Genomic DNA, 54,777 nt, shown 5'->3' on the forward strand with positions numbered 1-54,777 from the left:
GAGGAGCTGATCTCGGCGGCCGAGGGGCATGGCCCGGTGAATGCCCTGGATACGGCGCTGCGCAAGGATCTGGGCAAATACCAGTCGGTCATCGAGGACCTGAAGCTGATCGACTACAAGGTGCGTGTCTTCCAGGGCGGCACCGATGCGGTGACCCGGGTGCTCATCGAATTCCAGGACGCCGGCGGCGACCGCTGGGCCACGGTCGGCGTCTCCGACAACATCATCGACGCCTCGTTCCAGGCGCTGGTGGATTCGATGACCTACAAGCTGCTCAAGGCCGGCGCGGAGGTGTGAAGAGTGAGTGCCGACCTGGAAGTCGACACTCCCTCGTTCAGCGCCGGATCGCCTCGGCGTTGATATCGATGCGCACCACGTCACCGATCAGCGGTATGAAGGCCTTCATGCCGAAATCCGAGCGCCGGATGGTCGTGGTTGCCGTGAAGCCGGCGACCACGCGGTTGTTGCGCAACGGATCTGGCGCGATGCGATTGAAGGTGGTTCGCAGCGTCACTGGCTTGGAGATCCCGAGCAGCGTCAGCTCTCCGCTGAGATCGGCGCTGCGCGGGCCTCGGCGCTTCACCTTCGTGGTCCGGAAGGTGAGTGTCTGATGACGAGCGATGTCGAAGAACTCGCTCGACCTCAGATCTTCGTCGCGTGAAGGTATTCCGGTATCGACGCTCGAGGCTTCGATCGTCGCCTCGACCAGGCTCTGCTCGGGATGCGCCTCATCGAGCGTGAGCACGCCCTTCAACTGGCGGAAACTGCCCGTGACGGTGGAATAGCCGAGATGGTCGATATGGAAGACCGTCTGGGTATGGTCGGGATCGAGATCGTAGAGATCGCCTGCCGAGGCGGCAGAGGAGAGCCCGGCGCTGCAAAGCAGCACCGCGACAGTCACCTGGAAAGACCGCTTCATTGTCTCGCTCATGCCCCCGGCTTGGAAAAACGCGAGGCATGAACACTTGAGGGGGCGGTCCTATTCGATCGCGCCCCCGCTAGAGCAAAGTGCGATTTCTCCGAAACCCACTTTGCTCTCTAATTCCTTGTTTTGACACGTTTTCTTAATCGAAAAGTCTATCAACTTTTCTGGAAAACGCTCAAGGCGGCGTCAGAGCGTCTCTGGAGCGACGTTCATCGCCATTTCTGCTCGAGAAATCTTCTCGATCGCGGCCGTGATCATCGGCACGACCTCTTCGGGCGTGTTGGCCACCAGCACGTCGACGGCGGTCTCGGGCCGGATGAAGCCTTCCTCGCGCATGTGGTCGAGAATGTCGAGGAACCGCGTCCAGAAGCCGTCGATATTGACCAGCACGATCGGCTTCTTGTGCTGGCCGAGCTGGGCCCAGGTGAGCTGCTCGACCAGTTCCTCCAGGGTGCCGACGCCGCCGGGAAGAGCGACGAAGGCGTCGGCCCGCTCGAACATCAGGCGCTTGCGCTCATGCATGTCCTTGGTGACGATGAGTTCCTCGACCTCGGTGAGCATGCGCTCGCGCCGCTGCAGGAAGGTGGGAATGATGCCGGTGACCTGGCCGCCATTCTCGATGACGGCACGAGCGACCGTGCCCATCAAGCCGACATTGCCGCCGCCATAGACGAGGCGGATGCCGCCGGCCGCCATGTCCCGGCCGAGGCGCTCGGCGCCGGCGACATATTCGGGACGGGTGCCATTGCTGGAGCCGCAATAGACGCAAATCGAACGAAGCTTTGTCATGCCCCCGGTTTCGCACTGCGGCAGGGGCGGGGTCAAGTTGCTTTGCCGTGCGTGCCCGCGATGGTACTCAGAGGCGGCTTCGAAGACATGCCCATCTGAAGCAAACTTGGCGAAGCAGGGGGGCAAGGCCCTGGAATCGATCGGACGAGATCCTTGTCGTCTCGGGCGTCACAGGGCCGGCGGAGATCGGGCCGATGTTAAAAAGCAAGGCTTGTCCGGATCGTGGTGAACAGAAGGTCTTGCCAGCGAGGCTCATCGTCAGGTCAGGATCAGGCAGGCCGCCGAGGCGTTGCGCACGATGAGAATGCGCATGGCCTTGGATTTGACGTGCGTTCGCGCCTCCGTTTGGCCGGCTTGCAATGGTAGGGTCGCATAAAGGATGACAAGGCAAAGAGCAGATACGAACAGCGCCGCTCGTTTTATGAAGCCTTCCATCTCTGCCTGGTTCGATGAAGAATATCGTGCATTCTTGGTTTTCATCACAATTCTGCGGCAATGGCGCTGCAGTCCGGTGAGACCGGTGCCTGGCGGAGGTGATACGGTTGCAGGTGAAGTAAACCGGCGCGATACTTTGTTTGTCCGACATCTTGGCGGCGCGGCCTTTCGTCTTGCGGGCAGAGCCGGTAAGTAGAATTAGATGGAACGATGCGCGTTCTTGCATCGGGAGTAGAAGATGGCTGTAGGCTGGAAGAGTCTGGCTGGAATAGTGGGTGCTGCGAGCGTTGTCAGCGTCGGTACGCTATACAGCGTGCTGGTGCGCGAGCCTGCCCGGTCGCCGTCGCCAACGGGCGGCGACAGCAAGCCGGCGGTCACCACCAATCCTCCTGCCGACACGGCACAAAAACCGGCACCGACCGGCGATCAGGCGGCCGACAAGCCGGGATCGAGCGCTTCGCAGGCTTCCAAGACGGCCGGGGGCAATCCCGGGGCGGCCAAGACCGAACCGGCGAAGAGTGCGGAGGCCGGAGCCCAGATGGCCAAGCCCGATCCAGGGAAGCCTGATTCCGGCAAGGCCAATGTGGCCCAATCCGAGGTAGCCAAGACCGAAGCCGCCAAACCCCAGCCGCCCAAGCCCGAGGCGCCGGCGCCGGATGCGGCCAAGGGCCAGATTGCTCCGACCTTCGACATTGCCCGCATCGAACCGGCCGGCGGTGCGGTGATTGCCGGGCGGGCCGCCTCCGGCGCCACGGTGGAATTGCTGCGCAACGGCAATCCCTATGCCCGCGTCGTCGCCGATATCAATGGAACCTGGGCGATCACGCCGCCGGCCCTGCCCAAGGGCCCCTGTGAACTGACCCTGCGCACCACCTCGCCGGACGGGAAGATAACCTTGTCCGAGCAGACCCTCTCCGTTCGCGTTCCCGAAAAGCCGGGCGAAGAGGTGGTGGTCGTGCTCAACACGCCCGACCAGCCTTCCAAGGTGCTGACCGATGCGGCGCAGCCGCCAAGCAAGGCGCCCGAGACGCCGGCAACTCCATCCCCGGCCGGAGAGACGGCATCTGCCGAGGCGGACAAGGCGTCCTCGCGGGCCAATGTCTCGATCCGGACCGTCGAGGCGGATGAGATGGGCCGCTTCTTCGTAACGGGCCGGGCCGAGCCGGGCGCTGCCCTGCGCATCTATCTCAACGACACGCTGGTGACCGGTGTGACGGCTGCCAAAGACGGTACCTTCGGCATGACCATCGAAAAGGGCATGCAGCCGGGCAATTATCGGGTCCGCGTCGACGATGTCGCCGCTGGAAACGGGCAGGTGCTGACACGGGCCGAAGTGCCGTTCGCCATGATCGACAAGGCGCCCGCAGCCTCGGCTCCCGCCGTGGTGGCGGCGATCGCGACCCCGTCGCGTCCGGCGGGCAGCCCTGGCGGCCAACCGGCTGCGACGCCGCCCCAGGGGGCGACCACGCCCTCTGCCGCGGCGTCCGGAGCCGCCACCCCGACGCCGGATAAACCGGCCTCTGGCGAACCGACCCCCGGCGGCAAGCCGCAGCCCGCTGCGGCATCGGCACCGGCCCAGGGAACCTCTCCGGCAACCGCTCCCGGCTCGCCGGCAACGGCAACCACGGAAACCGCGTCGACGCCGGCACAGGCGGAAATCGCGCCGCCGGCGTCCGGTAACGCAACGGCACCCAGGTCCGCCACGACGCCAGCGGCCTCCAATCCCGGGACGCCTGCGACAGCACCGGTGCAGACCAGCGAGGCCAAGCCGGCCCAGCCGTCACCGCCGCCCTCGGTGGCGGTAATCCCAGAGATCCGCACCACGACCATCGTGCAGGGCGACAATCTCTGGCGGATTTCACGCAAGGTCTATGGCCAGGGCATCCGCTATACCTGGATCTACGACGCCAACACCGATCAGATCCGCAATCCCAATCTGATCTATCCGGGGCAGATCTTCGTCATGCCGGAAAAGAAAGCACCTTGAGCCGAGCCGGCCGCGGATCTGGTTCGGGGCCGGGCAAGGCGAGATTTCGGTGCAGGGCGCTTGCGGTCACGGCAATCCGAACTTAACTACGCAACGTCATCGAGAGCAAAGCGCGTTCATGCCCGGGCGCTTTTTGCTCTGACTTTTGTTTCGACGCGTCTTTGCGATTCGAGGCGATTTCGTCAAATCGCAAAACGCTTTGGAAAACTCTTGATGCCGGCGTTCTCCGCTCGCCGGCCGAAAGTCCGTTCATGCCTTCCGCCGACCCTTCCGCCGCTCCCAAGCGCGTCAGCGCCGACCAGGGGGCCTTTCTCCAGACCATGGAGCATTTGTGGCCCTATATGTGGCCACAGGACCGCGCGGACCTGCGCATGCGTGTGATCTGGGCCTTCGTGCTCTTGCTGCTCACCAAGCTCATCACCCTGGTCGTGCCCTATACGCTGAAATGGGCGACCGACGGGCTGGCAGCCATCGGCGGCGGCCGTGAGCTCACCGGCCATACGCTGGCGGTGATGCTGGCTGCCGTGCCGCTCACCATGCTGGTGGCCTATGGCGTCGCGCGGATCCTGATGACCGCGATCTCGCAGTGGAAGGATGGGCTGTTCGCCGCCGTGTTCATGTATGCGGTGCGGCGGCTGGCGATCGAGACCTTCGAGCACATTCACAATCTCAGCCTGCGCTATCATCTCGAGCGTAAGACGGGCGGCCTTTCGCGCGTGATCGACCGCGGGCGCACCGGCATCGAGAACATCGTCCGTTTCGCCACCATCAACATTCTGCCGACCATCGTGGAGCTGGCCCTCTACCTGGTCATGCTGGTGCTGCAGTTCGACTGGCGCTACGCGCTGATCGTGCTGGTCACCACGGCTGTCTATGTCTGGTTCACCATCAAGGCGACCGAGTGGCGCATCTCGATCCGCCGCGAGATGAACGATTCCGACACCGACGCCAACCAGAAGGCGATCGACAGCCTGCTCAACTACGAGACAGTCAAATATTTCTCCAATGAGGAGCGCGAACTCGCCCGCTACGACAGGGCGATGGCGTCCTACGAGCAGTCGGCGATCCGGACCTATATCACCCTGACCTGGCTCAATATCGGCCAGGGCGTCATCTTCATGGCAGGCATGCTGGCTTCACTGCTGCTGGCGGGCCTGGGCGTCTATCACGGCGTCAACACCGTCGGCGATATCGCCTTGCTCAACGTGATGTGGCTGCAGCTCGCCACGCCCTTGAACTTCCTCGGCTTTGCCTATCGCGAGATCAAGCAGGGCATCACCGATATCGAGACCATGTTCGAACTGCTCGACAAGGATGCCGAGGTGAAGGACCGGGCGGGCGCCCAGCCGCTCGAGGTGCGCGAGGGCCGCGTGACCTTCGAGAATGTGGTGTTCAGTTACGACCCGGACCGGCCGATTCTGCAGGGACTTTCCTTCGACGTGCCGGCGGGCCGCACGGTAGCGATCGTCGGGCCCTCCGGCGCCGGCAAATCGACCATCTCGCGCCTGCTGTTCCGCTTCTACGACGTCAATGGCGGGCGCGTGCTGATCGATGGCCAGGACGTGCGCGAGGTCACCCAGAAATCGCTGCGCGCCGCCATTGGCATGGTGCCGCAGGATACCGTGCTGTTCAACGACACCATCCGCTATAACATCCGCTATGGCCGCTGGGACGCGACCGATGCCGAAGTGGAGGAGGCAGCGCGGCTTGCCCAGATCGATACTTTCATCCGGCGCATGCCCAAGGGCTATGAAACGGAAGTCGGTGAACGCGGTCTGAAATTGTCGGGCGGCGAGAAGCAGCGCGTCGCCATCGCGCGCACCATCCTGAAGGGACCGCCGGTGCTGGTGCTGGACGAGGCGACCTCGGCCCTCGACAGCTACACCGAAATGGAGATCCAGGCCGCGCTCGAGCGCATTTCGGAGAACCGCACCACGCTGGTGATCGCCCATCGTCTCTCGACGGTGGTGAACGCCGACGAGATCATCGTGCTCGACAAGGGCGTGATCGTCGAGCGCGGCAATCATGAGGAATTGCTGGCTCAGGGCGGGGTCTATGCCGGCATGTGGAACCGCCAGCGCGAGGCCGACGAAGCGCGCGAGAAGCTCCAGCGTACCCAGGACGATGCCTCGCCGGCCGCCGATTATCGTGACGCGTTGGCGGGGTGAATTGTCGTGCCGAGCGTAGCGCAACGCGCGGTGTTGCGCTGCGGAAATGAGACATCGGATATCATGGCGAGATCGACAAAACGGTAGGGCTCGGTATCGCCCCAGTTCAGCCCCGGTTCATCTTGTACGCTGCTTACTCGCCCGGGCTGGGTGCTCGGGGCGTATCGCCCTTCGTCTTGCGTTACAGGAAGCTCTTCATGTCGACCCGACGCCGTTTTCTCGCTGGAGCTGCCGCCGCCGGCGCCACCATGCTTGCCGCTCCCGCTCTGTCGCAGAACCTGATCGAATGGCGGATGGTGACGGCATGGCCGAAGGGCCTGCCGGGAGCGGGCACCGGGGCGCAACGCCTTGCCGACCGGATCGGCGTACTCACTCAAGGCCAGCTCACCATCAAGCTCTATGCGGCCGGCGAACTGGTGCCGGGGGACCAGAACATGGCGGCGGTGATGTCGGGCGAGGCGGAGATGTCGCATGACATGTCGGCCTATTATCTTTCCAAGTCACCCGCCTTCGCCTTCTTTTCCGCCATTCCCTTCGGCCTGATCGCCCAGGAATTCGATGCCTGGCTCTATGCCGGCGGGGGCCGGGCGCTATGGGACGAGTTGGGCGGGCAGTTCGGCATCAAGGCCTTTGCGGCCGGCAACACCGGTGCGCGCCTCGGCGGCTGGTTCCGGCGGGAGATCAACGCGGTCTCCGATCTCAGGGGCTTGCGCTTCCGCATCGGCGGCCTGGCCGGCCAGGCTCTCGCCAAGCTCGGCGTTCAGCAGATGCTGATGCCCGGTTCCCAGATCCTGCCCAAACTCCAGGCCGAGGAACTGGATGCGGCCGAGTTCATGGGGCCGGTCAACGATCTCAGCTTCGGTTTCCAGAATGCCGCCAGGTTCTGCTATTGGCCCGGGTTCCAGGAGCCCTGTGCGGCGCTGCAGCTCCAGGTCAACCGCGCCAAATTCGACGAATTGCCGGCAACGCACAAAGTGGCGATCGAGGTCGCCTGCGCCGAGGAAAATGCGCGCTCTCTGGCCGAATATGGCGCGCGCGCGCCGGCGGCAATCGCCCAGGCGGTGACGCAGCAGGGCGTCGTTCTCAAGCAATTCCCCGACGAGGTGTTTCAGGCCTTCGGCACGGCCAGTGGCCAGGTGCTGAACGAGATCATCGAAAATGGCGACGAGTTCACGCGCCGCCTCGCGGCCTCCTATTTCGGCTTCCGCCAGCAGACCCTGTTGTGGACGCGTATTGGCGACCAGGGATACGCAAATATGCGCTTGCTGGCCTACGACTATCCCAAAGGGAGCTGACCCCTTTCCTTGTCCGATCTTGGGGGAAGGGGCTTGCATCCCGGCCAATTCCCGCCCGCGTTTTGGAGCGAAGCGCCGAATTGGAGAGAGGCGTGCCTTACAGCGATAGTTTTTACCATTTGTATACGATTGGTATGACGTAAAGTTATTATCTTGCCGATTGTCAGCATGCCTTCGAAGTTTTTGCTGGAAGTTCTGTAGAAAAATATCTCCCAATTACCTTTGAATGCAAATATGCGCCGCGCAGTGAAAATTCACTGCCCAAGTATATGAGGAATGTTCAAACTTTGTAGCGTGACCTAACGGATAAGTTTAGTTGCGCGATATGATTGATTGTGCGGTTAACTGTTTATTCATGATGATATACGGTGGTGGGTTGATCGGAAGAGGTCATTTGGCGTAAGGTTCACCTCCGGGGCGGCGCCCTCGTATCGGGGTTTGGTGGGGGCGCTGGTCTATGGCGTGGGGCGATCGACAAGCGATGAGGGGGCTCAGCAGGCTCGAAAGCCTGATGCCGGCGCGCCAGCGTCTGGCCAAGGGGCTGGCCCTGTCGGTGGCCGTCGCGGCGCTCATTGCCGGGGCGAAGCCCCAGCCCGCCGAGGCATTCAAGCTCTTCGGCTACAATTTCTTCGGATCGGACGAGAAGCCGGTTTCGCCTGACGCCCAGACCTACAAGATCGAGGTGGTGATCGCGGGCGGGGACAAGGATATCAAGTCCGCGGTCGAGGGAGCATCTTCCCTCTATAGCGGCAAGGACGAGACGCCGCCGCCGAGCACGCCCGCCTTCCTCTCCAAGGCGCGTACCGAATATGATCGCATTCTCGGCACGCTCTATGCGAATGCACGCTACGGCGCCTCGATCTCGATCCTGGTCAACGGGCGCAGGCTCGAGGACATTCCCGTCGACGCCACCTTGCCGCATCCGGTCCCGGTGGTGATCAACGTCAACCCCGGTCCCGTCTTCACCTTCGGCCGGATCAGGATGGAGAACAGGGCGCCGCACAGCCCGATCGACGACATTCCCAAGACCAAGACGCCCGAGCGTCTCGGCCTCGAGCCCGGCCATCAGGCCAATTCGGACATCGTCCTGTCGGCGGAGCAGGCGATGATCGATGCCTGGCGGCGTCAGGGCTACCCCAAGGCCAAGGCCCTGCCGCGCGTGATCACCGCCGACCACGTCAACCACAAGCTCGATGTCACGCTGGCGGTCGAGCCGGGCCGTCTGGCCCATTATGGACGCATGACCGTCGATGGCACCAAGGATATGAATCCGGCCTTCGTCGCGCGCCAGACCGGGCTTCGGCCCGGCGATCAATACGATCCGGCCGAGATCGAACTGGCCAAGCGCCGGCTGCAACGCCTGCAGGTGTTCTCCACCACCAGCATCGTGGAGGGCGATGCCATCGCGGCCGACAGCACGATGCCGCTGATGGTCACCGTCTCGGAACGCCCGCTGCACGTCTTCGGGGCCGGTGCGGAATATTCCACGACCGACGGCATCGGCCTCAACGGCTATTGGGAGCACCGCAATTTGTTCGGGGAGGCCGAGCGCCTGCGCTTCGATGCCACCGTGGCGGGAATCGATTCGACCGATCCGACCAAATTCACCTATTCCGGCGGCGTGACCTTCGTGAAGCCGGGGATCTTCGACCCCTTCACGGATCTCACGGCGCAGTTGCTGGCCAAGCGCGAGGTCTATGATCCCTATTCGCAGAACACCTTCCGTGCGCGGGTCGGGCTCGCCCATGAGTTTTCCGAGCAGTTGACCGGCAAGATCGCGGTGAACGGGGAGTATGACCAGGTCGAGGACTTCTACGGCAAGCGCAATCTCCTGCTGTTCAGTCTTCCCGGCGAACTTGCCTACGACACCACCGACGACAAGCTCGAGCCGACGCGCGGCTATCGCCTGAAGGGCGCGCTCGAACCGTTCTATGAAGCCAAGTTCGGCAATTTCGGTGCGGTGACCCGTATCGACGGCTCAGCCTATTTCTCCTTCGATGCAATGGGGCGCTATGTGCTGGCCGGCCGGGTTGCGGTCGGCTCTGTCGTCGGGGCGCCCGCCGACGAATTGCCCGGCGATCGCATGTTCTATGCGGGCGGCGGCGGCTCGGTACGCGGCTATGATTTCCGCAGCCTCGGCCCCAAGCTCGACAATGGGTTCGTCGTGGGCGGCCGCTCCCTGTTGGAGGGCTCGCTCGAAATGCGCATCAAGGTGACCGACAGCATCGGCATCGTTCCCTTCGTCGATGCCGGCAGCGCCTTCTCCAGCGCCTATCCATCCTTCGACGAGGACATTAAAATCGGCGCCGGCATCGGCCTGCGCTATTATACCAGCCTCGGGGCGATCCGCGTCGATATTGCCAGGGGTCTCACGCCCGTGAAGGGCTTCGTCATCGAGGATGGCAAGGTCAAGAAGAAGAACACGCCGCCTTTCGCCCTTTATATCGGACTGGGGGAGAGCTTCTGATGCGGCGCCGGATCATTCTCTTCACGGCTGTCGCGATCGTGGCCGTGCCGCTCGGCCTGAGGGCGCTGGCGCCGGCACGGGCCGATGATGCCAGCGACAAGTCCTGGTTCATCACCTATGTCGAGGACACCATCTCGACGCCCGACCAGAAGATCTCTCTCGGGCAGATCGATGGCGCCCTGTCATCGGATGTGAGGATCTCGTCCATCACCATCGCCGACCGTCAAGGCGTGTGGCTGACCATCAAGGACGCGCATCTGGTCTGGAGCCGGCTCGCTCTGATGAGCAAGAAGCTCGATGTCGACCTCCTGGAAGCCGGATCGATCGAGATCACCCGCAAGCCCAATCCGCCCCAGGGCGTGCAGCCGGCGGCGAGCGAGGGCGGCTTCTCCCTGCCCGAACTGCCGGTCTCGGTGAAGCTCGGCAAGCTTGCCGTGCCCGTCGTCAAGCTCTCGGCTGCCCTGGCCGGCGAGGATACGGTATTCGATGTCGGCGGCAATGCTCTGCTGGCTGATGGCAAGCTGCATTCGGAATTGCTGATCAAGCGCACGCAGCCGGCCGGCGGCGATCTGACGTTCACCGCCGATTTCGACAATGCCACCAAGCAATTGGGCCTCAATCTTTCGCTGCAGGAACCACATGGCGGCTTCCTGAGCAGCATGCTGAAGGTGCCCGGCCAGCCGCCGCTCGGTTTCACGATCGTGGGTTCCGGGCCGCTCGACAACTTCGCCGCCGACATCGCCCTCTCGGCCGACGGCAACAAGCTGTTCGGCGGCAAGGCAACGCTTGCCCAGGGCGCGAACGGGGTCACCTTCAAGGCCGATCTCGGGGGCAATCTGGAACGGCTCGTCGATCCGGCCTATGCCGATTTCGTCCGCGGCCAGTCTGCCCTTTCGATCGAAGGCGGCCAGGCCGCGGGCGGTGGCTATGAGCTCAAGCATGCCACCGTCAAATCCGGCGTGCTCGACCTCGCCTTGTCGGGTGCGCTTTCCCCCGACGCCTTTCCAACCAGGCTCAAGCTGGACGGCAAATTCGGCGCCGAGGATGGCCACGACATCCTGCTGCCGGGCGGCAATGCCCGCATCAAGGGGATGACCCTGGCGGCCCAATTCGGCGATGGCGGCTGGACCGCGAATTTCGATCTGCAGAAGCTGGCCGCCGGGACGGTAGCCGCCGAGAGCGCCACCATCAAGGCCGGCGGTGACGCCCAGAACCTGGCCGATCCGCAAAAACGCAGCCTCACCTTCAAGGTGGACGGGCGAGGCGACAAGCTCAGTTCGTCCGATGCAGGCCTTGCCAAGGCGCTCGGCAGCAGTCTCGGCCTCACCGCGGCCGGCAGGTGGCAGGCGGGGCAGCCGGTGGTGGTCGACGGCGTGCGCCTGGCGGCGAATGCTTTCCAGGCCGGCTTCACGGGCGTCGTCGGCAGCAAGATGAGCGGCATCTACTCGCTGGCCACGCCCGACATCTCGGTATTCTCCGGCCTGGCAGGGCGCGAATTGCGCGGCAAGGCCGACCTCACCGCCAAGGGGGACGTCGCTCTGGCCGGTGGCGGTCTCGCGCTTACCTTCGAGGGCAAGGCCAGCGACATCGTGCTTGGCGATCCGCGCCTCGATGCCGTGCTTAAGGGAGCGACCGATCTGAGGGGCGGCGTCCGGCGCGATACCGCAGGCCTGCACTTCGACCAGGTCACCCTCGGCAACCCGCAGTTCAACGCCTCGGCCGATGGCCTCTATGGCGCGAAGGCGATGGATTTCAAGGCGGCGGCCAGCCTCTCCGACATCAAGCTGGTGACGGACCGTGCTTCCGGTGCGGTGGAGGTGACTGCGAGCCTGAAGGGAAGTGCCGAGAAGCCGGACGTCGTCGCCGACCTCACGGCGCCCAGGCTCATGCTTCAGGGCAAGCCGTTCACCGACGGCAAGGCCAATTTCACCGGCAGCGTCGCCGGACCGGCCGTCAATGGCGTTTTCTCGCTCGCCGGCCAGCTCGACCGTATGCCCGTGAAGGCGCGGGCGACGATCGCCACGCTGCCGGACGGAACGCACCAGATCAACGGCCTGAATGTCGGCGCCGGCGCAGCCCAGCTCGCGGGCGATCTGGCCGTGGCCCCGAGCGGGCGCGCGAGCGGCCGGCTCAATGCCGCGATCCCGGACATGGCGGCGATCGCGCCGCTCCTGCTCGTCAAGGCATCGGGTTCGCTCACCGCCGATATCGGCCTCTCGGTCGACGGCACCAAGCAGAATGCCGCGATCAAGGCGCAAGCGAAGGCGCTCAAGGTCGAAGCCAACAGCATCGGCTCCGCCACGATCGATCTGACCGGTCGGGATCTCACCGGCGTACCTGCACTCGAGGGCACGCTCAACGCGGCCAATGTCCAGGCCGGTTCCTTCATCCTCAGCCAGTTGCAGGCTACCGCCAAGTCGGAAGGCGAGAACGCCACCGCGTTCCAGCTGCAAGGCACCATGCCGAAGGGCAAGCTCGCGCTTGCGGGCGCGGTGAAGCCGGCCGGCGACGGGCTCGATGCCCGGCTCGACAAGCTCGACGTCTCGCAGCAGGGCATCTCCGCTTCCTTGCAGTCGCCCGTCACCATCGCTAGCCGCAAGAGCGGGGTCACCATACCCAAGGCCGTGCTCAGGATCGGGCAAGGCGGTGTCGTGTCCGTCGACGGCAAGGTCGGCGAGACCCTGGCGATGAATATCGTCGTCGGCCAATTGCCGCTGTCGCTCGCCAATATCGCTTCGCCCGGTCTCGGCGCCACGGGCACGCTGTCGGCCAATGTGAAGCTTTCCGGCAAGCCTGCCGATCCGGCGGCGGAGTTCGACGTGAAGGGCAGCGGCCTCAGCGTCGCCGCCGCCAAGGGATTCGGCATCCCGGCCCTGCAGCTCGCCGCCAATGGCCGGTACGCAGGCAAGGCCGTCACCATCGGCAATGCCAGCCTGACGGGAGCGGGGGGGCTGTCGGTCACCGCGCGCGGCCATGTGCCCTTGCAGGGATCGGGCCTTTCCGTCGACGTGCAGGCCTCGGCGCCGCTCGCTCTGGCCAATGGTGCCCTGCGCGACCGCGGCGGGCGCGCCACCGGTACGCTCACCCTCAATGCCAAGGCGGGCGGATCGATCTCGGCTCCGGCCGTGTCCGGCCAGGCGGTGATCGCCGGCGGCACGGTGACCGATCCCGAGACCGGCATGAAGCTGACGGGGATCGGCAGCACCATCCGCTTCGACCGCGACCGGGCGACCATCGCCCAGTTCACCGCGACGACCCAGGGGGGCGGCACGATCGGCGTCAGCGGTTCGGTCGGCTTGAAGCCCGATTTCGCCGCCGACCTGAAGATCACGGCCCGCAACGCCAAGCTCACCGACGGCAATCTGGCGACGGCGATCGTCTCCAGCGACATCACGGTGCGAGGCCCCTTGATGGCGAGACCGGTCATCGGTGGCCGCATCGACATTCAGCGTGCCGAGATCACCATTCCCGAGCGCTTTGCCGCCAATGCGGCCATGCTCGGCGTCAGGCATCTCAAGCCGCCGCGTGAGGTGACCCAGACCCTGGCGAAGGCGAAGGAAACCGCGGCAGCCGGCAAGCCCAGGAAGGGCAAGGCCGCTTCCGGTCCCAATGTGGTGCTCGACCTGACCATCGATGCGCCCGCCCGCATCTTCGTGCGCGGCCGCGGCATCGATGCCGAACTCGGCGGGCAGATGGCGCTGAAGGGTTCGGTCGCTGCCATATCGCCGGTGGGTTTTCTGGAGATGCGCCGCGGTTCGCTCGACGTCATCGGCCAGCACATCGTGTTCGATAGTGGTAAGGTGACCCTGGTCGGCGATCTCGATCCCAATATCGATTTCGTCGCCTCCACCCGCAGCAGCGCGATCACGGTGACGGTGCGGGTGACGGGGCGCGCCTCCGATCCGCAGATCGTGCTCTCCTCGGTGCCCCAGCTGCCGCAGGACGAGGTGATGGCCCGCTTCCTGTTCGGCCGCAGCATCCAGGACCTCTCGCCCCTGCAGCTTGCCCAGCTCGCCACCGCCGTGGCCCAGCTCGCCGGCGGCCCCTCCGGTCCCGGCCTGCTCGACAGCATCCGCAAGTCGACCGGCCTCGACAATCTCGGCGTGGTCACCGATTCGAGCGGCAATGCGGCCGTGCAGGCCGGCACCTATATCGGCGACAAGATCTATCTGGGCGTGACCTCGGGCGTGGGCGGCCAGACCGACGCTACCATCAATCTCGATGTCACCAGGAACCTCAAGCTGCGCGGCCAGGCCGGTACCGAAGGCTCAAAGGGCGGCATCTACTACGAACGCGAATATTGAGGCGGAATTTCCGCTTTTCCAATCATGCGGTTGGAGTGTTTCCGTCCCCGCCGGCGCGCGACACTGCGGCGAGCAGCATACAAAGGTATGATTGTTGGGGAGTGGGCAAGATCCTATGATCGCGGCGCTTCTTTGGAAATGGAAGCTGGAGGCCCGGGTCTTTAATCAGACAGCCCCCCAGCCCTAAGCCGGGCCTCCCATTTTCCCAGCCTTTCGGCCCTCCATCATATAGGGGCAAGCGCTTCTCAGCTCTTCGAACTGAGAGATCTGGTCTCTTGCAACGCTGATCGACAAGTCGATCGACCTTCCGAAAAGGCGTCAGCGGCCGCCTGCAACGCGCAGGATCGAGGCGGTGACATAGCTCGCAGCGTCCGACAACAGATAGAGCGTCGCATCGGCGATCTCTTCGGCGGTGCCGATGCGCTGCATCGGAATGCTCGGCCTGATGCGTTCCACACGCCCGGCGTCGCCCGTGCTGCGGGCATGGATCTCAGTGTCGACCATGCCGGGCTGGATGGCGTTGACGCGAACGCCCTCGGTGGCGAGCTCCCGGGCAAGACCATAGGTCAGCCCGTCGATCGCCGCCTTGGATGCGGCGTACCAGACATATTCGCCCGGCGAGCCCAAGGTGGCCGCGGCGGACGACATGTTGACGATGGCCCCGCCCAGGCCGCCCAGCCGGGTCGAAAGCCGCCTGGCCGCCTCACGCGCCACCAGGATGGCGCCGGTGACGTTGACGTCGATCGTCTCGCGGATGATGGCCGGGTCGGTATCGGCGAGCCGCCCGGATTTGCCGGTGATGCCGGCATTGTTGACCAGATGGGTCAGCCTGCCGAAATCGTCGACCGCCGCGAACAGGGCCGCGATGTCGTCTTCCCTGGCCATGTCCCCGGCACGGGCCAGCACGCGTGCCCCGGCAAGGCGGGCGGCCTGCGCCACGGCTTCGGCCGCGGCATGGTCGCTGCGATAGTTGATGACGAGGTCGTAGCCGGCTTGGGCAGCCTTGAGCGAAATGGCGGCACCGATGCCGCGGCTTCCGCCGGTGACGAGAAGGAGAGGGCGCTGCGACATGGAAAACTCCCGCCTGTGATCGGCCTTGGCTGGCTGAAGGGATGGATGTGATTTGATCGGTCAGAGAGCTGAGACGTCTCCCCGTTCGATGGGTACGGCCTCGCGGATCACCCATTCCGCAATTCCCTCGATATCGTCGAGCTCGAAGCGCGGCATCGGGAAGGGGCCGGGTGCGTCCGTGGCGATAGCGCGAATATAGGGATCGCCGGGATAGATGTAATCCTTGTCGGTCGCCGTGCGATGCACCTCGATCTTGGGATGCGGATCGCTCTTGAAGCCTTCGACGATCACGAGGTCGACCGGCGACAATCGCCGGAGGAGCTCGGCGAGGGGAGGCTCGGGAGCACCGCGTAGTTCATGCATCAGGGCGAAACGATGGGCGGAGGCGACCAGCACTTCCTGGGCGCCCGATTCACGATGAATGTAGGAATCCTTGCCCGGCTTGTCGACATCGAAGGCGTGGTGGGCGTGCTTGATGGTCGACACCGTCAGCCCGCGCTGGAGCAGGGCCGGAATCAGGGCGGCAATCAGGGTCGTCTTGCCGGCGCCGCTCCAGCCCGACAGCCCCATCAGCCGCATCATGGCGCCGGCCCCTTGCGAATATGGTGCGCCGTGAAGCCCTGCTCCTCACTGCGCCCTTCATAGATGTCGCCGGTTTCACGCGCCAGATTGGGCAAGTCGATCGCAGCCATCGGATCGGTGCATTCGAGGACGAGGCGTTCGCCGGGCGCCAGGCGCGCCAGCTCCTTCTGCGCCCGCAGCACGGGCAGCGGGCATTTGAGGCCGCGCAGATCGATGCGCAGGGCCGGATCGGTCGCCGAGGGCGAGGTCGGATGAGCGGACATATCTCCGCTCTAGCGAGCCGGAGGCTGGCATACAACCATTCTGCGTCGTCGCGACGCATTCTCCCCCTTCACCTCCGCAGAAATCAGGATACGTCGCTTGGGAGCTTGCTCCAAACGGTGTCGGCGTGGAACATCCCCGGGGCGGCGGTCCGGTGATCCTCGACCGTCATCGATCGTGGCAAGGCGAGGCAGCGTCGTTGAACCAGGACATGCAGAAGACAGAGAGCGCCGTCATGGGTGTGATTCTCGCCGGCGGCCTGTCGCGCCGCATGGGAGGTGGCGACAAGGGGCTGTCCTTTCTGGACGGGCGGACGATCCTCGAGCGCATCGCCGCGCGCCTGCGCCCGCAAGTGGCGGCTCTGTTTCTCAATGCCAATGGCGACGCCCGGCGCTTCAAAGCGCTGGGCCTTTCCATCCTGCCGGATGGCGTGCCGGATTTCCCGGGGCCGCTGGCCGGTGTGCTCGCCGGTCTCGATCATGCCGCGCAGGCGGGTTTCGACGAGGTGGCCGTGGTGCCTTGCGACGCGCCCTTCCTGCCGGCAGACCTCGTCACCAGACTGCGGGCCGGCACGCAGGCGGGGAGGGGCGCCGTGGCCGTTTCCGCCGGCCGGCGCCATCCGACCGCGGCGCTCTGGCCGGTTCATCTGCGCACCGCCCTGCGTAAGGCCCTGGTCGAGGAGGATCAGCGCCGGGTCGAAACCTTCCTTCGCCGGCACGATTTCGCCGAGGTGGTTTGGCCGGCCGAGCCCTTCGACCCCTTTGCCAATGTCAACGATCCCGGCGGCATGGCGGAGGCGGAGGCCCTGCTCGCGCATTTTCCGGCTGCCTGACCATCCGACCAGCCCGAAGGCATACCAATGCCCCCATCTGGCCTTAATTCCGCGCCGATGATAGAAGCGCGGCAATTGCCAGTGCGTCTTGCGATTTGACGGCCTTCCGGAAAGCGCAAAGACGCATCGAAATCCGTAGGATACCAAACATTTGCAGAGCTTCCGGCAATGCCCATGAAAGGGGTTCGCCGGAAACTCCGCCCCAGGAGTTGCCGCCATTTCCACTGAGGCTCAGAACGCTGTCCGCGCCATGCCGTTGCTGCGGCGCCTGTTCTCCGACGAAGGAAGCAAGCATACCCGCGCCTATGGCGTGGCGATCGCTGCCGGAGCTATCGAAGCATCGATGGGAGGGCTGGTGGCCTGGTTGATCGGCCCCGTCATCCGCGCCATGTGGGACAAGCAGAGCATGGGGCAGATCGCAGGCTTTGCCCTGATGGTCGTCGTGGTCTTCCTGGTCCGTGGCGCGGCTGCCTATACCAAGGACACAGTGCTCGCCCGCATCGGCAACTCCATCATCGCCAGCGTGCAGCAGCGGCTGTTCGATCATGTCGTCAAGCAGGATATGGCCTACTTTACCGCGCGGCATTCCACCGAAATGGTGGCCTCGAATACTTTCGTGGCCAATTCCTCGCGTATCGCCTCCAATCTTCTGGTCACCTCGATTTCCAACGTGCTCCAGGTCGGAGCGCTGATCGCCGTGATGATCATGCGCGATCCGTTGCTGGCCCTGTCCGCCCTCGTGGTGATGCCGCCCGCCGTGCTCGGCATCCGCTATATCACCAAGCGAATCCGGCGTGTGGTGAAGCGGCAATATCAGAGCACCGCGCAGATCACCGGCATCATCCAGGAAACCTCGCAGGGGATCCGGGTGGTCAAGTCCTTCGGCATGGAGCAGGCCATGCGGGCCCGCATGGCAGCCGGGGTGGCCGAAGCCCAGGCTGCGGCCAACAAGATGGCGGGTCTCGGCAATCGCTCGGGCCCGATCATGGAGACCATGGCCGGCTTTGCCGTTGCGGCGGTCATCGTCTATGGCGGCTGGCGTATCACCGCCGGCCAGCTCACCGTCGACGAGCTGATCTCGTTCCTGTTCGCCTTCCTCACGGCCTATGCGCCGTCCAAGGCGCTTGCCCGCGTCAATGTCGACCTGAATGCCGCCGTCGCCGGCGTGAGCATGTTTTACGACATCATCGATCAGCCGGCGCGGGAGGGGGCGGGCGAGAGCAAGAAGCCCTCTTTCGTCAACAAGGGTGGCCATATCGTCTTCGATCACGTGAGCTTCGGCTACAAGCAGGACGAGCCTGTGCTCAACGATCTGTCCCTGGTCGCCGAAGCCGGCAAGACGACCGCTCTGGTCGGTCCCTCCGGCGGGGGCAAGTCGACCGTTCTCAACCTGATCCTGCGTTTCTATGAACCGGGAGCGGGCACGATCCGCATCGACGAGCAGGATATCGCGTCGGTATCCGTGGCCAGCCTGCGCAGCGCCATGGCCTATGTCGGCCAGGACGTATTCCTGTTTGCCGGCACCATCCGGGAGAATATCGCCTTCGGGCGGCCGGGCGCCTCGCAGGAGGCGATCGAGGCGGCGGCCAAAGCCGCCCATGCCCATGACTTCATCGTGGATTTCGACCGGGAATACGACACCGAAGTCGGCGAGCGCGGCCTGCAGCTTTCCGGCGGCCAGCGTGCCCGCATCGCGATCGCACGCGCCATCCTGCGCGATGCCTCGATCATCCTCCTGGACGAGGCCACCGCCGCGCTCGACTCGCAATCCGAGCAGGCCGTCCAGAATGCTCTCGACGATCTGTGCGCCGGGCGCACCGTCGTGGTGATCGCCCACCGGCTGCAGACCATCCAGGAAGCCGACAAGATCTGCGTGATCGATGCCGGCCGGCTGGTCGAAGAGGGCAGCCATGAGGAACTGCTCGCCAGGGCAGGGCGCTATGCCGCCCTCCATGCCGTGCAGTTCCGCGACGAGCCCCAGCTCCTGCCTATCTGAAAAGGTTTTGTTCCGTGAAATCCGTTGCTCTCTTCGATCTCGACGGCACTTTGGTCGATGCCGATCATCTGCATTACGAGGCCTGGCGCGAGATGGTGGCGCCGCACGGGATCGAGCTTTCCCTCGACACTTATGTCTCCGAGATCATGGGCCAGCCAAACAGCCTGCTCGCCAGGAACTTCCTGAAGGATCTCGACGAGGATGTCGCCCTCAAGCTCGTCGATGAAAAGGAGGCGATGTTCCGCAGCCTCTTCGTCGGGCTGAAGCCGGCGAAGGGACTGACGGATTTTCTCGACTGGCTGGAAAAGAACGGGGTGCCGGTCGGCGTCGTCACCAATGCGCCGCGGGACAATGCGGAGCATCAGCTGGTCAATCTGGGCCTGGTGGAACGTTTCCCGACCGTGGTGATCGGCGCCGAAGTTGCCAATCCCAAGCCCCATCCCGATCCCTACCTCGTCGGCCTGGAACGCCTGCAGGGACGGGCCGCTTCCAGCCTGGCCTTCGAGGATTCGCGCTCGGGCATCACCGCCGGCAGGGCAGCGGGCCTTGCGGTGATCGGTCTTGCCACCAGCATGAGCGAAGAGGCGTTGCTGGCCGCCGGGGTGGAACTGGCGATTGCCGATTATGAGGATCCGCGCCTCCGGCCCTTCGCGGCAGCCCGGCTCGGTATCGCCTGATGGCACCGGTGACCTGAATTCCCCTTGCCTGCCGGATTCCTCTGCGTAAGCTTTCCTCGATTCGAGAGCGTTGATCGCGGTGCTGAAGCGGAAGCTGCATGACTCTCACACTGGCAAAGGTTGAGGAGCTTGCACCCGATCAAGGCTCGATCGATGCTGCCCGCAAATTGCTGAAGCCCTCGCTCTGGCCCACCATTGCCCAGGACGGGCAGGCCTTGATCTGGGGAGAATGCCAGGGTTCGGGGTCGCTGCCCTATCGTGTCGTCGTCTCGGAAGTCGATCTCGCCTACAAATGCAGCTGTCCCAGCCGTAAATTTCCCTGCAAGCACACACTCGCCTTGATGTGGATGCGGGCAGACGGCAAGTCCTTCGGCACGGCCGAACGCCCCGGCTGGGTGGCCGAATGGTTGTCCCGCCGCCGCCCGTCCAGTGGTGCCCGACCGGCAGCCCTGCCGGCAGAAGACAAGCCAAGAGCCTCGCTCCACGCAGCGCCGGTCGAAGAGGAGGTGCCGGACCCCAAGGCGCTGGCCCGGGCCGCGGCTCAACGCGAGCGCCTGCGCCAGGAGCGCGAAGCCTCGGTCCTCGCCGGGCTCGACGACCTCGATCGCTGGCTCCAGGATCAGGTCGAGCGCGGCCTTGCCGCCTTTCAGGGCATGGCCGTCGATCAATGCCGCTTGCTGGCGCGGCGCCTCATCGACGCCAAGGCTCATGGCCTTGCCGCCCGGGTCGAGCAGTTGCCGGCGGCTCTTTTCGCCATGCCGGATGAGGAACGCGGCGACTTTCTGGTACAGCGGCTCGGGGAACTCTTCCTAATCGCCGAGGCCTATCGTCGCCAGGCCGGCCTGCCGCCGGCGCTTGCAGCCGATGTTCGCCTCGCGGTTGGCTGGACCATGACCAAGGAGGCCCTGTTCGCCGATCCCGACGCGCTTCGGCAGCGCGGCCGCTGGATGGTGTTGGCGACCGTCAATGAAGTTCAGCCCGACAAGCTCCGGCGGCTCGAAACCTGGTTTGGCCGTGTCGATGGCGGGGAAGGACCGCGCTTTGCCCTGATGGTCGATTTCATCCCTGTTTCTGTCGGCAATACCGGTACGGTCTATGCGCCGGGAGAGTGTCTCGAGGCGGAGATGCTGTTCTATCCTTCGCCCGTGCCGCTGCGGGCCATCATCGCCGAGCAGGCGGGTCGCACGGAGAGGATCGAGGCCTGGCAACCGCCGGCCGACGATCTGCCGGCCGCGATGGAGGATTATGAGGCGCATTTGGCCCGCAAACCCTGGCTCGGCGATTGGCCGATCGCGGCGCGTGAAGCCGTCGTCGTGCGGATGCCGGGAGGTGCCGTACTCGCCACCCTGCAAGGCGATATGGCATTTCCGCTTCGAGCCGGCCCGGGTGACGACGCTCTCGAGGCCCTGGCCGGAATCGCCTGCAGCGCCGTCTTCGGTATCTGGGATGGCCACCGCCTCGAGTTGAAACTCGCCGAGACGCCGCTCGGGCGCTGGATCGCAGGATAGGATGATGCTCGACGCCGCCTCTGTCGAAGCCTTGATGCGCAGTTTCCTGCTCGGCACCGGGCGGCAGCCCGTGCCGATTGCCAAGGCTTTTGACGGCCTTCTCGCCGCCGGGGCCGAGAAGGCCGAACTGCAAGCGCTCGCCCTGCTGGGGCAGCATCGGCGCTTTCTCAGGCGTTGGGCACGGCGGGTGGAAATCAGAGCGCCGGCGTTCGAGGATGGCAGAGCACTGCCGCCGCCGGCTGCCCGCTCGCTCATGGTCTCGCTCCTGTCGGGCAAGAATGGCAGCGTCGACGACACCCTCGCTTATGCCGTCGCCGATGCGCTCGACCGTCGCAAGATGAAGATTCACCCCTTCGATCTGCCGCGTCTCGACGCTTTTGTGCGCCTCCATGCCGATAGCCTCGGTACCAGTGCCCTGGCCTGGGTCGCCAGGAATGCGGCTTCCGAGGAGGGGAACGAGGACAATCCCTATTCTTTCGTTGAAAAAATCGATGTCTCGAATTGGCAGCAGGGTTGGCCGAGCCAGAAGGCAGGCTTCATCCGCGAGCAACGGCGCATCGACGCCGGAAAGGCCCGGGACCTGGTCATGGCCGCCTTTGCCTCCGAACGCGCCCCCGTGCGTGCCAGCCTGGTGAAAGCCCTGGCGGTCGGCCTGTCGGCGGAGGATGCGCCATTTCTGGAATCGCTTGCCACCGACAGGGCTCCCAGCGTGCGGGAGGCGGCGGAAGTTCTGCTTGGCCGGCTGCCGGGTTCAGCCGCATCCGCCAGGAAACTGCAGGACTGCATTAGCCGCATCAAGGTCCAGAAGACGGGCCTTCTGCGCCGGGGCCGCGCCTTGTCGCTCGATTATCCAGCGACGATCCGCCCATATCAGCAGTTGCAATGGGCGTTTCAAACCTTTGCCGGTATTGGCCTCGGCCAGTTGGCGGAAGGGCTCGGCATGTCCGTCGAGGAGGTTACCAAGGGGGCGAACGATGCCGTCCTCGGTCTCGTCCTCGCCGCGCAGGCGGTGCGGGAGAGCCGCTGGCCCCTGCTCGCCGGCCTGAGCGAAGGGCGCAGCGATCTGTGGCCGATCCTCGACCAGGTGGAGGATGCCGATCTCGGTGAGGGGGCGGTGCCGGCCTTGCAGGCCGCCCTGATCCGGCCGGCCTTGTGGAGCGAATTGCCGGCGGCCGCGCAGTGGACGAAACTTTATACGGTGTTGCGCGCCCCTCTCAGCCCCGCAACGTTCAAATCGATCATGATGTCGAAGGCCTGGCGGGCGCTTCCCGCCGGGACGGACGACAGTCCCGCTGCTCCGACCGCCGCGATCCTTTCGGCAATGGCCGCCCTTGCTCCCGCCTCCGAACGAGGCGATCTGCGGGCCGCGTTGCGCTCGTTCGGCCCGGCGCTGACCAGCCGCGCCAACCAGGGCTTGAACCTTCTCGATTTGATCGATTCCGCTTGATTGCAGGGAGAATTCGCCGATGTCCGATATGTTGCGCCGCTCGGCCGAGGAGATCTTCGCCGAGGAACTGGCCGCTCTTGCCAAGGGGGACGATCGCGCCAGGCCGGCCAATTGGAAGATGTCCCCGCAAGCCGTCGTGACCTATCTGCTCGGCGGGAGCGCCGCGGACGGCACGCCGATCCAGCCCAAATATGTCGGCAATCGCCGGCTGATCGAAACAGCCGTTGCCACATTGGCTACCGACCGGGCTCTGCTGCTGCTCGGTGTGCCCGGTACAGCCAAATCCTGGGTATCCGAACATCTTGCCGCAGCGATCTCCGGCTCGTCGAAACGCCTGATCCAGTGCACTGCCGGCACGGACGAGAACCAGATCCGCTATGGCTGGAATTATGCCCAGCTCCTGGCCAAAGGGCCATCCCGGGACGCACTGGTGCCGACTCCGCTGATGCGCGCCATGGAGGAGGGTACCATCGTGCGGCTCGAGGAACTCACCCGCATGGGTTCCGATGTCCAGGACACGTTGATCACCGTGCTGTCCGAGAAGACCCTGCCGATCCCGGAACTCGACACGGCCGTCGATGCGCAGCGCGGCTTCAACGTCATCGCGACCGCCAATAATCGCGACAAGGGCGTCAACGAATTGTCATCCGCCCTCAAGCGGCGCTTCAACGTGGTGGTGCTGCCTTTGCCGGCTTCGCTCGACGAGGAAGCCGGAATCGTGGTCAAGCGCGTGCGCGACATCGGAACCAGCCTCGCACTGCCGCCGATTGCGCCGGCCGACAAGGAAATCGCTCGTATCGTCACGCTCTTCCGCGAATTGCGCGACGGCCAGACTCTGAACGGCAAGATGAAACTGAAGACGGTGACCGGCTCTCTGTCGACGGCGGAAGCGATTTCGGTGGGAGTCAGCGCCTGGGCCGAAGCCGGTCATTTCGGCAATGGAACCATCGACGCCAACGCCATGGCCGCCAACATCGTCGGCGCCGTGGTGAAGGACCCGGTGCAGGATACCGTCGCGCTGCAGGAATATCTCGAAAATGTCGTGCGCACGCGGGAAGGCTGGTCGGATCTCTACGTCGCCATCCGCGACGTGCTCTAACTTATTGTTTTGACGCGTTTTCTCGATCGGAAAGTCCATCGATTCTTCTGAAAAACGCTGCGGAGGCCCGGCCATGGACGAGCGCGTCCATCTCTTCGGTATTCGCCATCACGGCCCGGGTTCGGCCGCCAGCCTGCTCATGGCGCTCGACGCCTTGCAGCCTGCCATCGTGCTGATCGAAGGGCCGCCGGAGGCAGATGGTCTCATTGTCTACGCCGGCCTCGCCGGCATGAAACCACCCGTGGCCCTGCTTGCCTATGCGGCCGAGGATCCGGCCCAGTCGAGCTTCTTTCCCTTCGCCTCCTTCTCGCCGGAATGGCAGACCATGCGCTGGGCTGCGCGGCATGATCGCCCGGTGCATTTCATCGACCTGCCGATCGGCGCTTCCCTGGCCGCGCGCATGCAGCCGGAGCCGCCGGAAGAAGCAGCCGATGAGGGAGCGGCAGCAATCGAGGAAAGCCTGTTTCAGGGCGACCCGCTCGACCGCCTGGCAGAGATTTCGGGCCATGCCGATGGCGAGGCCTTCTGGAATGCGCTGGTCGAAAGCCGTGGGGCGGCCAGTGAGGTCTTCGCCGTCATCGCGGATGCCATGACGGAGCTGCGCGCCAGCTTTCCCGAGGATCCGGCGCGCTCGCCGGCGGCTTTGCGCGAAGCCCGGCGCGAAGCTCACATGCGCCTTCGTATCCGTGACGCTCTCAAGGAGACCACAGGCCCCGTCGCGGTGGTCTGTGGCGCCTGGCATGTGCCGGCCTTGGCCCGTAAGGTCGCGATCGCCGACGACAAGGCTCTGCTGAAGGATCTGCCGAAAGCGAAGGTCGAGGTCACCTGGATCCCCTGGACGGAGACCCGTCTTGCCGCTGCCTCGGGTTATGGCGCCGGCGTGTCTTCGCCGGGATGGTATGCCCATCTGTGGCGGCTTTATGAGGACCGGGCAGACAGCATGCAGCCGGATGTGTTCGCCTCCACCTGGCAGACACGCGTGGCCACACTGTTGCGCGAGGAGGGACATAGCGCTTCAACCGCCTCGGTGATCGAGGCGTCGCGCCTTGCCACGGGGCTTGCGGCGATGCGCGATCTCGCCGCGCCCGGCCTTGCGGAAATGCGCGACGCCACGCTGGCGGCGCTTTGCCACGGCGACGAAACACCCTTCCGTGTCGTCGAAAGGCGCCTGATCATCGGCGAGGCCGTCGGTGAACTCGACGAGGACGTGCCGCAAATGCCGCTCGCCGCAGATCTCGCTCTCTGGCAGAAACGGCTTCGACTGAAACCCGAGGCGGTGGCGCAGGAGGTGTCACTCGATCTGCGCAGCGAAGCCGGTCTCGCCAAGTCGACCCTGCTGCATCGCCTCGATCTTATCGGCGTCGGCTGGGGACGGCTGAGCGGCAGTGGCGGCGGGCGCGGCACCTTCCGCGAAATCTGGGTGCTGGCCTGGACCCCTGAACTGTCGGTGAAGCTTGCCGAGGCGTTGATCCACGGCGTGACCATCGAGCAGGCGACCAGCGGGGCGGCCGTAGCGCGAGCCTCGGCTACGAAGGATGTCAGGGTGCTGGCCGATCTGGTGCGGCTCTGCCTGATGTCGGATCTGCCTCAGGCGGCCGAGCAGTGCATCGGCTTGTTGCAGGCGGCGGCGGTGGACGCGGCCGATGTGGTCAGCCTGATGCAGGCTGTGCCACCCCTGGTCTCCGTGCTGCGCTACGGTACGGCCCGCAAGATGCCGACCGAGGCGCTTGCTTCGCTTGCGAAGGCGATGGCCGTCGAGGTCAATGCCGGCCTGGGCCTGGCAGCCGCCAATCTCGATGACGACGCGGCGGCGGCCATGCGCAAGGCGATGGTGGAGTTCGACGATGCCCTCAATCTTCTGGACGATACCCATCTCAGCCGGGAATGGCTGCAGCGCCTGCGTGATCTCGGTGACGATGCGTCCGTCACGCCGCTCATCGCCGGGCTCGGCCTGAGGCGGCTTTATGATCGCTCCGCTCTGGGAGAAGACGAGGCCGCGACCGGCTTCGCGCGAGCGTTGTCGCCGGGCAACGCGCCCAAGGCGGCGGGGCAATGGCTGGAGGGCTTTCTCGGCAACAGCGCCGAGGTCATCCTGCAGGATCCGGCCTTGTTCGCGCTGGTGGACGATTGGCTCACTCAGCAAGAATCGACGGATTTCACCGAGGTGCTGCCGATGCTGCGCCGGGCCTTTTCGGGGTTCGGCGTCAGCGAGCGCCGGCGCTTGATGGCGGAGGTGGCGAGGGCAACTTCGGGACGGCATATAGCGCCGAAACGGTCGGGGGACGATCTTTCCGCCCCGGGCTTTGCTGCCGCCCTGCCGCTGCTCACCTCAATTCTGGGACTCGACACCCATGTCCGATGAGAGGGACGACGACATCGAGGGAGAAGCGGCCGGTGCCGTAGGTTCCCCTGGTGAACGGCGCCGGCGCTGGCGCCTGGCTTTGGGCGGGGACGACGATGCCGATCTGTCGCCCGACGATGTCCGCATGGATCGCGCGCTTTCGGCCCTCTATGGCCGTGAGGAGGGCGGCAAGGGCGCGCCCGGCCGGCGCGGGGGACTGGGCGGTTCGGCCCCGCGGGTGGCGCGCTGGCTCGGCGATATCCGCGAGTTCTTTCCCACCTCCGTGGTGCAGGTGATCCAGCGCGATGCCTTCGAGCGCCTCAATCTCAAGGCGATGATGCTGGAGCCGGAATTTCTCGCCACGCTCGAGGCGGATGTCCATCTGGTCGCCGATCTCATCAGCTTGCGCTCGGCCATGCCGGACAAGACCAGGGACACTGCCCGCATGGTGGTGAAGAAGGTGGTCGATGAGTTGATGAAGCGCCTCGCCCATGCCACGGCCGAGACCATCCGCGGCGCCGTCAGGCGCGGCAAGCGGACGAGCCGGCCGCGCTACAACGATATCGACTGGCCGCGCACCATCACGGCCAATCTGCGTCATTGGCAGGAACAGTACAGGACCGTGGTGCCCGAACGGCTGGTGGGCCATGCCCGGCAGACAAGGACGAAGGCCGAACTCGATCAGGTCATCCTTTGCGTGGACCAGTCGGGCTCGATGGCGACGTCCGTCGTCTACTCCTCGATCTTCGCGGCGGTGATGGCTTCGCTGCCGGTGATCGAGACCAAGCTCGTCTGTTTCGATACCCAGATCATCGATCTGTCGGAGGACCTCGCCGACCCCGTCGAGGTGCTGTTCGGCGTGCAACTCGGCGGGGGTACGGACATCAACGCGGCGCTGGCCTATTGCCAGGGCCTCGTCTCCCAGCCGGCCAAGACCCATCTCGTCCTGATTACCGATCTCTATGAAGGGGGCAATGCCGCAGAGATGCTCGGGCGGGCGGCGGCGCTGGTGGCCAGCGGCGTCAATCTCGTCGTTCTGCTCGCCTTGTCCGACGATGGACGTCCGGGCTTCGATGCCAATCATGCCCAGAAATTCGCGGCGCTCGGCTGCCCGGTCTTCGCATGCACGCCCGATCAGTTCCCGGACATGATGGCGCATGCGCTCAAGCGCTCCGACCTGCAGGAATGGGCAGCCGGGCGGGACATCGCCACGGTTCGAGCCTGAGCGGGCGGCTCGGTCGCATCGGCGCATCTCCAGCGTGCCTTGTCTGGGAACGGCCGGCCTCCGCAAAACGGACTTTCCCTTGCTCCGGGAAAGCGCTAACACGGGAATCGTCTCATGGGGTGCCCGCAAGGGCTGAGAAGACGGTGGCCGCAAGCTGCCTCTAACCCATCGAACCTGATCCGGGTCGTGCCGGCGGAGGGATGAGCTTCGAAGCGTCCGGCTTCACCTCGATGTTCTTCGCCGCCGTCGTCCGTATCGAACCGTTTTCGACATGGAGGACGCTATGCTGAGGAAACTGCTCGCCGCTCTCGCACTGGCCACCGTCGCCACCACGGCCTCGGCGCAGGACAAGCCGGTGCTTACCGTCTACACCTATGAGAGCTTCTCCGGCGAATATGGTCCCGGAAAGCCGCTGCAGACTGCCTTCGAGGCCAAGTGCAGCTGCAGGCTGACCTATGTCACCGCCGATGACGGCGGCGCTCTCTTCGCCAAGCTGAAACTCGAAGGGGCCTCGACCAAGGCCGACGTCGTCGTCGGGCTCGATGACAACCTGATGGGTGAGGCGGAAAAGTCCGGGCTGTTCGCGCCGCATGGCGTGGCAGCCGAGAAGCTCTCCTTGCCCGAGCCTTGGACCAACAAGACCTTCATTCCCTATGACTGGGGCTATTTCGCCTTCGTCTATGACAGCGACAAGCTCAAGACCCCGCCGGCCAGCCTGAAGGACCTTGTCGACGACAAGAACGGCCCCAAGCTGGTGATCGAGGATCCGCGCACCTCGACGCCCGGCCTCGGCCTGCTCGCCTGGATCAAGGCCGTCTACGGCGACAAGGCCCCCGATGCCTGGAAATCGCTGAAGCCCCGCATCGTCACGGTCACCTCGGGCTGGTCGGAAGCCTATGGCCTCTTCCTGAAGGGGGAGGCCGACATGGTGCTCTCCTATTCGACCTCGCCCGCCTATCACATCGGCGCCGAGAAGAAGACCAACTACAAGGCCGCGATGTTCCCCGAGGGGCACCAGACCCAGGTCGAGGTCGCCGGGTTGATCGCGAGTTCCAAGCAGCAGGAACTCGGACGCCAGTTCCTCGCCTTCCTGCTGTCCGACGAGGCCCAGGCCGTCCTGCCCGAGACCAACTGGATGTATCCGGCGAGGACGCCGGCCGCCGGCCTGCCGGAAAGCTTCAAGGGCGTTGCCGTTCCAGCCAAGGCCCTGATGGCCGATCCGGCCAAGCTCGCCGAGAACCGCAAGGCCTGGATCGACGAGTGGCTGGCCGCCTTGGCGAAGTGAGGATGGATGTGAAAAGGCGTTTGCTGCCTCGTCCTCGATGCCCGGCCTGATTCTCCTCGGCGGCCTTGCCGCGCTCGTGCTTGCCGCGCTCGCCAGTCTGTTCCTCTCGGCTGGCGGCGATGCCTGGCAGGGCAATGTCGGCTATCTCGTCGCGATCGCCGGTTTCACCGTCTATCAGGCGCTGCTCTCCACCTTGCTCTCGCTTTCGTTCGGGGCGCTGGTCGCCCTGGCGCTGGCGCGTCGGCAATTTCCGGGGCGCCGGCTGCTGCTGGCCCTGTTCGGGGTCGCGGCCGCGCTGCCCTCGATCGTCGCCGTGTTCGCCTTTGCCGGCATCTATGGCCGGGCCGGCATTGCCAATGCCGTGCTGGGCGCCATCGGCCTGCCGGCCATCTCGCTCTACGGGCTCGCCGGCATCCTGCTGGTGCACGTCTTCTTCAATGGCGCCTTTGCGAGCCGGGTATTCCTCGCGGCGCTGGAAGCCGTGCCGGGAGAGCATTGGCGGCTGGCGGCCTCGCTCGGCCTGCCGCCTGCCGCCATCTTTCGCCGCATCGACTGGCCGGTGCTGAAGCGGGACCTGCCGGCGCTGGCGCTCCTGATCTTCATCGCCTGCGCCACGTCCTTCGCCATTCCCCTCACGCTCGGAGGCGGCCCCGGCAGTGCCACGTTCGAGGTGGCGATCTACCAGGCCATCCATTCGGATGCCGACTTTGCCAGGGCCGCGGTGCTGGCCTTGCTGCAGATCGCCGCGATGGCGCTGCTGGTGACGCTTGCCGCGCCGCTGCTGGTGCGGCAGCCGGAAGCGGCGAGCGTCGGACGCAGACTGGAACGGCCCGATGGGGAGGCTGGCTGGCTGCGGGTGGCCGATGCACTGGTCATCGGCCTGGCCCTGCTTCTGCTGCTGCCTCCCTTGCTGGCCGTCATCCATGCCGGCCGCTCGTTGCTGGCCGGGGTCGACCCGCAGGTGCCCAGGGCTCTTGCGACCAGCCTGGTGGTGGCATTGGCGGCCGCCTTGCTGTCGCTGGCGGCTGCCCTCCTGCTGTCGCGCTCGCGCCTGTCGTTGGCAGGGCAGGGCTGGCCGCGGCTAGCCCGGCTGATGGCTGCAGCGCCCCTGCTCACGCTGGCCGCTCCGCCACTCGCCTTCGCCGCCGGTCTTTACGTGATCGCCCGGGCCTTGGGGATAACCGATTTCGTCGCCATGCCCGCCCTCATCCTGGTCAACGCGATGATGGCGCTGCCTTTCGTGCACCGGCTCGTCGATCCGCCCATGGCGCTGGCGCAGGAACGCTATGGCCGGCTTGCCGACAATCTCGGCCTGACTGGCTGGGCGCGGCTGCGTCTGGTCGAATGGCCCTTGCTGGCCCCCTCGGCGACGGCGGGTTTCGCCCTCGCCATGGCGCTTTCGCTCGGCGATCTCGGCGTGGTGGCCCTGTTCGGCTCGCAGAGCCTGGTGACACTGCCGGCCTTGCTCTATGCCAAGCTCGGCTCCTATCGTGTCGCCGAGGCGGACGGCATCGCCGCGCTGCTCGCCGGGCTGGTGCTGGTCCTGTTCCTGCTGGCTGGGCGGTTAGGAGGCCGGCATGCTCATCGTGGATGATCTCACCGTCACCATCGACGATTGGACGGGGCGTTACGACCTCACCGTTCCCCGCGGTGCGCTGGCAGCCATGGTCGGCCCCTCCGGCGGGGGCAAGTCCACCTTGCTGCACGCCATTGCCGGTTTCGAAAAACCGGCAAGCGGCAGGCTCAGCTTCGGGGGTGTCGATCTCCTGCCGCTGAAGCCGGCCGACAGGCCGGTGGCCATCGTCTTCCAGGACCATAATCTCCTACCCAATCTCACGGCCCTCCAGAATGCAGGTCTCGCCCTGTCGCCCTCCCTGCGGCTTTCGGCGGCCGATCGTCAGGCGATCTCGGCGATGCTCGACCATGTCGGTCTGGCGGGCATGGAATTACGCCTGCCGTCCGAGCTCTCCGGCGGCCAGCGACAGCGGGTCGCCCTGGCGCGTGCCATGCTGACCACGCGCCCGCTGCTGCTGCTCGACGAGCCGCTGACCGGCCTCGACCCCAGCATGCGCGCCGACATGATCGATCTCGTCGACAGGCTTCGTCGGGAGAAGAACCTCACCGTGCTGATGACGACCCATACGCCCGAGGATGTCGAGGGCAGGGCCGATCAGGTCGTCACGGTTGCAGATGGACGGGTGGTCGCCTGACAAGGCTTGAAACTCGGGGTAAGAGTCATCGAGCCCCTCGCCGTGGCGTCTTCCCTGGGAGCGCGGACGTCCTCGTCCGCATCTGAGAACGTCGCGACTGTGAGGGAGGAAGAGTGGACGAGGACGTCTGCGCTCCCACGACATTGGAAGGAATTGCCCGGATGGACGCCAGTGAACTCGCCCGATTGATCGCCCAGGGGCGGGGCACCGAACCGGCGGATCTGGTGATCAAGAATGTGCGCCTGCTCGACCTCGTCAGCGGCGATCTCACCGAGACCGATATCGCCATCGGCGGCGATCGCATCGTCGGAACCTATGCCAGTTATCGCGGCCGGCGGGAGATCGAGGGGCGCGGGCTCGTGGCCGTGCCCGGCTTCATCGACACGCATCTGCATGTCGAATCCTCGCTGGTCACGCCTCCTGAATTCGATCGCTGCGTGCTCCGGCATGGCGTGACCACGGCCATCTGCGACCCGCATGAAATATCCAATGTCGTGGGCGCCGATGGCATCCGCTATTTTCTGGAGGCGGCCGGCGAGACGGCGCTTGATCTGCGCGTCCAGCTCTCGAGCTGCGTGCCCTCGACCCATCTGGAGACTGCCGGTGCGCGGCTCGAGGCGCCGGATCTCGAGCCCTTCAAGAACCACCCCCGCGTGATCGGCCTCGCCGAGTTCATGAATTTCCCGGGCGTGATCAATGCCGATCCCGCCTGCCTTGCCAAGCTCCTGCCGTTCCAGGACGGCCATATCGACGGCCATGCCCCGCTTCTCGTCGGTACGGATCTGAATGCCTATCTCACGGCCCGCATCCGTACCGACCACGAAACGACGACGGCCAGGGAAGGCCGGGAGAAACTCGCCAAGGGCATGACGCTGCTGATCCGCGAGGGCTCGGTCTCCAAGGATCTGCATGCCCTTGCCGAACTGATCACGGTGAGGAACTCGCCCTATCTCGCCTTCTGTACGGACGATCGCAATCCCCTCGACATTGCCGAGGAGGGCCATCTCGATTTCATGATCCGCACCGCCATCGCCCTCGGCGCCGAGCCGCTGGCAGCGTATCGCACTGCGACGCTGTCGGCGGCCATGGCTTTCGGCCTCAGGGATCGCGGCGTGATCGCGCCCGGCAAGCGGGCCGATATCGTGCTCATCGAAGATCTCGATCATTGCGCCGTGCGCCAGGTGATCAGTGCCGGCCGGGTGGTGGAGGACGGCTTGTTCGAGGGGCGGACCCGCATTGCGCCGGTGGGGCTCGGCTCGATGAAGGCTCCTCGCGTTTCGGCCGCCGATTTCCGGGTGACGGCAGGCGGGCCGACCGGACCCATCATGGGCGTGGTGCCCGGCAAGATCATCACCGAGCATCTGCGGTTGAGCCTTCCCTATGAGAATGGCCGCCGAAATATCGACCTCGACCAGGACGTGGTGAAGGTCGCGGTGGTCGAGCGGCACGGCGTCAACGGCAATATCGGGCGCGGCTTCGTCAAGGGGTTCGGGTTGAAGCGGGGGGCGATCGCTTCCTCGGTCGGCCACGATTCGCACAATATCTGCGTCGTCGGTGCCGACGATGCCGACATGGCCCTGGCGGTCAACCGGCTCGGCGAGATCGGCGGTGGTTTCGTGGTGGCACGCGAGGGCGCCATTCTGGCCGAACTGGCGTTGCCGGTGGCGGGATTGATGAGCCTGCTGACTTTCGAGGACGTGCGTGATCGCCTGATTCCGTTGCGCGCGGCCGCCAAATCGCTTGGCGTCACCCTGGCCGAACCTTTCCTGCAGGTCGCCTTCCTGCCCTTGCCGGTGATTCCCCATCTCAAGATCACCGACATGGGGATGGTCGATGTCGATCGTTTCGAGTTGATTTCCGCTTGAGTTGTGCTCTTGACAGTGCTGTATAGTATTCTATCCCAATCACCTATGCAGAGTTCCGGGCCTCGATTTCCAGCCAAAACATTTTGGGATTTGAATGAAAAACTTTACATATCAAAGTTAAGTCGAGTCAAAAACTACAATAAAAGTGCTTTTTAGCCAAAACGCACTTTGTTCCAGAGCGCCCGCGATGAAACTCCTGGTCGTCTATTGCCATCCATGTTCGGAGAGCTTCGGCGCTTCGATCCGGGATACCGCTTTGCGCGCCCTCGATAAAGCAGGGCATGAGGTCCGCCTGCTCGATCTTTATGCGCAAGGTTTCAATCCGGTGATGAGCGCGGAGGAGAGGCGTGGCTACCACGAGCCTGGCAGCAACGAGGCACCCGTGGCGGAGCATCTGGCCGAGCTTCGCTGGTGCGAAGGCCTCATCTTCATCCATCCGACCTGGTGGTACGGGCCGCCCGCCATGCTCAAGGGCTGGCTCGAGCGGGTCTGGGTACCGCATGCCACCTTCACCATGCCGGAGAACGGCAAGGCAATCGGTCCGGTGCTGACGCAGATCCGCCTGCTCGGCGTCATCTCCACATTGGGATCGCCCTGGTGGTGGTGGACCTTGTTCATGAAGGCACCCGGACGCAACATCCTCCTGCGTGGCCTGAAGAGCCTGTGCGCGCCACGCTGCCGCACGATGTGGCTGGCATTGCACCGCCTCGACGAAACCACCGAAAAGCAGCGCCGCCATTTTCTTGCGAAGGTCGAGAAGAAGCTGGCATCGCTTAAGAATTGAGAGGCGCCGGGGGTCAATATACCGGAATTCCGGGATGATATTTGACCAATTCGAAACGCGAGGTCAGCTGACGCCGATGCGACTCGACCGACGGAATTGCCGGCGAGCTCTGCCGGGAGGTCCGCAAAGACCGAGTTTTGCCAAGATTGTGCAAGATGAAGGGTTATTCTTGCCCTTCGGACTTGACTTAGGCGGCAGCCTATTGTCTCAACGCGCCGTCTCAAACGGGGTTCTTGCATGAGTATCGCCTTCACGTTTCCCGGCCAGGGAAGCCAAAGCGTGGGTATGGGCAAGGCGCTTGCCGATGCCTTTCCCGTGGCCCGCGCCGTCTTCGACGAGATCGACGCTGCGCTTGGCCAGAAGCTGACGGCCGTGATCTGGGACGGTCCGGAGAACGACCTCACGCTCACCGAGAACGCCCAGCCGGCCCTGATGGCCGTCTCGCTGGCAGCCTTCCGCGTGCTGCAGGACGAGGCAGGCCTCGACCTCAAGAAACATGCCAGCTTCGTCGCCGGCCATTCGCTCGGCGAATATTCGGCCCTGGCCGCCTCCGGGGCGCTGACGATCGCCGATACGGCTCGCCTGCTGCGCATTCGCGGACGGGCGATGCAGGCCGCCACGCCGGTGGGCACTGGTGCGATGGCCGCGCTCCTCGGTCTCGACTATGAGCAGGCGGCTGCCGTTGCCGCCGAGGCGGCGCAGGGCGAGGTCTGCCAGGCCGCCAACGACAATGCGCCCGGCCAGGTCGTCATTTCCGGCGCCAAGGCTGCGGTCGAACGCGCGGTGGAGATCGCCAAGGGCAAGGGCGCCAAGCGCGCCATCCTCCTGCCGGTTTCGGCTCCCTTCCATTGCGCCCTGATGCAGCCGGCTGCCGATGCCATGGCCGAGGCACTCGAAAAGGTCGCCATTGCGGCCCCCGCCGTGCCCCTGATTGCCAATGTCCTCGCCCAGCCGATCTCGGATTCTTCCGAAATCCGCCGCCGTCTGGTCGAGCAGGTGACGGGAACCGTTCGCTGGCGGGAAAGCGTCGAATATCTTGCCGGGGCAGGCGTCACCAAGCTGGTGGAAGTCGGCTCCGGAAAGGTTCTGAGCGGGTTGGTCCGGCGCATCGCCTCCGGCGTGGAAGCGGTGAGCATCGGCACACCGGACGATGTGGCGGCATTCGCACCGACTTTGCGATGAAAGGGCCCACGGCCGTCAGCCTTGGGGCGGGTGGTCATTTCGGGTGAAGATAAACAATAAAGGGTGCGCCCGCAGCGGCCGGCAGCACTCGATTGGGGATGACGATGTTCGACCTTACCGGCAAGATAGCCCTGGTGACCGGCGCCACGGGCGGAATCGGAGCGGCCATTGCCGCAGCCCTGCATCGCCAGGGGGCCACGGTGGCGCTTTCCGGCACGCGCAAGGCGGTGCTGGAGGAACTGGCGGCCAAGCTCGGTGACCGCGCCCATGTCTTCGCCTGCGACCTGACCGACAAGGAGCAGCTCGGCGCGCTGGTCCCGAATGTCGAGGCGGCCCTCGGCCAGCTTGACATCCTGGTCAACAATGCCGGCTTCACCCGTGACAACCTGATGCTGCGCATGAAGGACGAGGACTGGGACAGCGTCATCGCCGTCAACCTCTCGGCTGCCTTCCATCTGTCCCGCGCCGCGGTGAAGGGCATGCTGAAGCGCCGGACTGGCCGCATCATCAACATCGCTTCCCTGTCCGGTGTCATCGGCAATCCCGGCCAGACCAACTATGCCGCCTCCAAGGCCGGCCTGGTCGGCATGTCCAAGTCGCTGGCGCACGAGGTGGCGAGCCGGGGAATCACCGTCAATTGCATCGCGCCGGGCTTCATCGATACGGCGATGACGGATGCCCTCAACGAGAAGCAAATGGAACCGATCCTTGCCGCGATCCCGGTGCATCGGCTCGGTCATGTCGACGAGATTGCGGCAGCAGCCGTTTACCTTGCCTCCGCCGAGGCTGCCTATACCACCGGGCAAACTCTGAACATTAACGGCGGAATGGCAATGATTTGAACGAGTTAGAAGCAGATTCCACAGTGATTTTCACTGGTGGGATGCCCGCTGGCAATGGCATTTGAAGTGTGTTAATCACCGCCGAGGGACATTGCGTTGGCCCCTATGAATGTGATTGTCCGGGATAACTGGAGGCCGGTCGAAGGATTGGCCCCGGCTCAAGGAACTATCAAAACACCGACCGTCTAACGGCGGCGGAAGTAAATGCCGGCAGGCAGTCTTGGTTTATCAAAGGAACGAAAAATGAGCGATATCGCAGACCGCGTGAAGAAGATCGTGGTTGAACACCTCGGCGTCGATCCGGACAAGGTCACCGAGAATGCGAGCTTCATCGACGATCTGGGCGCTGACTCGCTCGACACGGTTGAGCTGGTCATGGCTTTCGAAGAAGAGTTCAACTGCGAAATCCCCGATGATGCCGCAGAGACGATTCTGACCGTCGGCGATGCCGTCAAGTTCCTGACCAAGGCTACGGCCTGAGACGATCGGGGAGCGAACGCTCCCCGATATCCATCCATCGACCGGCCGGGGGACGAGATTGCATCATTGCCGGGCACCCTGGAGTGACAGCAGGCATAGCGGCTGCCAGTTCAGCGTAAGGGCAATGCGTTCGAAGCATTGGACGGGATGGCCCGTAGGCCGTTCGTATTCCGTGCGCGCCTTGCGCCAGGCAATTTTTGCGATCAAACGGGTTTGAGTAGCCGGGGAGGGCGATTCCCCGGCCTTTGGAGGTTCTATGAGGCGCGTTGTCGTAACTGGTCTCGGCATGGTCAACCCGATGGGTGGCGACGTCGAAACATCGTGGTCCAATCTCCTTGCGGGCAAGAGCGGCATCGTCAAGATCGACCGTTTCGAGACGCAGGATCTCAAGGCCCGGATTGCCGGTCTCATTCCACACGGCGATGGCAGCAACGGCACCTACAATCCCGATCAGTGGATGGAGCCCAAGGAGCAGCGCAAGGTCGACGACTTCATCGTCTTCGCCATGGCTGCGGCCACCCAGGCCCTCGATGACGCCGACTGGCATCCGGTCTCGCAGAAGGATCAGGAAGAAACCGGCGTCCTGATCGGTTCGGGCATCGGCGGTCTGCAGGGCATCGAGGACGCCGCGATCACGCTTCGCGATCGTGGCCCCGGCCGGATCTCACCCTTCTTCATTCCCGGCCGCCTGATCAACCTGGCGGGTGGCCAGGTTTCCATTCGCCATGGCCTGAAGGGGCCGAACCATGCGGTGGTCACGGCCTGCTCGACCGGTGCCCACGCCATCGGCGATGCCGCTCGCCTGATCGCGCTCGGCGATGCCGAGGTGATGGTGGCCGGCGGTACCGAATCCCCGGTCTGCCGCCTCGCCCTGGCGGGCTTTGCCGCTTGCCGCGCGCTGTCGACCGCCTTCAACGACGAACCTGCGCGCGCCTCGCGCCCCTATGACCGCGACCGCGACGGTTTCGTCATGGGCGAGGGCGCCGGTTGCGTGGTGCTGGAAGAGTATGAGCACGCCAAGGCGCGTGGTGCCAAGATCTATGCCGAGGTCATCGGCTATGGGCTTTCGGGCGATGCCTATCACATCACTGCGCCATCCGAGGACGGTGACGGCGCCTTCCGCAGCATGCAGATGGCGGTCAAGCGGGCAGGCATCTCCGTCGGCGAGATCGACTACATCAACGCCCACGGTACCTCGACCATGGCCGATACGATTGAGCTCGGCGCCGTTCAGCGCCTGCTCGGCAATGCATCCGCCACGGCCTCGATGTCGTCGACCAAATCGGCGACCGGTCACCTGCTCGGTGCCGCCGGCGCGATCGAAGCGATCTTCTCGATCCTGGCTCTTCGCGACCAGATCGTGCCGCCCACCATCAATCTGGAGAATCCCGAGGTGGAGACCCCGATCGATCTGGTGCCGTTGCAGGCGCGCAAGCGCGAGGTGAATGTCGTGCTCTCCAATTCCTTCGGGTTCGGCGGCACCAATGCTTCCCTGATCCTGCGCAAGGCCGACTGATCGTCGCCAAGAGTGCCGCAGGTATTGGGCAACCGGCCGGCATTCTGCCATATTCGCAGGGCATGCCCGCTGGAGCAGACGTGATACGGCCTCCGGTTCAAAGCGATCGGGGGCCGCCTTATTGTTCGTATTTTGATGCATTTTCGCCGAAACATACTGGTATTTGTGCGGCAAAGCGCGTTCTGGCAAAAACAGTCTTTTGCTCTAACTCTTTGTTTCGACGCGTCTTTGCGAGTTTTGGCGATTCTGTCGAAACACACGGCGCCACGGGCATGGCACAACAGGGCGCGCCGGTTGCCAGGCTCTGCGGCCGCGGCGTCAAACCGGGCAAATATGTAGGCGTACGAGGTTTTTATGGTCGATGATCGGGACGATTCGGGACTAGCGAACGAACGCTCGCGCTCCTTCGGGAAAGGTGCTGCCGGCTCGCGCGGATCCCGCAACATGATCCAGCCCGATGCCGTCGCCAAGCCGCCGACACGTTCGAGCGCGGTGCGCAATCCCTTCGTGGTGGCGGGCAACGCCGTCTTCGTCCTGCTGATGCTGATCGCCATCGGCGGTTATTTCGGTCTGCGCCAGTTCACTTCGCCCGGGCCCCTGACGGAAGCCAAGACGGTTTATGTGCCCAAGGGCAGTGGCCGCGACGAGATCGCCGATTCCCTCGAGCGGCAGGGCGTCATCGACAGTGCCACCATCTTCACCACCGGCGCGTTGATGCTTGGACATAGCAATCTCAAGGCGGGCGAATATGCCTTCAAGCCCGGCGCCTCGATGTATGACGTCATGAACATCCTGGTGGACGGTAAGGTAATCCAGCATTCGATCACCATACCCGAGGGCCTCACCAGCCAGATGATCATCGACCGGCTGAACCAGGACGATCTGCTTACGGGCGATGCTCCGCCGGTGCCCCCCGAAGGGGCGCTGTTGCCCGACACCTACAAATATGAGCGCGGCACCACCCGTTCGGCCATGGTCCGCAAGATGCAGGAAGAGCAGAAGGCCCTGGTCGATCAGATCTGGAAGCAGCGCGCCCCTAATCTTCCGCTGAAGAGCCCGGCGGAAATGGTGACGCTCGCCTCGATCGTGGAGAAGGAGACGGGCCAGGCGGATGAGCGTCCCCATGTCGCCAGCGTCTTCATCAACAGGCTGCAGAAAAACATGCGCCTGCAATCCGATCCCACCGTGATCTATGGCATGGTCGGAGGCAAGGGAAAGCTCGACAGGGCTTTGACCAGCGCCGATCTCTCGCAGCCGACGCGCTTCAACACCTACACCATCACCGGCCTGCCGCCATCCCCCATTGCCAATCCCGGCAAGGCCGCGATGCAGGCCGTGGCCACTCCATTGGCGACCAAGGACCTCTATTTCGTCGCCGACGGTACGGGCGGGCACGCCTTCGCCTCGACCCTGGACGAGCACAACAAGAATGTCGCCAAATGGCGGCAGTTCCAGCAGCAGGGCGGCAATGCCGCAGCCGCGCCGTCCCAGCCTGCTCCGGCTCCAGTACCGGACGACGCAGCCCCGGCGCCGGCACCAGCCCCGGCCGAGGCTCCTGCAGCCAAGCCGCCGGCCAAGCCTTGTAAGAAGGGCAGCAAGGCCTGCAAGCAGCAGACCGAGGCGGAGGCGCCACCGCCTGCGGCCGCGCCATCGGCGCCGCCGGCAGCCGATATCCCGCTGCCTGCCCCGCCGGCCGCTTCGGCAACGCCGAACCCTTCTGCGCCTCCGCCTGCGGAGACGCTCGCCGCCCCCAATGACCCGGCCCAGGCTGCAAAGCCCAAGAAGGGGGGCTTTGACGATCCTGTCGCCAATACCGACCATGATCCGCTGCTGGACAAGACCTTCGATCTGAACTCGCCGCAGTCCGTGCAGTAGACGGGCTGCGAGCGAGCCGCTTGAGCGCAGGGCCTCGGGGCTCTATCCTCCATCTGGCTCTATTCGAAGCGTGGTGGCGCATCGGGAGCGAGCGCTCAGTTCCGATTGCCGGTGAAAACCATCCGGTCGGGTGCTGAAATCACCGTATGGAACATTGGAAGATGTCCGTTGTCAGCATGACCGGCTTTGCCCGGGTGGAAGGACAGACCGGCGCGAACCGCTGGGCCTGGGAAATCAAGACCGTCAATGGCAAGAGCCTCGATGTCCGCTTCAGGTTGCCCCCGGGCTTCGACGCGCTTGAGGCGTCGGCACGCGCCGCTTTGGGTGCGGCCTTTGCGCGTGGTTCGTGCCAGATCGGCCTGTCGCTGAAACGCGAGGCCGTGGCGCCGGTGGTCCGCATCAACCAGGCGGTGCTCGATGCCATCGTCTCGGCGATGGCCGAGGCCTCGCAGAAGGTGGATGCTGCGGCTCCGCGCCTCGATGGCCTCTTTGCCATCAAGGGCGTGCTGGAGGTCGAAGAACAGGAGGAAGACGAGGCGGGGCGTGCGGCGCTGCAGGAGATTCTGCTGGAAGGCTTCGCCAAGGCCCTTGCCCAATGCGCCGAGATGAGGCGGCGGGAAGGGCAGGCGCTCGCCCGCGTCCTGCTCGGCCGCATCGACGAAATCGAGACCCTCACCCGCGAGGCGGACGCCAATCCGGCACGTCAGCCCGCCGCCGTGCGCGATCGCCTTGCCGCCCAGATTGCCGCCCTGCTCGACGCCTCGTCGTCGCTCGATCCCGACAGGCTGCACCAGGAGGCGATCCTGATGGCAGCCAAGGCCGACATACGCGAGGAGCTCGACCGGCTGCACGCGCATATTGCCGCGGCCCGCGATCTCCTGGCCAAGGGCGGCCCGGTGGGACGGCGGCTCGATTTCCTCGCCCAAGAATTCAACCGGGAAGTCAACACCCTTTGCTCCAAGGCGAATGATGTCAGCTTGACCGCGACCGGCCTTTCTCTCAAAGCAGTGGTCGAGCAATTCCGCGAACAGGTTCAGAATATCGAATGAGTAGCACTGCGTCCGTTCCCCAGCGCCGGGGCCTCCTGCTGATCGTTTCCTCGCCCTCCGGTGCCGGCAAGACCACGCTGACGCGCCTTCTTCTGGCCGAGGACAAATCGATGCATCTGTCGATCTCGGTCACCACCCGTCCGCGCCGGGGCAGCGAGATCGACGGGGTCCATTACCGTTTCATCGACGCCGGCACCTTCGAGACCATGCGCGAAAGGGGCGAATTGCTGGAATCGGCCAAGGTGCATGGCAATTACTACGGCACGCCGGCGGGGCCGGTGGAAGAGGCTCTGGCTGCCGGCCGCGATGTCCTGTTCGATATCGACTGGCAGGGCACCATGCAGATCTACAACAAGATGAGGCCGGACATCGTCTCCGTCTTCGTCCTGCCGCCGTCTGTGGCCGAGCTCAAGGCGCGGCTCGAGAGGCGGGCCGAGGATAGCGCGGAGATCATCCTGCAGCGCCTGCAGAATGCGCGCGTCGAGATCAGCCACTGGACGAAATATGACTATGTGCTGGTCAACACCGACCTGCAGACTACCTATGCCAAGCTCAAGGAAATCCTCGACGTCGAACGCATGAAGCGGCAGGACAAGTCTCAGGTCGGCCAATTGGTCGATACCTTGAAAGCCGATCTCGATGCGCTGACGCGCGGGCGCTGACGCAGGTTCTATTTCAGGGCGTTCGCCAGCGCGACGAAAGCGGCGACCGGGACCTCCTCGGCGCGCATCTCCGGGCGTAGGCCCGCATCGGCGAGCGCGGCCGTCAGGTCGCCGCCAAGCCCCTTGAGGCTCTGGCGCAGCATCTTGCGCCTCTGGCCGAAGGCCGCCTGCGTGATCCGTTCCAGAGCGGCCGGGGTACAGGGCAGGGGCGCCGGCCGCGGGCGCAGATGCACCACCGAGGAGGTAACCTTGGGAGGCGGCACGAAGGCGCTTGGCGGCACGTCGAAGACGATCTCGGCTTCCGTCCGCCATCCGGCCAGGACGCCGAGACGGCCATAGGCCTCCTCCGCTTCAGTGGCCACGATGCGCTCGGCAACCTCCTTCTGAAACATCAGCGTCATCGACTGGAACCAGGGTGGCCAGGGCTCGGTCTTCAGCCAGCCGATCAACAGAGGGGTCGCCACATTGTAAGGCAGGTTGGCGGTGATGCGGACGGGCCCTTCCAGTCCGGCGATCAAGGCTGGCCAATCGGCTTCGAGGGCGTCGCCGGCATGCACCGTCAGGCGGCCGGGATAATGAGCCGCGATTTCGGCAAGGGCCGCCAGACAGCGCTCGTCGCGCTCCACGGCGACGACATGCCGGGCGCCGCAAGCCAGGAGTGCCCGTGTGAGGCCGCCCGGGCCGGGACCGACCTCCACCACATTTATGCCTTCCAGCGAGCCCCCGGCCCGCGCGATCTTGGCGGTGAGATTGAGATCGAGCAGGAAATTCTGGCCAAGGGATTTCTTGGCCATCAGCTCATGCTGGCGGATGACCTCGCGCAGCGGGGGAAGAGTGTCGATCTGCGCCATGACAGGCCTTGAAGCGTTCGCGATTTGACGCCGTTGCCCAGTATAACAAAGGCACATCAAAACAAGGAGTTAGAGCAAAGTGTCGTCGATGGAAGCGCGCTTTGCCCTAGCGGGACATTCTGTCGGCCAGCGACAGGCTGGCGAGAAAACTGGATGGATTGGCTTTGCCCGTGCCTGCCAGGTCGAAGGCCGTGCCGTGATCGGGCGATGTGCGCACGAAAGGCAGGCCCAGGGTCACGTTGACGGCCTCGTCGAAGGCCAGGGCCTTGGCCGGTGCCAGGGCCTGGTCGTGATACATGCACAGGGCCGCGTCATAGGTCTGGCGCGCCCGGGCATGAAACATCGTATCGGCGGGCAGGGGACCCCGGGCATCGATGCCCTGCGCCCTGAGCCTGGCGATGGCGGGTGCGACGACGGCGCTGTCCTCGCTGCCCAACGCGCCGTTTTCGCCGGCATGGGGGTTGAGGCCCGCAACCGCGAGCCGCGGCGCAGCGATGTTGAAACGGGCCTTGAGGTCCCGCGCCGTGATCAGGCCGGTCTCGTAGATCAGGTCCTCGGTAAGGGCGGCGGGTACCCTGGACAAGGGGATGTGAATGGTGACCGGGACCACCGCGACCGTTTCGGACCAGATCATCATCACGGGCCTGAACGGCGTCTCCCGATCTTGCCCGCCGGTGGCAAGACCCTGCGCGGCGTCGTCCTGCCAATGACGGCAGGCAAGTTCGCCGAGGAACTCGGTGTGGCCGGGATGGCGGAAGCCGGCGCGATAGAGCACTTCCTTCATGATCGGGGGTGTTACCACGGCACGGGCATGTCCACGCCGTACGGACAGCACGGCGCGTTCGATCGACTCGATGACCGCGGCGGCGCCGGCGACATCGGGCCTGCCCGGCCGATCCGGGGCGGCATTGGCCAGAGGAACGACAGGAAGGCCGCGCGTGAAGGCTGCCAGCGTGCCGGCTTCGTCAGTCTCGACGATGGTCAAATCCAGGCCGATGCGCCGAGCGCGTGCCGACAGCAGGCCGGCGTCGCCATAGACGAAGAAGGGCGCGGCCTCGTGGCGGGCCGAGGCTGCCATCACGATCAGCTCCGGGCCGATGCCCGCCGGTTCCCCCATGGTCAAGGCAATCGGCAGGGAGGGGTGTTCGGTCGGCATGATCAGGTCAGATGGGCTCGCTTGCACGAACGGGCCTGTCATGGGACAGGGCAGGCCCGTTCGCCTCGTTTCAGAAGGTCTTCAGATTGCCGTAGCGGTCGGTATAGCTGCTCGGCTTGGTGACGTTGAGATTGTCGAAGTCGTTGTTCCAGATCTTGTCGGTGAATTCCTTCGGGCTGCCGCTGACGCCCAGGCCGCGCAGCTGCAGCTGGAACTGCACCGTGGTATCGTATTTCAACGACGTGGTGTCATAGGAGCGCGAGACGCTCATGCCGAGCGCGATGCAGGCGTCGACATAGGTCAGCCCGGCATAGCTCGACGAGAACTTCTTGGTCCTCATATCGTAGAGAGCGCCTGCGCTGGCGATCCAGTTCTCGCTCAGCTTGAAGGCGGCCTTACCATTGATGCCTTCACGATCATCGAGCCCGAGCAGCGGCTGGGCATCGTAGCGTGCGTAGATGATGTCGGCCTTCAGGCGCCCGATCGTGCCGAGGGCACCGACCTCGAACTGCCGCATGTCCCAATTCTTCTGATCGAAGCGGGCACCCGACAGGATCGCGAAATTGTTCACCGGCTGCAGATAAACGCGCGCGACATAGTCGGAGATATTGCGATCCAGGCCCGACTGCAGGCCGGTATTGGCCATGTCGCCCCTGGTGAAGGAATTGGTGCCGCCGAAGGAGTAGGACTGGCCGAACATGGCATTGTAGTAGCCACCGCCATTGGTCGTCAGCGAATATTGCAGGCCGGCATTGACGCGAGAACCGTCCTCGACCCGGTCATAGCCGGAATATTTGTCCCAGTCGAACAGGTTGGTGTCGTCGAAGATCAGGCTCTGAGCATCTTCATTGGGGAAGACGCCGCTCTGCATCGCCTTGGGACGCAGGATGACCTGGGCGATCGGCTCGATGATCTGCGTGCCCCAATCGGACTGCGAGATAAAGGGGTAGCGATAGTCGAGGCCGATGGCCGGCACCAGGCGCGCGGCCGTATCGTTCTTCTTGTTGCTGACGAACTGGTCGGCAGGGTTGCCGTCGAGCTGGGTAAAGCCGAGATCGCCGCGGACATAGGCGAAGGGCGTCCACTGCTGCCCGTAGGTGTCGGTGAACGTCTTCTTCCAATAGGCGTTGATCGAAGCGCGCGTATAGGTACCGTCGATGCCGCGCTGCAGGCAGTTGACCCGGGTCTTCGGGTTGAAGCTATTGATGCATCTATCGTCTGGAACGCCCAGGATATTGTCGAAGGCGGCCTGCTGGCGCGTAAGGCTGGTCAGGTTGACGTTCCAGCCGAGTTCGCCGCCGAACACCGGGCGGTCGACGATGTAGTCATAGTCGACCACCGGCGCGACCACGGGCAATTGCTTCTGCACGTCGGCGGTGGTCAGGCCCTGGAAATAATAAGCGCGCAGATCGAACCAGGATTTGGTGCCGACACCCGTCAGGTAGACGGTGGAGGTGGCCTCCGTCTTGCCCCTGAGATTGTCGAGCCGGTAGTCGCGCCAGTAATATTTGTCGCTCAGCAGCGAGCCATCCCAGCCGAAGCGCCATTTGTCGTTCAGCCAGAATTCGCCCTTGGACGAAATCGAACCGCGCCAGTTCGGCCGGCCGATATCCTCGTTGGCGAACTTGTCCGGATCGCTGATGAAGGCACCCGATGCCATCACCGAATAGGCGCCGTTCAGCGTCCGATGACGCCATTCGATCTGGCCGGTCGGGCCCTGGCTGGTAGCATAGCCGGGCGTGATGGTCAGATCGTAATTGGGAGCGAGGTCGATGAAATAGGGCAGTTCGAGGCCGTAGCCGATCCGCGAGGAGTGGAAATAACGCGGCGTGATGAAGCCGCTCTTGCGGGTGACGGACGGGTCGGGGGTCGACATATAAGGCAGGTAGGCGATCGGGAAGCCGAAGAACTCGAAGCGAGCATCTTCGAAATAGATCATCTTCTCCTGCTGGTTGTGGATGACCTTGACGGCCTTGATCTGCCACAGAGGCGGCTTCTGAGGATTGTCGGCACAGGGGGAACAGGCCGAATAGACGCCGTTCTGGAACACGGTGACATTGCCGCCGGTGCGCTCGGCACGGTTGGAGGCAACATAGAGCTCGTCCGCCGTCACCATCTTCAGCGAATTGACGAAGCCGTCTCTGAAATCGTCGGTGAGATCGAAATTGTCGGCGTAGGTCTTGGTGCCGTCGGCTTCGGTGATGACGACATTGCCGTTCGCCCGCACGCGCTTGGCCTTGCGGTCATAGACCACACGGTCTGCCTGCAGGGCGCGGCCATTGTAATAGATCTGCACCGTGCCGATGGCGGTTACGACCTCGTTGTCCTGGTCGTACTGCATCTCCCTGGCCTTGAGGACCATGTTGGAGCTGCCCTGACCTCCGGCACCATCGGAACGCGCACCCAAGGGCCCGAGCAGGTTTTCCTGGGCGTGAACTTTTGACGGCAACAACGCAAACGACAGCGCTGCAACCGCAACGGTGGTGCACAGCATGGTCGTAAGGAAGTGGCGAGCTGATACGCGCATCAGCCATCCTCCTGGTTAAGCAACACGGTAAATCCGATCAGGGCCGCAATGGCAGCCGGAGTCCAAGCGGCGACGGCTGGCGCAACCAGCCCCGCAATGCCCAGATCCTTGGCCATTTTGGTTACGACATACAGCAAGAAACCCGCCCCGATTCCACTCAAGATCATCACACCAATACCGCCAAGGCGTGCAAACCGTAGCGAAACCGTCGCGGCGATCAGCACCATCGCCACGAGCAGCAGGGGACGAGCTAGAAGCGTCTGATATTGCAGCCGGTAATCATTTGCATCAAGTCCCGCGGCGCCCTGTTGTGCGATTGATGACGGGAGTCTCCAGAAAGACACGCTGTCGGCGGACACCGCAAATTTCTGATCGACCTGCGACTTGGTTAAATTGCTAGGGAATTCAACACTTTCCGACGTTTTGACCGGCTGGTTGGGGATGAATTCCTGGACGTTGGATAGATGCCAGGCGCCCTTGTCAAGTTTTGCGGTATCGGCTTCCAGTCGCCTGACAAAGCGACCGTCGGCATCCAGCGCATAGATGGTAACGCCCGTCAGCGCGCCGTCGTCGCTATTTTCGGCCGACGTATGAATGACGGCCTGGCCGTCGCGGATCCAGCGGCTCTTGTCGTCGTCGCGGATCTGGCGGGCGCCGAAAACGCGGGTATCGAGCAGGTCGCTTCGCGTCTTTAGCGCCGCCGACAGCGGGTTGAAGGCGATTGCGGCCAGGATGCCGAGGACGACGGCGCAGACGACCGGCGGCGCCAGGAATTGCCAGACCGACAGGCCGGCTGCACGCATCACCACCAACTCGAGCCGCAGGCTGAGATTAACGAAGCAGATGATGGCTCCGAACAGGAAGACGAAGGGCAGGGTCTGCTCGATGATGGAAGGCGTTCGCAGCAGGGACAAAGCCGCGATCGAGCCCACGGATACGCGCGGCAAGTCGCTGGCGCGCCGGCTGGTCTCCGCGAAATCCAGCAGGAAGATCATGACGAACAGAAAGGCAAGCACGCCGAAAATGGCGATGAGGAAGCGCTTACTCAGATACCGGCCGAGAGTGGATGTCAGAATCATGCGCTCGCCGTCCTGTTGGCGAGGCGTGAAGTCAGATCATTGTACCAATTCGTCAATGCGCGCGGCAGCGACAGTCGCAGATGGCCGGCGATGACGGCAAGGCAGATCAACGAGGTCAGGATCGGCACGCCGAATGCAATATAGACGCCGCCGGCCGAATGCACGCTCAGGCTCTGCGTGGCGATGAAGCCGAGAATGCGCACCACCAGCACGCTCAGAATGGCAAAGCCGATCGCGCTGGCCCGGCCCTGGCGCGTGGTGCGCGCCTGGCCGAGAAAGGCAAGGGCGACCAGCATGAAGGCAATCGGATAGAGCGGGGCGGTAAACCGGTCCACCAGTTCGCCGCGAATGCGGCCGCGCTCAGCCGGTCCCTTCATCTCGGATGGCCGGGTGTTCCACAGTTCACTGGTGTAGCGGTCCCGCGGTTTGTAGTTGATGGCATCGTTGTCATCGCGGGCAAGCTGCGAGAGGTCGAACTGGTATTGCTCGAAGGTGACGATCGAGGCATCGGAGGAAGCGCCGCCTTCCTGCTGCTGCAGCGAGCCGTTGTTGAGGACCAGCACGAGCCCGGTCGGCGTGTCGACGATCTTGCCTGTTCCGGCGATATAGGTCTTGGTCTTGCCCTTGTCGCGGGCATCCTGCACGAAAATGCCGAGGAGCGTACCGTCGGGCTGGCGCTCGCGGATATGGAAGGTGAAGCCGCGCAGGGCGGTGAACTGGCCTTCCTTGAGGAAGTGCTGCACCACGTCGGCCGCCGCGGCCACGCGCCAGGCGGTTAGCTCATGCTGGCTGGCTGGCTGTATATAGAGGGTGACGGCGGCAATCCCCGCTGCAACGAGGCCGGTAATGCCGGCAAAGGGCGGGATCAGCCGGGAAGGTGAATAGCCCGCCGCATTGAGGACGACGAGTTCCGAGCCGGCATTGAGACGCTGCAGCAGCCACACCGCTGCCAGGAAGACCGCCAGTGGCGCGACAACCACCACCAGTGCCGGCAAGGCGAGCGAGCTGATGGCGAGGAAAACCAGCACGGACTGGCCCTGTGCCGTCATGACGTTGAATTCGCGCAGGGCGCCGACCATCCAGGCCAGAAGCGTCAGCACGACGAGGCAGACCAGAAAGGCAAAGCCAAACTGTCTGGCAATATATCGGCTGACGAGGTTCATTGCCTTTTCGGGTCTCCTACCCGTTGCTTGTAGCCTCCTGCTAGGCGGCAGGCGAGACGTTTGTATGGCAGGACCGGGGCCGGGAGCGGATTGTTGTAGACATGGTTACGGATTGACATGCAAAAGTCCCAACAAGCCGTCAACCGCGCGGCAACTTCCTAGAATGGGCATCAATTATGGTTTCCGAATTGAAACTGTCTTTTTCAAAAGTCGAGAAAATTGGCGACGGCATTGCCGTCATATTCACAAATATCGATTTGGCGGTATCGCCTGAAACGGAAGCTGCTCTACCGGGTATCGGCAGTCTGGTCAAACGTGCGGCTTCCGCCGATAATTTCAAGGGGAAGGCGCTGAGCTCCCTCGACATTCTTGCGCCTTTGGGCTTGGGAGTGGATCGGGTCATCGTGATTTCGCTCGGCAAGTCCGAAGAAAGCGCCCGCACCGATTGGGTCAAGGCCGGAGGCAGCGCGATCGGGAAGCTGCCGGCCTCGGCGAGGTCGGCGACCGTGGTGCTGGACCTCCCGGGTATTGCGGTGACCGCCGAACAGGTGGCGGACTTCGCCCTCGGCGCCCGGCTGAGAGCTTACAAGTTCGAGCGTTACAAGACTCGCAAGCAGGACGATGCGGCGCATAAGGTCCTTGAATTGACGATCGCCAGCGCGGCGGAAGGAGCGGCCAAGAAGGCCGCCAAGTCCCGCGAGGCAATCGCCGGCGGAGTCAGGCTTGCCCGCGATCTCGTCAACGAGCCGCCGAACGTGCTCTATCCCGAAGCCTTTGCCAAGCGGGCGGCCGAATTGGAGGAACTCGGCGTCGAAATCGAGATTCTCGACGTCAAGGCCATGAAGAAGCTCGGCATGGGCGCGTTACTCGGCGTCGGCCAGGGCTCCGAGCATGATAGCCGCCTGGTGGTGATGCGCTGGAACGGCGCCAAGAATCGCGAGGCCAAGCCTGTCGCCTTCATCGGCAAAGGGGTGACCTTCGACACCGGCGGCATTTCCATCAAGCCGGCCTCGGGCATGGAGGACATGAAGGGAGACATGGGCGGCGCGGCCTGCGTGGTCGGGCTCATGCATGCGCTTGCCGCCCGCAAGGCCAAGGCCAATGTGATCGGAGCCATCGGCGTGGTCGAGAACATGCCTGACGGCAAGGCCCAGCGTCCGGGCGACATCGTCACCTCGATGTCGGGCCAGACCATCGAGATCATCAACACCGACGCCGAGGGCCGGCTCGTGCTGGCGGATGTGCTCTGGTACATCCAGGACAAGTACAAGCCGCAATTCATGATCGATCTCGCCACGCTCACCGGTGCCATCATGGTCGCGCTTGGCCAGGAATATGCCGGTCTCTTCTCCAACAATGACGAACTGGCGGGACGCCTGTTCATGGCGGGGCAGGCGACGGGCGAGCGGGTCTGGCGCATGCCGCTCGGCTCGGAATACGACAAGCTGATCGATTCCAAATTCGCCGACATGAAGAACACGGGCGGCCGCAATGGCGGCTCGATCACCGCGGCCCAGTTCCTGCAGCGCTTCGTCAACGAGACGCCCTGGGCGCATCTGGACATCGCCGGCACCGCCATGGGTTCGCCCGCCAGCGACGTCAACCGCAGCTGGGGCTCGGGCTGGGGAGTGCGCCTGCTCGACCGGCTGGTGGCGGAGCATTACGAAGGGTGAGAATCACGCTGTTCGGTACGCCTGACAGCGTCTACACACGGATCATCCGGCTGATTCTCGAGTTCAAGAATGTCGGTCATGACTTTGTCATGGCTGACATTTTCGACGATGGAGGTCTGCCGGATGACTATGAGCGGCGCCATCCGTTCCGGCGTATTCCATGCATCGAGATCGATGGAATGGTGGTCTATGAGACCGATGCCATTGCCCATTATCTCGAGGCGCTGCTCCCCGAGCCTTCGCTGATACCCGCCGATGCCCGCACCGCGATGCGCATGCGCCAGATCATGCGCGTGGTCGACAATTACGCCTATCGGCCGCTCGTCTGGGGTATCTACGTGCCGCAATGGGGGCGCGATGGCACGATGCCGGCCCAGGAGACGCTGACGGAAGCCGAGACGGCATTGCGCGCCCTCCAGGAATTGGTGGGCGAAGGGGGCGTCGGGCTTTCTCCCAACCTGGCTTGGTGCTACCTCGCACCCGTCCTGGCCGTTGCCGACAGCGTGGCGGCTGGAAGCGAATTGATCGATCGCGTGCCGGCATTGAAGGAATGGTGGCATTGTGTCCGAAGCGCATCTGCCATGGTGCGGACGCGATCATCGGAAAGCCGCTATTGAGAAAGGCGAGGCGATGACGGAATTGCTTTTCTATCATCTCCAGCGGGCCCCGCTCGAACGGGTATTGCCGGGCCTTCTGGAAAAATCCCTGCAGCGCGGTTGGCGCTGCGCGGTGCAGGGGCCACAGGAGCGCCTGCGCTCGCTGGACGACATGCTCTGGACCTATAATGATGAAGCCTTCCTGCCGCATGGCCTGGAGAGCGATGATGGCCCCGCGCAGCCGATCGTGCTGGTGACGCATGAGGGCAACCCCAACGGGGCCGCTATCCGTTTCCTCGTCGATGGTGCTCCCCTGCCGCCGGATGCGCCGAGCTATGAGCGCATCGTGCTGATGTTCGACGGCAACGACGCCGAGGCCGTGCAGGGTGCACGGGATCAATGGAAGCAGGCCAAGGAACTGGGCTTTGCCGCAACCTACTGGCAGCAGAGCGAGGAGGGGCGCTGGGAGAAGAAGGCGTAATCCCGCTGCCCAAGCCATCGCTAGAGCAAAGCGCGTTCAAGCGTGAACGCTTATTTGCTCTAACTCATTGTTCTGAAGCGTCTTTGCGATTCTAGGTGACTCCGTCTAATCGCAAAACGCTATAGCGCCCGGCATCGCTGGATGGGGACGAAATACAGGCCAACCGGCTTCCAAAGCCGGAGCGCCCCGCTCCTGCCGGGCGGCAGGCTGATACCGCAGAAGGTGGGTGGAACACGAAAACCTCTCTCGACGGTGTGAAAAAAAGCAGGTTCAATCCGACGGCCATCCAGGTGGAGAACATAATGAAAATTGGAACCCTATTGCGCGGCGCGCTGCTGGGGCTTGCTTTCGGCGGGCTCACGGGTACGGCGTCGGCCGATCAGCTGGCCAACGTCAAGAGCGCCGGTAAGATCGTGACTGCGACGGATATGCACTATGCGCCGTTCGACATGGTCGTCGACGGCGCCTATCAAGGCATGACCAAGGACCTGTTCGACAATGTCGCCAAGGAGATCGGCGTCGAACCCGTCTATCAGGACTTGCCCTGGACCTCCCAGCTTCCAGGCCTCGAAGTGTCGAAATTCGACATCGTCATCGCGCCGGTGACGATCACGCCGGAACGGCTCGAGCGCTATACCTTCACCCCGCCGATCGCCGACGCGACCGTCGGCATCGTCAAGGCCGCCGCCAACAAGGATATCAACAAGCCGGAGGATATCGCCGGCAAGACAGTCGGCGTGCAGCAGGGCACGGCGCAGTTCAAGCAGCTGCAGGAATTCGGCGCCAAGGTCGGCAATGTCACCATCAAGGAGTATGGCACCACCGACGAGGCCTATGCCGATCTTGCCGCCGGCCGCCTCGATGCCGTGGCGGGCTCGGCACCCAATCTTGCCTATCTCGTCAAGCAGCGTGGCGACGTGTTTGCCTTGCCTGAAGTTTCGACTTTCGGCAGGCCGACTTATTTTGCCTGGGTGCTCCGAAAGGGTGACGACAGCGCGAGCTTTGCCGGCGCCATCAAGGACGCCATCGCCAAGATGACCAAGGATGGGCGCATCAAGGCGATCCAGGAGAAGTGGCTCGGCAAATATACCGAACTGCCGCTCGACGTGCCGGCCAAATGAGTGAGGCCAAGTGACTGAGCCAAGTGATTTGGGCCAAGTGATTTGGGCCAGGTGATTTGGGCCAGGTGATTGGACCAAGCGACTTAGGTAAATAACCTGGAAGGTGCGGCGCCCCACTGGCGCCGCACTTCGACCGCCGCCCTGGTGTGCATGTTCTCGCTGAATGCCTTCATCAAGAGCTTCCACGCGCTTGCGCTGGGAGCGCCCTATACGCTGATCGTCTCCGGACTGGGGATTGTGATCGGGCTCGCCGTCGGCGCCCTGATCTGCGCCGGTGCGTTGTCGCCTTCGCGCGCCCTGAAAACGGTCGCTGCGGTGTGGATCAGCTTCTTTCGCGGCGTGCCTCTGATGGTGCAGCTGCTGTTGGTGTTCTATCTCCTGCCGGTGATCGGCATCAACGTGCCGCCGATCGTGGCGGCGGTGCTGGCGGTCGGCTTGTGCTCCAGTGCCTATGTCGCCGAGATCTGGCGCGGCGCCATCAATGCGTTGCCAGTCGGGCAGGGAGAGGCGGCAACGGCTATCGGCATGCTGCCGCGGACGATCTGGACACGGATCATTCTGCCCCAGGCGGTGCGCCTGTCGCTGCCGGCCTTGGTCAATGAACTCATCCTGCTGGTCAAGGCCTCCTCGCTGGTCTCCCTCGTCGGCATCTGGGAGATTACGCGTGCCAGCCAGGCGGAAGCCGGCGCAAGCTATCGCCCGCTCGAAGCCTATGTCGCGGCGGGATGCCTCTATCTCGTGATCAATCTGTGTCTGGCCGCGCTCGGCCGATACCTGGAACGAAGGATGGCGGCTTGATGGAGCTGATCGCTCATTACGGGCCGGCGCTGCTGCGCGGTTTCGGCATGACGGTGCTGTGCTGGCTGGTCGGCACCGCCTGTTCCGTCGTCCTGGGCCTCGTCATCGCGCTGGCGCAGCGTTATGGGCCGGCACCGTTGCGCTGGCTGCTCGTCGTCTATGTCGAGGCCATTCGCGGCACCCCGTTCCTGGTTCAGCTCTATGTGCTCTATTATGGCGGTCCCGCCTTCGGCTTGAGGTTGGAAGCCCTGTCGGCCGGGCTGATCGGCCTGTCGATCTATGGCAGTCCCTATTTCGCCGAGATCTTCCGCTCGGGCTTCAACGCGGTACCACTGGGGCAGATCGAGGCGGCGCGTACCATCGGCATGAGCGAGTTCGCCATCATCAGGCGCATCCTGCTGCCGCTCGCCTTGGTGTCATCCCTGCCGGCGCTCGTGAATTTCGCCATCATCCTGACCAAGGAGACGGTGGTGCTCTCGACCATCACGGTGCCCGAGCTGCGCTATCAGGTGGACCGGATGATCACCGAGACCTTCCGTTATTTCGAGGCCACCCTAGCGTTGGCCCTCTTCTTCTGGGGTCTGGTGGAGTTCGTCTCCCGGCTTGGCCGCTGGCTGGAGAGCCGCGTGACCCACTACATGATCGAAAGACGCTGACCATGATCGAAAGAAACTGACATGGAGCAGGCCTCCTCCGTCGAGATCCGCAAGGTCGACAAGTTCTACGGGCCGTTCCAGGCGCTGAAGCAGGTCTCGGTCTCGGTCCCTCCCGGCAAGGTCACCTGCCTGATCGGCCCGTCCGGATCGGGCAAGTCGACCCTGCTGCGCTGCATCAACTTCCTCGAGGAGTATGATGCCGGCGAGATCCGCATCGACGGCCGGCTGATCGGCTATGAGAGTCCGGGCGGCAAACGTATGGGCTCGGGCAAGCTGCGCGACATGCGCCGGCGCATCGGCATGGTGTTCCAGCAGTTCAATTTGTGGCCGCATATGACCGCGCTGCAGAACGTCGCCGAAGGGCTCGTCCAGGTGCGCGGCTTCTCCAAAGCCGAGGCCGGCGCGCGCGCGGCGGAGGCGCTGCGCAAGGTCGGGCTGGCGGACAAGATGACGAGCCATCCCGGCCGGCTTTCCGGCGGGCAGCAGCAGCGCGTCGCCATCGCCCGCGCCATCGCCATGGAACCCAAGCTGATGCTGTTCGACGAGCCGACCTCGGCGCTCGATCCCGAGCTGGTCGGGGAGGTGCTGAACGTGATGAAGCAGCTTGCCGCCGAGGGGATGACCATGGTGGTTGTCACCCACGAAATGGGTTTTGCCGCCCATGTCGGCGATCAGGTGGCCTTCATGGAAGCGGGTGAACTGGTCGCCGTCGATACGCCGGCGGCGATCTTCCACGATCCGGCCGACAAGCGCATCCAGTCCTTCCTGCGCACCTATAACGAGCGCAACAGTTTCTAGAGCAGGGTGATTTTTGGTTGAATCGTTGGATTCCCAAATCGATTGAGAAGTGATTCAAGATAGCTGCGGCGGAGGAGGCCGCAGCGAATGGCAGTTCCTTATTCGATGGACCTTCGTGAGCGGGTTGTTCGAGCGGTCAAGGAAGAAGGGTTTTCGCGCAACCAGGCGGTGCTGCGTTTTGGCATAGCGGTTTCGACGGCGGTGCTTTGGCTGCAGCGGGACAAGGCAAACGGCAGTGTGGCGCCGGGGAAGATGGGGGGCCATAAGCCGCGCGCGATCAGCGGTGAGCATCATGACTGGCTGGTTGGGCGCTGCCGAGACGGAAGTGCCTTCACGATCGCCAAGTTGATCAAGGAATTGGCCGAGCGCGGGCTCAAGGTCGACCATCACAGTGTGTGGAATTTCCTGCACGAGCAGAAGCTGAGTTTTAAAAAAGGACGCTGGTCGCCAGCGAGCGCAGCCGGCCCGACGTCGCCCGGCGCCGGCAGCAATGGATCAAATACCGTCCCCTGATCACCCCCGAGCGGCTTGTGTTCATCGACGAAACTTGGACCAAGACCAACATGGCCCCGCTCCGCGGCTGGAGCAAATGCGGCGAGCGGCTCGAGGCCGTCGTTCCCCATGGCCATTGGAAGACCCAGACCTTCATTGCCGCTCTGCGCCATGATCGGGTGGAAGCACCCTGGGTCCTGGATGGTCCGATCAACGGCGAGAGTTTC

Annotated in this window: 44 protein-coding genes, 1 pseudogene and 1 riboswitch (1 of these 46 only partly in view); of the genes and pseudogenes, 34 read left to right on the top strand and 11 right to left on the bottom strand. The window is 64.1% G+C overall.

Annotated elements, in window-relative coordinates; translation table 11 throughout:
• Positions 1 to 297 carry the 3' portion of a citramalate synthase gene (cimA, locus tag C5L14_RS10160; protein WP_105861894.1) on the top strand. It extends 1,299 nt beyond the left edge of the window, so only the last 297 of its 1,596 coding nucleotides appear in the window; the start codon falls outside the window, past its left edge; its stop codon occupies positions 295 to 297.
• Between the two features lie 37 nt (positions 298 to 334).
• Here cimA and C5L14_RS10165 read toward each other — a convergent pair whose 3' ends face one another.
• The 3 genes from C5L14_RS10165 to C5L14_RS29960 form a co-directional block, all read right to left on the bottom strand.
• Positions 335 to 919: a YceI family protein gene (locus C5L14_RS10165; protein ID WP_181161105.1), complete on the bottom strand. Its 585-nt coding sequence runs from the start codon at positions 917 to 919 to the stop codon at positions 335 to 337.
• 192 nt (positions 920 to 1,111) lie between these two features.
• Positions 1,112 to 1,714, bottom strand: coding sequence for a TIGR00730 family Rossman fold protein (locus C5L14_RS10170; RefSeq protein ID WP_105861896.1), 603 nt, complete (start codon positions 1,712 to 1,714; stop codon positions 1,112 to 1,114).
• Positions 1,715 to 1,972: 258 nt separating this feature from the next.
• Positions 1,973 to 2,194 (bottom strand): hypothetical protein, encoded by a 222-nt coding sequence (locus C5L14_RS29960; protein ID WP_146126879.1) that lies wholly within the window; start codon positions 2,192 to 2,194, stop codon positions 1,973 to 1,975.
• 193 nt (positions 2,195 to 2,387) lie between these two features.
• On the opposite strand from C5L14_RS29960, the gene C5L14_RS30545 reads away from it, so the two are divergent.
• The 5 genes from C5L14_RS30545 (at position 2,388) to C5L14_RS10195 (ending at position 14,370) form a co-directional block, all read left to right on the top strand.
• Complete coding sequence (locus C5L14_RS30545; protein ID WP_245443330.1) at positions 2,388 to 4,136, top strand: LysM peptidoglycan-binding domain-containing protein; 1,749 nt, start codon at positions 2,388 to 2,390, stop codon at positions 4,134 to 4,136.
• A gap of 251 nt (positions 4,137 to 4,387) precedes the next feature.
• Complete coding sequence (locus tag C5L14_RS10180; protein ID WP_105861897.1) at positions 4,388 to 6,304, top strand: ABCB family ABC transporter ATP-binding protein/permease; 1,917 nt, start codon at positions 4,388 to 4,390, stop codon at positions 6,302 to 6,304.
• A 197-nt stretch (positions 6,305 to 6,501) separates the two neighbouring features.
• A complete protein-coding gene (locus tag C5L14_RS10185) occupies positions 6,502 to 7,599 on the top strand; it encodes a TRAP transporter substrate-binding protein (RefSeq protein ID WP_105861898.1) in 1,098 nt (365 codons plus the stop codon).
• A gap of 481 nt (positions 7,600 to 8,080) precedes the next feature.
• Positions 8,081 to 10,066, top strand: coding sequence for an autotransporter assembly complex protein TamA (locus tag C5L14_RS10190; protein WP_181161106.1), 1,986 nt, complete (start codon positions 8,081 to 8,083; stop codon positions 10,064 to 10,066).
• On the top strand, positions 10,066 to 14,370 hold the full coding sequence (locus C5L14_RS10195) for a translocation/assembly module TamB domain-containing protein (RefSeq protein WP_105861900.1): 4,305 nt from the start codon (positions 10,066 to 10,068) through the stop codon (positions 14,368 to 14,370). The genes C5L14_RS10190 and C5L14_RS10195 overlap by 1 nt, the downstream gene beginning before the upstream one ends.
• Before the next feature lie 318 nt (positions 14,371 to 14,688).
• Here the strand turns inward: C5L14_RS10195 and C5L14_RS10200 are convergent, their stop codons facing one another.
• Genes C5L14_RS10200 through C5L14_RS10210 form a run of 3 tightly spaced genes read right to left on the bottom strand, consistent with a single transcriptional unit; the run spans position 14,689 to position 16,286 of the window.
• Positions 14,689 to 15,441: an SDR family oxidoreductase gene (locus tag C5L14_RS10200; RefSeq protein ID WP_105861901.1), complete on the bottom strand. Its 753-nt coding sequence runs from the start codon at positions 15,439 to 15,441 to the stop codon at positions 14,689 to 14,691.
• 60 nt (positions 15,442 to 15,501) lie between these two features.
• Positions 15,502 to 16,020: a molybdopterin-guanine dinucleotide biosynthesis protein B gene (gene mobB / locus C5L14_RS10205; protein ID WP_105861995.1), complete on the bottom strand. Its 519-nt coding sequence runs from the start codon at positions 16,018 to 16,020 to the stop codon at positions 15,502 to 15,504.
• The gene (locus C5L14_RS10210) at positions 16,020 to 16,286 is read right to left on the bottom strand and encodes a sulfurtransferase TusA family protein (RefSeq protein WP_105861902.1); all 267 of its coding nucleotides are present in this window, start codon (positions 16,284 to 16,286) and stop codon (positions 16,020 to 16,022) included. Before C5L14_RS10210 ends, mobB begins: the two co-directional genes overlap by 1 nt.
• Positions 16,287 to 16,495: 209 nt before the next feature.
• Here C5L14_RS10210 and mobA point away from each other — a divergent pair, with 209 nt between their 5' ends.
• The 20 genes from mobA (at position 16,496) to gmk (ending at position 41,159) form a co-directional block, all read left to right on the top strand.
• Positions 16,496 to 17,116, top strand: coding sequence for a molybdenum cofactor guanylyltransferase MobA (gene mobA, locus C5L14_RS10215; RefSeq protein WP_105861903.1), 621 nt, complete (start codon positions 16,496 to 16,498; stop codon positions 17,114 to 17,116).
• A 250-nt stretch (positions 17,117 to 17,366) separates the two neighbouring features.
• Complete coding sequence (locus tag C5L14_RS10220) at positions 17,367 to 19,112, top strand: ABC transporter ATP-binding protein (RefSeq protein ID WP_105861904.1); 1,746 nt, start codon at positions 17,367 to 17,369, stop codon at positions 19,110 to 19,112.
• A gap of 14 nt (positions 19,113 to 19,126) precedes the next feature.
• The gene (locus tag C5L14_RS10225) at positions 19,127 to 19,789 is read left to right on the top strand and encodes an HAD family hydrolase (protein ID WP_105861905.1); all 663 of its coding nucleotides are present in this window, start codon (positions 19,127 to 19,129) and stop codon (positions 19,787 to 19,789) included.
• A gap of 98 nt (positions 19,790 to 19,887) precedes the next feature.
• Positions 19,888 to 21,297, top strand: coding sequence for an SWIM zinc finger family protein (locus C5L14_RS10230; protein ID WP_105861906.1), 1,410 nt, complete (start codon positions 19,888 to 19,890; stop codon positions 21,295 to 21,297).
• Between the two features lies 1 nt (position 21,298).
• Entirely contained in the window at positions 21,299 to 22,744 is a 1,446-nt protein-coding gene (locus C5L14_RS10235; RefSeq protein ID WP_105861907.1) for a DUF5691 domain-containing protein, read from the top strand.
• Positions 22,745 to 22,763: 19 nt separating this feature from the next.
• The gene (locus C5L14_RS10240; RefSeq protein ID WP_105861908.1) at positions 22,764 to 23,843 is read left to right on the top strand and encodes an ATP-binding protein; all 1,080 of its coding nucleotides are present in this window, start codon (positions 22,764 to 22,766) and stop codon (positions 23,841 to 23,843) included.
• Positions 23,844 to 23,916: 73 nt separating this feature from the next.
• Positions 23,917 to 26,205 carry a DUF5682 family protein gene (locus tag C5L14_RS10245; protein ID WP_105861909.1) on the top strand — a complete coding sequence of 763 codons (2,289 nt, stop codon included), beginning with the start codon at positions 23,917 to 23,919 and terminating at the stop codon, positions 26,203 to 26,205.
• Positions 26,195 to 27,409 carry a VWA domain-containing protein gene (locus C5L14_RS10250; protein WP_105861910.1) on the top strand — a complete coding sequence of 405 codons (1,215 nt, stop codon included), beginning with the start codon at positions 26,195 to 26,197 and terminating at the stop codon, positions 27,407 to 27,409. Before C5L14_RS10245 ends, C5L14_RS10250 begins: the two co-directional genes overlap by 11 nt.
• A 105-nt stretch (positions 27,410 to 27,514) precedes the next feature.
• A riboswitch (TPP riboswitch) is annotated at positions 27,515 to 27,627 on the top strand.
• Positions 27,628 to 27,680: 53 nt separating this feature from the next.
• Positions 27,681 to 28,694: a thiamine ABC transporter substrate binding subunit gene (thiB, locus tag C5L14_RS10255; RefSeq protein WP_210203218.1), complete on the top strand. Its 1,014-nt coding sequence runs from the start codon at positions 27,681 to 27,683 to the stop codon at positions 28,692 to 28,694.
• A gap of 37 nt (positions 28,695 to 28,731) precedes the next feature.
• Positions 28,732 to 30,288 carry an ABC transporter permease subunit gene (locus C5L14_RS10260; RefSeq protein ID WP_105861912.1) on the top strand — a complete coding sequence of 519 codons (1,557 nt, stop codon included), beginning with the start codon at positions 28,732 to 28,734 and terminating at the stop codon, positions 30,286 to 30,288.
• Positions 30,272 to 30,904, top strand: a complete 633-nt coding sequence (locus C5L14_RS10265) for an ATP-binding cassette domain-containing protein (protein WP_105861913.1) — start codon at positions 30,272 to 30,274, stop codon at positions 30,902 to 30,904. The genes C5L14_RS10260 and C5L14_RS10265 overlap by 17 nt, the downstream gene beginning before the upstream one ends.
• A 161-nt stretch (positions 30,905 to 31,065) precedes the next feature.
• Positions 31,066 to 32,769 (top strand): adenine deaminase, encoded by a 1,704-nt coding sequence (ade, locus tag C5L14_RS10270; protein ID WP_105861914.1) that lies wholly within the window; start codon positions 31,066 to 31,068, stop codon positions 32,767 to 32,769.
• A gap of 187 nt (positions 32,770 to 32,956) precedes the next feature.
• Complete coding sequence (locus C5L14_RS10275) at positions 32,957 to 33,553, top strand: NAD(P)H-dependent oxidoreductase (protein ID WP_105861915.1); 597 nt, start codon at positions 32,957 to 32,959, stop codon at positions 33,551 to 33,553.
• Positions 33,554 to 33,790: 237 nt separating this feature from the next.
• A complete protein-coding gene (gene fabD, locus C5L14_RS10280) occupies positions 33,791 to 34,735 on the top strand; it encodes an ACP S-malonyltransferase (RefSeq protein WP_105861916.1) in 945 nt (314 codons plus the stop codon).
• Between the two features lie 104 nt (positions 34,736 to 34,839).
• On the top strand, positions 34,840 to 35,577 hold the full coding sequence (gene fabG / locus C5L14_RS10285) for a 3-oxoacyl-[acyl-carrier-protein] reductase (RefSeq protein ID WP_105861996.1): 738 nt from the start codon (positions 34,840 to 34,842) through the stop codon (positions 35,575 to 35,577).
• 243 nt (positions 35,578 to 35,820) lie between these two features.
• A complete protein-coding gene (locus C5L14_RS10290; RefSeq protein ID WP_068287214.1) occupies positions 35,821 to 36,057 on the top strand; it encodes an acyl carrier protein in 237 nt (78 codons plus the stop codon).
• A 256-nt stretch (positions 36,058 to 36,313) separates the two neighbouring features.
• On the top strand, positions 36,314 to 37,573 hold the full coding sequence (gene fabF, locus C5L14_RS10295; protein ID WP_105861917.1) for a beta-ketoacyl-ACP synthase II: 1,260 nt from the start codon (positions 36,314 to 36,316) through the stop codon (positions 37,571 to 37,573).
• Positions 37,574 to 38,017: 444 nt separating this feature from the next.
• Complete coding sequence (gene mltG, locus C5L14_RS10300; RefSeq protein ID WP_105861997.1) at positions 38,018 to 39,448, top strand: endolytic transglycosylase MltG; 1,431 nt, start codon at positions 38,018 to 38,020, stop codon at positions 39,446 to 39,448.
• 161 nt (positions 39,449 to 39,609) lie between these two features.
• Entirely contained in the window at positions 39,610 to 40,497 is an 888-nt protein-coding gene (locus C5L14_RS10305; RefSeq protein ID WP_105861998.1) for a YicC/YloC family endoribonuclease, read from the top strand.
• Positions 40,494 to 41,159 carry a guanylate kinase gene (gene gmk / locus C5L14_RS10310; RefSeq protein WP_105861918.1) on the top strand — a complete coding sequence of 222 codons (666 nt, stop codon included), beginning with the start codon at positions 40,494 to 40,496 and terminating at the stop codon, positions 41,157 to 41,159. Before C5L14_RS10305 ends, gmk begins: the two co-directional genes overlap by 4 nt.
• Before the next feature lie 8 nt (positions 41,160 to 41,167).
• Here gmk and rsmA read toward each other — a convergent pair whose 3' ends face one another.
• The 5 genes from rsmA to lptF all read right to left on the bottom strand — a co-directional run bounded on the left by rsmA (position 41,168) and on the right by lptF (position 47,935).
• Positions 41,168 to 42,010, bottom strand: coding sequence for a 16S rRNA (adenine(1518)-N(6)/adenine(1519)-N(6))-dimethyltransferase RsmA (gene rsmA, locus C5L14_RS10315; RefSeq protein WP_105861919.1), 843 nt, complete (start codon positions 42,008 to 42,010; stop codon positions 41,168 to 41,170).
• 106 nt (positions 42,011 to 42,116) lie between these two features.
• Positions 42,117 to 43,166 carry a 4-hydroxythreonine-4-phosphate dehydrogenase PdxA gene (gene pdxA, locus C5L14_RS10320; protein ID WP_105861920.1) on the bottom strand — a complete coding sequence of 350 codons (1,050 nt, stop codon included), beginning with the start codon at positions 43,164 to 43,166 and terminating at the stop codon, positions 42,117 to 42,119.
• Between the two features lie 70 nt (positions 43,167 to 43,236).
• Positions 43,237 to 45,693, bottom strand: a complete 2,457-nt coding sequence (locus C5L14_RS10325; protein ID WP_105861921.1) for an LPS-assembly protein LptD — start codon at positions 45,691 to 45,693, stop codon at positions 43,237 to 43,239.
• Positions 45,693 to 46,772: an LPS export ABC transporter permease LptG gene (gene lptG, locus C5L14_RS10330; protein ID WP_245196641.1), complete on the bottom strand. Its 1,080-nt coding sequence runs from the start codon at positions 46,770 to 46,772 to the stop codon at positions 45,693 to 45,695. The genes C5L14_RS10325 and lptG overlap by 1 nt, the downstream gene beginning before the upstream one ends.
• Positions 46,769 to 47,935, bottom strand: coding sequence for an LPS export ABC transporter permease LptF (gene lptF, locus C5L14_RS10335; RefSeq protein ID WP_105861922.1), 1,167 nt, complete (start codon positions 47,933 to 47,935; stop codon positions 46,769 to 46,771). The genes lptG and lptF overlap by 4 nt, the downstream gene beginning before the upstream one ends.
• A 176-nt stretch (positions 47,936 to 48,111) precedes the next feature.
• Between lptF and C5L14_RS10340 the strand changes: the two genes are divergently transcribed.
• The 8 genes and pseudogenes from C5L14_RS10340 to C5L14_RS10375 all read left to right on the top strand — a co-directional run.
• The gene (locus tag C5L14_RS10340) at positions 48,112 to 49,608 is read left to right on the top strand and encodes a leucyl aminopeptidase (RefSeq protein ID WP_105861923.1); all 1,497 of its coding nucleotides are present in this window, start codon (positions 48,112 to 48,114) and stop codon (positions 49,606 to 49,608) included.
• On the top strand, positions 49,605 to 50,225 hold the full coding sequence (locus C5L14_RS10345; RefSeq protein ID WP_181161107.1) for a glutathione S-transferase family protein: 621 nt from the start codon (positions 49,605 to 49,607) through the stop codon (positions 50,223 to 50,225). The genes C5L14_RS10340 and C5L14_RS10345 overlap by 4 nt, the downstream gene beginning before the upstream one ends.
• 13 nt (positions 50,226 to 50,238) lie before the next feature.
• On the top strand, positions 50,239 to 50,685 hold the full coding sequence (locus C5L14_RS10350) for a DNA polymerase III subunit chi (RefSeq protein ID WP_105861925.1): 447 nt from the start codon (positions 50,239 to 50,241) through the stop codon (positions 50,683 to 50,685).
• Positions 50,686 to 50,987: 302 nt separating this feature from the next.
• Positions 50,988 to 51,806, top strand: coding sequence for a transporter substrate-binding domain-containing protein (locus C5L14_RS10355; protein ID WP_105861926.1), 819 nt, complete (start codon positions 50,988 to 50,990; stop codon positions 51,804 to 51,806).
• Positions 51,807 to 51,956: 150 nt separating this feature from the next.
• Positions 51,957 to 52,604: an amino acid ABC transporter permease gene (locus tag C5L14_RS10360; RefSeq protein ID WP_105861927.1), complete on the top strand. Its 648-nt coding sequence runs from the start codon at positions 51,957 to 51,959 to the stop codon at positions 52,602 to 52,604.
• On the top strand, positions 52,604 to 53,260 hold the full coding sequence (locus tag C5L14_RS10365) for an amino acid ABC transporter permease (protein WP_105861928.1): 657 nt from the start codon (positions 52,604 to 52,606) through the stop codon (positions 53,258 to 53,260). Before C5L14_RS10360 ends, C5L14_RS10365 begins: the two co-directional genes overlap by 1 nt.
• A 21-nt stretch (positions 53,261 to 53,281) precedes the next feature.
• On the top strand, positions 53,282 to 54,058 hold the full coding sequence (locus C5L14_RS10370) for an amino acid ABC transporter ATP-binding protein (protein WP_105861929.1): 777 nt from the start codon (positions 53,282 to 53,284) through the stop codon (positions 54,056 to 54,058).
• Positions 54,059 to 54,145: 87 nt separating this feature from the next.
• Positions 54,146 to 54,777, top strand: a pseudogene (locus tag C5L14_RS10375) (IS630 family transposase); the annotation flags it as partial.

Source organism: Labrys okinawensis (assembly GCF_002982075.1).
Lineage (GTDB): Bacteria > Pseudomonadota > Alphaproteobacteria > Rhizobiales > Labraceae > Labrys > Labrys okinawensis_A.

Coding starts and splice junctions, on each gene's coding strand:
- fabD (WP_105861916.1), top strand. CDS start 33,791: ATGAGTATCGCCTTCACGTTTCCCGGCCAGGGAAGCCAAAGCGTGGGT.
- gmk (WP_105861918.1), top strand. CDS start 40,494: ATGAGTAGCACTGCGTCCGTTCCCCAGCGCCGGGGCCTCCTGCTGATC.
- C5L14_RS10245 (WP_105861909.1), top strand. CDS start 23,917: ATGGACGAGCGCGTCCATCTCTTCGGTATTCGCCATCACGGCCCGGGT.
- C5L14_RS10230 (WP_105861906.1), top strand. CDS start 19,888: ATGACTCTCACACTGGCAAAGGTTGAGGAGCTTGCACCCGATCAAGGC.
- lptG (WP_245196641.1), bottom strand. CDS start 46,772: ATGATTCTGACATCCACTCTCGGCCGGTATCTGAGTAAGCGCTTCCTC.
- C5L14_RS10365 (WP_105861928.1), top strand. CDS start 52,604: ATGGAGCTGATCGCTCATTACGGGCCGGCGCTGCTGCGCGGTTTCGGC.
- mobA (WP_105861903.1), top strand. CDS start 16,496: ATGCAGAAGACAGAGAGCGCCGTCATGGGTGTGATTCTCGCCGGCGGC.
- C5L14_RS10180 (WP_105861897.1), top strand. CDS start 4,388: ATGCCTTCCGCCGACCCTTCCGCCGCTCCCAAGCGCGTCAGCGCCGAC.
- C5L14_RS10340 (WP_105861923.1), top strand. CDS start 48,112: ATGGTTTCCGAATTGAAACTGTCTTTTTCAAAAGTCGAGAAAATTGGC.
- C5L14_RS10355 (WP_105861926.1), top strand. CDS start 50,988: ATGAAAATTGGAACCCTATTGCGCGGCGCGCTGCTGGGGCTTGCTTTC.
- C5L14_RS10165 (WP_181161105.1), bottom strand. CDS start 919: ATGAAGCGGTCTTTCCAGGTGACTGTCGCGGTGCTGCTTTGCAGCGCC.
- fabG (WP_105861996.1), top strand. CDS start 34,840: ATGTTCGACCTTACCGGCAAGATAGCCCTGGTGACCGGCGCCACGGGC.
- C5L14_RS10260 (WP_105861912.1), top strand. CDS start 28,732: ATGCCCGGCCTGATTCTCCTCGGCGGCCTTGCCGCGCTCGTGCTTGCC.
- C5L14_RS10290 (WP_068287214.1), top strand. CDS start 35,821: ATGAGCGATATCGCAGACCGCGTGAAGAAGATCGTGGTTGAACACCTC.
- C5L14_RS10265 (WP_105861913.1), top strand. CDS start 30,272: ATGCTCATCGTGGATGATCTCACCGTCACCATCGACGATTGGACGGGG.
- C5L14_RS10195 (WP_105861900.1), top strand. CDS start 10,066: ATGCGGCGCCGGATCATTCTCTTCACGGCTGTCGCGATCGTGGCCGTG.
- C5L14_RS30545 (WP_245443330.1), top strand. CDS start 2,388: ATGGCTGTAGGCTGGAAGAGTCTGGCTGGAATAGTGGGTGCTGCGAGC.
- thiB (WP_210203218.1), top strand. CDS start 27,681: ATGGAGGACGCTATGCTGAGGAAACTGCTCGCCGCTCTCGCACTGGCC.
- C5L14_RS10275 (WP_105861915.1), top strand. CDS start 32,957: ATGAAACTCCTGGTCGTCTATTGCCATCCATGTTCGGAGAGCTTCGGC.
- fabF (WP_105861917.1), top strand. CDS start 36,314: ATGAGGCGCGTTGTCGTAACTGGTCTCGGCATGGTCAACCCGATGGGT.
- C5L14_RS10185 (WP_105861898.1), top strand. CDS start 6,502: ATGTCGACCCGACGCCGTTTTCTCGCTGGAGCTGCCGCCGCCGGCGCC.
- C5L14_RS10350 (WP_105861925.1), top strand. CDS start 50,239: ATGACGGAATTGCTTTTCTATCATCTCCAGCGGGCCCCGCTCGAACGG.
- C5L14_RS10370 (WP_105861929.1), top strand. CDS start 53,282: ATGGAGCAGGCCTCCTCCGTCGAGATCCGCAAGGTCGACAAGTTCTAC.
- rsmA (WP_105861919.1), bottom strand. CDS start 42,010: ATGGCGCAGATCGACACTCTTCCCCCGCTGCGCGAGGTCATCCGCCAG.
- mltG (WP_105861997.1), top strand. CDS start 38,018: ATGATCCAGCCCGATGCCGTCGCCAAGCCGCCGACACGTTCGAGCGCG.
- C5L14_RS10325 (WP_105861921.1), bottom strand. CDS start 45,693: ATGCGCGTATCAGCTCGCCACTTCCTTACGACCATGCTGTGCACCACC.
- C5L14_RS10200 (WP_105861901.1), bottom strand. CDS start 15,441: ATGTCGCAGCGCCCTCTCCTTCTCGTCACCGGCGGAAGCCGCGGCATC.
- C5L14_RS10170 (WP_105861896.1), bottom strand. CDS start 1,714: ATGACAAAGCTTCGTTCGATTTGCGTCTATTGCGGCTCCAGCAATGGC.
- C5L14_RS10190 (WP_181161106.1), top strand. CDS start 8,081: ATGAGGGGGCTCAGCAGGCTCGAAAGCCTGATGCCGGCGCGCCAGCGT.
- C5L14_RS10240 (WP_105861908.1), top strand. CDS start 22,764: ATGTCCGATATGTTGCGCCGCTCGGCCGAGGAGATCTTCGCCGAGGAA.
- C5L14_RS10235 (WP_105861907.1), top strand. CDS start 21,299: ATGATGCTCGACGCCGCCTCTGTCGAAGCCTTGATGCGCAGTTTCCTG.
- C5L14_RS10250 (WP_105861910.1), top strand. CDS start 26,195: ATGTCCGATGAGAGGGACGACGACATCGAGGGAGAAGCGGCCGGTGCC.
- C5L14_RS10220 (WP_105861904.1), top strand. CDS start 17,367: ATGCCGTTGCTGCGGCGCCTGTTCTCCGACGAAGGAAGCAAGCATACC.
- C5L14_RS10360 (WP_105861927.1), top strand. CDS start 51,957: ATGTTCTCGCTGAATGCCTTCATCAAGAGCTTCCACGCGCTTGCGCTG.
- C5L14_RS10305 (WP_105861998.1), top strand. CDS start 39,610: ATGTCCGTTGTCAGCATGACCGGCTTTGCCCGGGTGGAAGGACAGACC.
- ade (WP_105861914.1), top strand. CDS start 31,066: ATGGACGCCAGTGAACTCGCCCGATTGATCGCCCAGGGGCGGGGCACC.
- lptF (WP_105861922.1), bottom strand. CDS start 47,935: ATGAACCTCGTCAGCCGATATATTGCCAGACAGTTTGGCTTTGCCTTT.
- pdxA (WP_105861920.1), bottom strand. CDS start 43,166: ATGCCGACCGAACACCCCTCCCTGCCGATTGCCTTGACCATGGGGGAA.
- C5L14_RS10210 (WP_105861902.1), bottom strand. CDS start 16,286: ATGTCCGCTCATCCGACCTCGCCCTCGGCGACCGATCCGGCCCTGCGC.
- mobB (WP_105861995.1), bottom strand. CDS start 16,020: ATGCGGCTGATGGGGCTGTCGGGCTGGAGCGGCGCCGGCAAGACGACC.
- C5L14_RS29960 (WP_146126879.1), bottom strand. CDS start 2,194: ATGAAAACCAAGAATGCACGATATTCTTCATCGAACCAGGCAGAGATG.